We start from the raw sequence: 51,383 nt of genomic DNA, 5'->3' as shown, positions 1-51,383 counted from the left end.
GACGAGTACTCCGATGGTGGCAGCCAGCATGGCTTCATGATCTTTCGTTCGTTTGCTGAAGATGCCCAGTAAAAAGATTCCCAGCATACCCGCAGCAAATATTCCCGATAGTTCCCACCACATATCCAGGATACCCTTTGACCCCTTCATGGCCACGCCTGCCGCCATTCCCGCCAGGCCAAAACCCACGGTACCGATATAGAGTACCCGGAGTTTTTGTTTTTCGCTGGCGTTCTTATTAAAGTATCTCCGGTAGATATCTTCCGAAAAAACGGTGGCCGAAGCATTCATTCCGCTGCTGATCGTGCTCATGGCGGCAGAAAGAATGGCAGCGATGATGAGACCGGATAAACCCGCGGGGATATGCGTCACGATGAAATTCGGCATCACTTTATCCCCATAGTCCGAAGGGATGAAAGTGGTCATCATTTGTCTTATCTGTTCCTGGGTTGCACCCGATGGTAATCTTTCCCGCGCCAGCTGCTCTTTTACTACAGCCACCACTTCCGGATTTACGATACAATAGGAATACAGACAGGATCCGATGAAAAAGAATAACATGGAAGCAGGAACATACAACCACACGCAAAGCCATAAAGAACGGGATGCTTCTTTGGAAGACCTGGCAGCATGATACCGCTGCACATAGTTCTGATCCATCCCAAAATTATTAAGATTGATAAAGAAGCCATATAAGAGGATCACCCAAAAGGTCGAATTTTTTAAATCCGGGGCAAATCCGCCCAAACTGAATTTATGATCGCGGCCAGCAATCTCCACTATAGTGGAAAGACCGCCATGGGTTTCTTTGATGATGACATATATAATGAGCAGGGCGCCGAAGGTTTTAATGACCGCCTGCACTACCTCCGTCCAGATCACCGCTTCGATCCCTCCCAATACCGTATAGATGATGATACAAAGCCCAACAACCACCATGACAGTGCTCATGGAATAACCGGTAAGCGCCTGGATACTCAGGGCAATTCCAAAAAAGATGGAACCCATCCGCGCCAGCTGGGTCAATAAAAAACAAATGACCGCATAGGTCCGTGCCCAGGGTCCGAAACGATGCTCCAAATGGGTGTAGGCGGAAACTTCCCCAGTAGTCCGGTAAAAGGAAACAAAGTATTTCGAGGCGACCCAGGCGGCCAGGGGCATGGAAATACTAAATACGAATCCGTTCCAGTTACCGGCAAATGATTTACCCGGAACCCCTAAAAAGGTATTGCTGCTCAGAAAGGTAGCATAGATGGACATACCGATCGCCCAGCCGGGGATCATGCCTTTGGCACTGGTAAATTGATCCGCATCCTGGTTCTTCCGGGAAAACCAGGCCCCTACCCCGATCATCCCCAGCAGGTAAACGGCAATTATACTAAGATCTAAGATTGGCAAACTTTTCATGAAGTGGCAAGTTCTGGGTTCAATTATTCATTAGGGACGCAGTTTGAATTTGCAAACCAGGATTTGCTGGTTCTAAATTGCAGGTTCCAACGCATATTACAAAACAAATTTAGGCCCCTGTTCCCCAGCTTTATTTCAACTTCTTGGCTAATTATTGTACGATCTTATCGCATCTGGATTTTAGCGGTTTAGCTAAGGGCTGCTTTTCAATTTTATGTGTGTTTAGTTGTATTTTTACAAAAAACGATCCCTTCGGATGTCGGGTTTTGCATTTTTTTTCAATACTTTGTGGTAGATTCTTTTGATAAGATCGTTCAAAACTAAAAAACCCTAATTTAAACACCTTAATTAGTTTCTTATGCCCTCTGACAAAAAGTTCGTGCCGGTCATGCTTACGCCTTTTAATCTTAAGGCACAGGTCGATCTGGATGTGGTAAGCCAGCTTATCGATTTTTACCTGGCTGCCGGAGTGAAGGGGTTCTTCGCCAACTGTCTGAGCAGCGAGATGTACAGCATCAGCGAACCGGAAAGACTGGAACTTACCCGGCATATCGTCCGGTATGTGGACGGAAGGGTGCCGGTGGTAGCAACGGGTTCATTCGGTCTGACTATCGAGGATAAAGTAGATTTTACGAAACGTATCTATAATACAGGGGTCGATGCAGTGATTCTGATCACCGGTCACTATGCCAACGTGGAAGATTCGGACGAAGTTTTGTTACAGAATTTTAATAAGATGTTCCATTTGACGGATAATATTCCTCTGGGTCTTTATGAATGTCCGGCTCCCTATAAACGGATCCTGTCACCGGATGTATTTAAGACCGTGCTGGATACCAACCGTATCGTTTATTATAAAGACACCTCGATCCTTCCGGAAAAGGTTAAGGCCAAATTAGAAATTGCCAGGGCATCCAGGAGCAAACGTTTCGAATTTTTCGATGCCCATTCTCCGAATGCCCTGACCACACTTCAAGGCGGTGCAAAAGGAATGTCCTCCATTGCCGGCAATTTTTACCCGGAAATCCTGGTATGGATGTGTAACCATGCTACTGATCCGGCTAAAAAAGCAGAAGTGGAATGGCTTCAATCGGAAATTACCCGTGTCGATCCGATGATCCACGTAGCCTATCCGATGAGCGCCAAATATTTCCTGCGCAAACGCGGGCTGCCCGTCAGGACTATCAGCCGTACCCATCCTCTCGAACTGACGCCTGAGCAGAAACAGACCCTCGATCATGTATATGAAAGTTTTTTAACCTGGTGCGAAAGGCTTAAGATCACACCCGTGAATGTGACGAATGTGGCGGCTCTTTCAAATACCTATCCCGATCCGGCCATCTGATCCTGTGAAGTGATCAGGCATCTGATCCGGATGCAACAAATAAAGTAAAAAGAAGAAGCTCCGCATCTGATTGCGGAGCTTCTTCTTTTATTGCCCTTTCGAATCAGAACTTCGTATATACGGTCACGCCATATGTTTTCGGATCGCCCAGGTGAACGCCCCCGAAATCATAGGCATAGGAGATATATTTTTTATCACCCAGATTCCTTGCCCAGAAAAAGACCTCCAGGTTCTTCGCCGCTACTCCCAAACGCAGGTTATACAGGCTGTATGAAGACTGACCGATGCTGTTGTTCAGATCGAAATAGGTCTGACCGATATATTTCCATTCGCAGCGTACAATGGCCTGGTACTGACCTTGTCCGCCGAAAGGATAATTATATTGGGCAGCCAGCATGTAGGTGACATCCGGAGTAAAGATCTGGCGTTTGCCGGAAAGATCGACTGCCGAACCATTCTGCGAAAGATTCAGGCTTTCAAAGCGGCTATGCGTATATCCAAAATTGTAATCGACCGACAATCCTCTGAAGGGTGCGGCGGATATTTCCGCCTCCACACCCATATTATTCAGCCTTCCCGAATTTCTAGTAACGGTAATGGCATCCGGAAGGACAAGCGTAGGCACCTGCGCATCGTTGATATGGCTATAAAATGCTGCCAGGTTCACCCGCAATGCATTATGCCAAAGACTGTTCTTGATCCCCACTTCATAATTGCTGCTGTATTCCGGTTTGAAACCAACCAGGGGCGGCGAACCGGGCTGAAAAGAATATTGGCTCATCCCTCCCGTACGGAAACCTCTGCTGTATACCCCATATAATAAGGAATTTGCGGACAGATGGTAATCGATCGCCAGTTTGGGAGAGAAGGCGCCGAAGGAAGTATTGCCTGCCGTATCCGGTTGGATCTTCATAAAGGAAGGGTCCGGATCGTGCTGGTATTCAGCCAATATCTCCTGACGCTGGTGCTCATAATCATAACGCAGGCCGGCTGTAAGATTCACCTTTTTCGAAAGGGCATAAGTGGCTTGTCCATAATAGGCCATACCCCATTTATGACTTTTGGTCGTGCTAAGGGTGGTAAATAAAGAATCTCCCGCACCGATCAGGTTCGCATCGGTCCCGTAACGGGTTGCCTGTTTGTTTGGCGCATCCTGGAAAAACAGGTAGGCTCCGGCCGTCCATTTCCAGGGAGAGGAAGATGCGGCAGGTGAGGTAAATTTAAATTCATGGGTCACCGCCTTAACATTGTTCCAGGGCTTGCCATAATTATTAATGACAGATACCGCATCCAGGGGTGAAAAATCACCATCGATCGGCGTGGAATAATACCGGTAATTTTTTTGATAGGCCGTTTGGGAGGTAAAATTAAAGGAGGGTCCCGCATAGTTGGCCGCTAAAGAAACATTGAGGGTATTGTCCACCATCGTTGTCGTAGCATTCTGGTTCAATACAAAGGGATCCCTGACGGCATCTTCCGCACCGAATACCAGGGGAAAGGCACCATGGTTACGGTTATTCCGGTGTTTTACATTAAGATCGATGACCCAATGGGCATCAGGCAGATATTTTACATAATAATTCCCGGTAAAACTATGCTGTTTGTCATAGGATTGATTGGTGAATAGATTCGTGTAATATCCATTCCGTCCGTCATACAGGCCTGCCACACCCAGGAAAAGTTTGTCTTTGATGAGCGGGGTACGTAAACCGGCCGAATACCGCTGCTGATTATAATTGCCCAGGTTCAGTTCCGCGAAACCGCTTGTTTTGTTGGAAGGCTGACGGGTAATGATGTTGATCACCCCGCCCATCGCATTTCGTCCATATAAGGTTCCCTGCGGTCCCCGAAGAATCTCGATACGTTCCACATCCAATAATCCGGGGATATAGGTATCCGAGCCAAACTGGTTTACCCCGTCGATATAGGTAGCAACGGCCGGATCATAAGAAGTGGTGGTAATACCCCGGATGGAGATAACATCCCTTCCATCCCCGGGATCGGCCGCATATAAGTTGGGAACGATGGCGGTAATTTCCTTGTTGTTCCACAAACGGTAGTCGCGGACCTTTTTGGAAGGTATAGCAGAAATACTGATCGGCACCTGCTGCAGCAATTCTTCTTTCTTTTGGGCCGTTACGACTACTTCATCCAGTTTGGTGATTTCCTTTTCCAGTTGAAAATCCACCCTTTGGATTTTCCCTGCCTGCTCCTGTCCGGTAAGAATTATCTCCCTGTCAATTTTTGCATATCCGATCGCGGTGATCTCGATGGTGTAATTTCCCGCTTCTAATTTCTTAAAAAGGAACAAACCCTTATCATCGCTGATCACGGATCGGTTGGTATTTAACAGGTAAACCGTCGCTCCTGCAACCGGGCTACCCTGCCGATTGGTCAATACTCCCGAAAAGTCAGTATGCCGGTTTATTCCTCCAGCCTGCTGGCCGAAGGCTGCCATATCCAATACTAAAAAGACAAACGCCATTAATCCCATCCACTTTTTCATTTTCCTTTCTTTTTAAATTAAATAAACCCGGGCAATGTTTTTCATCGCCCGGGTTAAAGGTTTTTGTAAGCCTGTTTTTAATGACCGGCTCCCCTATTTTGGAATAAATTTATTATAAAAAAGAATAATGCCTTCATTCGAAGGAACGGCACTCTTCACGGTTCCTTTTATATATAATTTATGCTGCTGACCATCCCCGACCGGTGCAAGGGTTGTCCGGGCAATTTGTACAGGCCTGGGTGCATCGGGCTTGTCCCCGTTGGATTTGGCAGGTTTGGCCGGATTGGTGGCAACCTTTTTCTTCGCCGGGAAGTCGATTGCGCCCAGCTTTTTCCCGCCCGCTGAATCCAGGAACCATTCCACTACAAACGGCGAGGTTGGCTGATCTTCCCCATCGATCCCGATCTCGACCTGGCTGATGCCGGTCATGTCGATCGGTCCAAGCGTTATGCCGTCCTCGCTGTACTTGCCCTTTCCAAAACTGAAATGGCTGTTCCACAAAGAATAGGAACCGCTGCCGGTCAATGGCCGGGTATTGTTGATCCCTTTGTTGGTAAAAGAAGCAGAGATCGTAAGTACACCCTTATCCTTGATGGGCTGATGATTGGTCGGATCGACGGTCCCGCTCGCAGGAAGCGATTTGACTGTTTTGTTATCCGCCGATAAAGTTTGGATCCAGCCGACGATCTGCCGGATATCTTCTTCTTTTACGGCAGGATGCCCGGGCATAGCCACTTCTCCCCATTTGCCGCTACCACCCTTGGTTATTTTCTGGACCAGGTAAGAGACCATCTCCGGATCTTTCTGATAACGTTTGGCCACTTCCGTATACGCAGGTCCGATGGATTTTTCACTTACCTTATGACAGGTCTTGCAATCCAGGGAAAGCATAATATTCTTCCCCTCCGCAGCAGCACTTAATACCTGGTGCCCCTGTGAGGTGGCAGCCTTATCGAGTCCTTCGGTATAGTCGGCCGTTACGACCAGGTCGGCCGGGTCTTTTTGTTGTGCCGTATCCGTCTTATCCCGGATATTTACCGTGTAGTTCACCGGCCTGCCGGGAAAATAAAAGGTTTGATTGCCTTTGACGGAAACACTGACAGACGGTATTTCATTACCGGCATAGACATGGACCGTTTCGCTTTTGGAGACAGCGCCCTTGGCATCTTTAACCTCGACCGATATGGCAAACTCACCTGCCTTATTATAGGCATAGTTCAGGGCAGGAACGGTCGTTTCCTTTTTAGTACCGTCGCCCAGATCCCAGGTATAGGTCATAGCATCGTTCTCCACATCCTTTGCATCGACCTTGAGTTCAAGATCCAGGGGCAATAATCCGGATATTTTATTGACGGTGATCCCACTGATCTTCGGAGCAATATTTCCACTGTTATAATCAACACGGGAAAGACCTGCGTCCGCATTTTTGGTGAACCATCCATTTCCGTATTCCAATACATACATTCTTCCATCGGGTCCCATTTCTACATCGACCGGTGCATTGAAACGGGTATTCTCCAAAAAGGGCTCCATTTTATCGAAATCGCCGTTTGGCAACATCGTAACGGCCTTGAACCAACCACGGATCCACTCATACATAATGAACTTACCATTATAATAATCGGGGAACCTGGTTTCGGCGGGATAGAGATCCGAATAATACACCGGTCCGGCCATGGCACATCTTCCGCCGGCACCCACCTGGGGGAATTCCGGGGAATTACCATAAGGATACCAGACAAAGGCCGGTTGAGCCGGAGGCAATTCCCGCAGACCGGTATTGTTCCGTGAGTCATTGATAGGATGTGCGGCATCGAAGACCGGACCATTTTCGCCGGTTTCATAATTATGCAAATGGTAAGGATAGTTGTTCCCGACAAACAAGGGCCATCCGAAGAATCCCGCCTTCCGGGCCTGGTTCACTTCATCATATCCCTTCGGTCCTCTTGTATCCAGACTGTCGTTGTTGGCATCGGGACCGACTTCGCCCCAATAGAGATAACCATTCTTTTTATCGACCGCAATACGGTAAGGATTACGGTTGCCCATTACATAAATTTCAGGCCTTGTCTTGGGATTGGTTCCCGGGAACAGGTTCCCTTCCGGTATGCCGTAAGATCCATCAGGGTTTATTTTGATCCGTAATATTTTACCACGGAGATCGTTCGTATTGCCAGCTCCGCGGCGTGAATCATACTGGGTATGACCGGGCCGGTCATCCATCGGTCCATATCCATGGCTGGGATAAGGCGTATTGGGTTCATCGAAAGGGGTGGAATTATCTCCTGTTGAAACGAACAGGTTGTTATCCGGCCCAAAGGCAATGGAACCTCCCGTATGGCAGCATATTTCCCGCTGGGAATAAAGTTGCAGCACGATCTTTTCCGATTTATTATCGATGGTATCGCCAGTCAGGGTAAAACGCGACAACCGGTTGACGGAGGTATCCGCAGGGCTGTAATAGATATATACAAAATGGTTGGTCTTAAAATCAGGATCAGCCTGGATACCCAACACCCCTTCTTCCGCATTTACATTCGGCGTATGCAGGGTTTTAAAATATGCATGTAAGAAACCGGCCTGTTTGACTGTCTTTGTTTCGTTTTTGTAGAGCATGATCTCTCCCCGACGCTGGGTGATGAGTATATCCAGGTTCGGGAGGATGGTCATTTCCGTTGGCTCGAAAAATACGCCGGTTACCAGCTGAGTCCGGGTAAACCTGCCTTCTTCCGGCACCCGAAGGGTCTTAACCTTACTATAGTCTAATTTTTTATTTTCGGCTATCGCATATTCAATCCCGCCCAGCAGATGTTTCAGATAGTTGGGTTCGGTATAGGATTCTTCGGTATGGCCCAACTCCGTATACCAGGCCCTTCCGCCATCATATTCATGGAACCAGGCCATGGGATGGTTATCGCCGTTAGTTCCGCCTTCGTAGGATTTTTCATCGATAGCCAGCAGGACATGTACATCTTTGTTCAGGTTCTTAAAATTATACCATTCGTCTTTTCTTTTCCAGGTAGCCGGAAGATGTTTGGTGGCCGGGTTGCCGGCATCGATCACCTTTATGACGGCTTCCTGCTGGGCAGGATGGCCATTGAACCAGGCACCCGCCAGGCGGCCGTACCAGCCCCAGTCATATTCCGCATCCGTCGCGGCATGGACGCCAACCCAACCGCCTCCGGCCTGGATATACCGTTCGAAATCAGCCTCCTGGTAGTTATTCAATAAGTTGCCGGTGGTATTTAAAAAGACCACTGCCGCATATTTCTGCAGGGTATCTTCCTGGATCCAGCCCGCGTCGGAGGTGGTATCCACATCAAAATTATTTTCAACGCCTAATTTTTGAATGGCCGGCACGCCGGCAGCGATAGAAGAGTGATGATAACCGGCAGTTTTTGTAAATACCAAAATTTTTGGCTTTCCGGAACGGGTGTTACAATTAGAGAATAAAAGGGATAGACATCCAAAGAGTACGGCATGCAACCAGAATTTGACCTTCATTATTTTAAAGAATTGAAAACATTAAAAAGGAACCAAATCTATGAAAAGATAGCCGTCCTACATTTGGATATTTTCTATTTTTTTACCCGGTTTTATGGCGCTGCATCCTATAATCATGGATTCTGCCCTTTTTCCCCCTCAACTGTCCTGCTCTGTCCTGTCCGCGGATAGACCTCCCGGGATAAAACACATCAAAATAAATGATTATTCCGGCAGGCCGGTCTCCGTGCCGTGAGATTGGATACCGTGGCGGAAGATTGGCATATCAGATCGATAGGCTTGTGACTTTATTGGAAAAATTTGCGTAAATATTTATTTTCTGTTTCCAGTAGTCTGCGTTTTTGGAAAGATAGGGCAGGTTCTGCAAACTATCCGTCATTTCATCGTAGAAAGGCAGTTGAATAAGCGTTTCCTTCTTCCCTTTCATGGTACATTCGAGGAAGATCTTATTAATATGGCCCTTGTCGGGCCGCTCATTTTTGATCAGACGGCAAAGAACGACTTCCGGTAAATTTACCAGGAAGGAGCGTTCTTCTTCCCCGTTCAGGTCAATGAATAATAACTGCTCATTTACCCGGTCCACAGCGATGATCCTTTTGCGGAATTCCTCTTTACTATCGATGGTCAGGTTGTTCCGATCGATAAGATCCGTAAGAAGCCGATCCATTTTTTTACGCGTTTTGTTTTGTTCTCTACGGGAAATTACTATAAGGAGAACAATGAACAACAGCACCACCAATACAATAAACACGGCTATAGATAATGTAGAATTCATATCATTCGTTTTTAATTAGAAAATGGGATATATAGTCTTTATGATTTTTTACTTTACCGCGCCTTTCTATAGGTGATAAAAAGCAGCGGTAAAGTGACGAGTAACAGCAGATACCATTTATTACCTGACAGGTATGCAGATTTTATGGTGACAATATTGAGTAATACAACAATGCCTAAAATCAACCTGCCTGCCGGAATCTGCGCATGATTTCCAGACATAACAAATAGATTTGTTAATGAATAAGATGAATAAGACAGGAAGAAATCCCCGCAACCTGTAACCAATCAGGCCGGGGCAAGCGTATTAAAGTCTTTGAAGTTAGACATATAGTAGAGCTTTCTGCAGAAGCAGACGAAGGATATCTGGCTCGATATATGGGTGGTGAAGTTCATGATCATTTAAATCTATGATCAATAAAAATACAATTTTATTCCGAGGAAACCCGGCAAGACGGTTAGTAGAAATGTTAAAATTCTTTATCCTTTATGAAGCTGGGCAGGGAGAAGGTCATGGCGCAAACCGATCCACCGGGGATACTTTTCCGATAAAAAACAATCCATCGAAAACTGCCGGCCAGTTACCTTTTAACTCTCCATAGTCGGCAAATGCGCCCAGGATCTTTTTTGCTGCACTTGTCGTTCCAAACTTTGCCGATCCATCGTTTACCGGTCCATCATTTGACATTCCACCGGACAAAGAGCGATAATCAACAAAAGCATAGGGCAATCCCCGGGCTGCCAGTAATCCCTCAATACTTTCGGGTGTCCGGGGTGCGACGGATAGAATATTGCTATTCCCGTAATCCATATAGCTGCCTGCTGCCCCGGAAAATCCGATGCAATAGGCCTTCGTTCCGAAATAACGATGGATGGAGGAACCCATAGGGACAAAAAGATTTTCGTCAGCAGGAGATGAGCTATCCTTATCAGGCTGAAAACTTTCCAGGCCTTTGGAGATATGTGCATTATGTGCCCAGGCAATGATCTTTTTGCCGGGATAGGCTTTTTCCGCCAGCCATTCCAAATTCTTTGCCATTTGAAGGTCACGTACGCTCACCTCATTTCCCTTTACCATCTGCCAGTAGCGTGTGGATTGCGATTCAATACTGCAGACTACCTCGTACCAGAAACCGGGAAGGTCCGTCAGGGCAGGACTGGCGTCGCCCGGGCGCCCTGCTTTATTTTGCGGACTGACCTGTTGCGGATTGACCTGTTGCGGCTTGGCTCGTATCTGATCAGGTACCCGGGAGTCCGGCGAAAGCAGTTCTTTTAATTGTTTGATTTTTTGAAAAAAGATCTTTTTCTCCTCCTCTGATGGCCGGTAGGCATTGGAGGCAAAGACAGCCAGGCTCACCCGTTTGAATAGTTCCCAATCCTGGCCGTTGAAGCCTTCCTTTCCCGCCAGTTTTTTTTGTATGTCCGGATCTGTCTTTTTTAAGAATTTTTCGAAGTCTCCGAATAAATCCGTTTTTGCTTTAACACCGGAGTGCTGGCTTTCAAAACCAGCCATGATCAGGGGATGAAATGAGTTGGTACCGCCGCCGTTCACCCCTGACTGTATATATTCGAACAAGGGCAACATCTGTTTGCTGGTGGCATACATATAAAATAAGCTGCCGATCACCTCCTTCGATACCTGTCCTCCATTTTTTACATTCTCCCATATACGGGCAACATCATAAAAACCGCTTTCGAAGGCCAGCACCTCAAATCCCATTTTCTCATGCAAAAATTTTATGATCCTTGTTTTGGCCAGAAAGGTGGAACCTTCACCATGCGTCTGTTCTCCTAAAAGAACAAGACGGGTATCGCCTATGGCCGTCTGAAGACCTTTGAGGTCGGCGTAGTCCGTATCGGCCGGATCGATGGATCTTACGGAGGAAACCGTTCCCGGAACACCGCTCAGACCGGATAAAGCTTTATTTTGGGAAATATCCTTATCCTGCGCAAAGACCGGTCTCATGCCTGATGTCCATAACAGGATACCAAAAGCAAATAACAAACGAAAGCAGCGGTTTTTGAGCATGGTCATAACGAAGGCGGTTTCTCCTACCGTGTCAGGGATGGTTAATTTGTAATGTTGGTCTAGTTATTTTTTAGTTTCTTGTAGAACCATTGTTTGGCAAATTCAGCCGATAGGATATAAGCGCCTATGATAAGCAGCATCCAGCCATAAAATTGAAGCGGCAACCGTACGAATCCGAATATAGGAGCCAGTGGTGTGAAGGGAAGAACAAGAATAAAAAGGATGATACAACCGGTGGCCATGCCTAAGTATTTACCCGGCAGGCTTTTTAGAAAAGGAAGCCTGGTCCTAACGACCAGCACGATGAGGGTTGCCGAGATCACGGATTCTACAAACCATCCTGTTTGAAAGACTTTTTCATCCGCTTTCATGACCAGCAATAAGACGACAAAGGTCAGGTAATCGAATATCGAACTTAATAATCCGAATAATAACATAAAACGCTGGATGAAACGGATGTCCCAGCGACGGGGTTTCCGGATAGCCTCTTCGTCTACTCTATCGGTGGCAATCGTCATTTCAGGAAAGTCAGTCAGCAGGTTGGTAAGCAATATTTGTTTGGGCAAAAGAGGAAGGAAGGGCAGGAACAAAGAAGCGCCGGCCATACTGAACATATTACCAAAATTGGCGCTGGTGGCCATAAAGATATATTTCATGGTATTGGTGAAGGTCTTGCGTCCGATCAGGATACCTTCCCCTAAGACAGCCAGGTCCTGGTCCAGCAATACGATGTCGGCAGCTTCTTTGGCAACATCCACCGCAGAATCGACGGAGATACCTACATCGGCGGTATGAAGCGCAGGGGCATCGTTGATCCCGTCTCCCATGAATCCCACTACATTCCCTGCCTTTTTCAGCAAACGTATGATACGTTCTTTCTGATTCGGCTCCACTTCCGCGTAAATATTTGCCTTCACCGCCTGTTGCATCAGGGCGCCATCGCTCATGTCCCTCATCTGGCCGCCCGTGAGGATAACCGGTTCTTCGATCCCTATCTGCCGGGCAATGGCATCAGCCACCAACGCATTATCCCCGGTGATCAGTTTTAATTGCACCCCCAGGTTCTCCAGATTGGTTATGGTTTGTTTCACGTCTTTTTTGGGCGGATCGAACAAGGTGATAAATCCTAAAAAGATCATATTGGTCTCTTCTTCCCGGGTAATGTCATGGTCATTCTCCGTTGTTTTATAGGCCAGCCCCAGAACCCTGAAACCGGCAGCGCTTAATTGCCTGTATTGGTCCATGATCACGCCACGTTTGTCTTCGATGGAATGAAGTTCTCCGTTACCCGTTTCGACCCGGTCGCAGATCTCTACTATAGCGGTCAGGGCCCCTTTTGTAATGGCAAAGTTTTCCCCTGCGTTCTTTACCTGGACAGTAAGTCTTTTACGGATAAAATCATAGGGGATTTCACACTGGACCGTATAATCCGGGTTTTGTTCCGAGAGGGCGGCCGGAGTTGCAACCGGAGACGTAATATCCTTTTCCTTTGCCTTGTACACCGTACAAATGGCTTCATCTATGGGATTGTGGAAACCCTGTTGTAAAGAGGCATTCAGAAAGGCAAAATGCAGCGCTTTATCCGAATGATTCCCTTCAGCATCAAGGGCATCTTTGAGCGTTACCTTCCCCTCTGTGATCGTCCCGGTCTTATCGGAACAGAGAATGTTCATGCTGCCGAAATTCTCGATGGAAGAAAGTCGTTTGACGATCACCTTTTTTTTGGCCATAGCCCGGGCTCCGGCAGCAAGATTGACGGTAATGATCGCAGGTAGTAATTGCGGAGTCAACCCGACGGCGAGTGCCAGGGAAAAAAGAAAGGAATCCAGTGCAGGCTTATGCAGGAGTACATTGATGGCAAAGATGATGATAACCAGCAGTAAGGTAATCTCCATCAGCATGTAGCCAAATTTGCGTATTCCTTTTTCAAAATCCGTTTCGGGAGACTTTATACGCAGGCGATCCGATATTTTTCCGAATTCAGTAAGCTTACCTGTCCGTACCACCAGCGCCCTGGCCTTTCCGCTGATCACATGCGAACCCATGAAAAGGGTGTTCGTTCTTTTGGCAAGCGGTGTTTCTGCCGGAAGAACTCCGATATTTTTCTCCACCGGGTAGGTTTCACCGGTAAAGGCAGCCTCGTCGATAAAAAGTTCTTTTGATTCCAACAGCAGGCTATCACCGGGAATGACATCCCCTGCAGCGAGTAAGATAATATCTCCGGGCACGACCTGCTCGATGGGCAATTCTGCCGCGGTACCTCCTCTGAGTATCCGGCACCTGATCTGTACCATTTTTAAAAGCTCCTCTACCGCATGCGCCGCCCCTTTTTCCTGCCAGAAACCCAGGAAACTACTGATAAGGATGATAATGATGATAATAATTGCATCCGAAAAATCTCCCAACCCCATGGATAATAAAGCTGCGGCAATCAATAAAATGGTGATGGGACTTTTGAATTGCAGCAGAAAAAGAAGGACTGCCGAAGACCCGGATCCGCCTTTGAGGGTATTGGAGCCATATTCTTCCAGCCGTTCTTCGGCCGCTGCAACCGAAAGGCCATCCTGTGTGCAGGACATAAGTTTCAATGCATCTTCACCGGTGAAGCTCCAAAAATGATCAATGGGCAAGGAAGCTGATGCAGGCAAAGAAGGTAAAGGGGGTAATGAGGATAAAGGGGCCAAAGGGGTGGAAGGGGTGGAAGGCTGCTGAGGCATATGATAAAAGTTGAAATACTGTTTGTTCAATACGGAATTACCCTTTGGATCCTTCAGCATTACTTCAGAATCCTTCTCTATTTTACGGCCTGTGTAACAAGGACCATTTCAGTATCGTCGTTCCCTGAAAATACACAAAAAAACAGCATTCCTTAAAAGTATACGCCATCTAACATTATGAGCATAAAGTTTTGGCAGTCACTTTTTGTCTTGGCCCTTCCCTTTTTTTGCCTGGCGCAGGATAATTACGAGATACAGGTATACGCCTCTCCAACCGTAGCCAAAGGCAGCACGATGGTGGAACTGCACAGCAATTATACCTTCGATGGCCAGAAGGCAAGTAAGAACGGAGTATTGCCCACCAATCATGTTTTTCATGAAACCATTGAGATCACCCATGGCTGGACGCCCTGGTTTGAAACCGGCTTTTATTTTTTTAATACACTCGGCAGTGATCACCGCAGTAATTATGTAGGCAGCCATATCCGGCCCCGCGTAGCAGTCCCGGCATCGTGGCATTGGCCTTTGGGTGTGAGCCTGTCCCTGGAAGCGGGTTATCAGAAAACGCAGTACAGCGAAGATGACTGGTCTCTCGAAATAAGACCTATCGTAGATAAACAATTCGGGAATTTATATTTATCCTTTAACCCCACCTTTGATAAATCCTTTCATGGACTAAATAAAGATCTGGGCTATGTTTTTTCGCCGAACCTAAAGGCCTCTTATAATATTTCCAAAGTGGTGGCCACCGGGTTTGAATATTATGGCTCTTTGGGTCCGCTGAATAAATTTCAGCCCTATCAAAGCCAGGGCCATCAGTTATTCCTGGCCGCTGATCTGGATTGGTCGCCGGACTGGGAGTTGAATGTTGGATATGGATGGGGTTTTACCCAAAGCTCGGATAATGCCATCTTTAAAGTAATTCTGGGATACCGTTTCCATTAACCTGCTTTCGTCTGGAAAAAGCCGGGTCCAAAAAGGTATCCGTACCTTTATCCCCCCTTTTTCTTACCGGAAGGCATCTGGTTGATCCAATCGGTGATGAGTTTGACGGCCTCCTTGTGTATCACGGTACGCGCCAGTTCGGGCATGGCCGTTCCCGGCTCGATGCTGTTCATCCGGTAAGCCAGGATGGAATGCGCGGCATCCCCGGGTATAACATCAAAATTAAGGCCTCCGGCTCCGCCACCTGCGGACACGGGGGCTTTACGGATCCCTATCTGATCGGAATGGGTTTGCTGGTATTCCAGGAACAACCCGGTATTATACGCATCTCCGCCCTTGGTATGACAGTGTGCGCAATTCACGTCGAGATAAGCTCTTGCCCTTTGCGCTGTCGAATAATGTTTGGCATCTTTCCAATCCGGAAGTTGTTCAACATTCTTTATATCCGGCAAACCTTTCAGACTGCCCTCTGCGGCCCAGGCCATCAATTGATTCTCTTTTTCTCCGGCCCTCACAAAATTCAGATTACGCGCCTTTGGACCGATCGGCATCAATACATCGTTATTGATATGACATCGTTTGCAATCGTTGGTATTCGGCACCTGGTAGATGGTAGAGATCTTTGTCCCCTCCTCATCGAGTAAGGTGATCGGCACTCTCGCCCCGGCAATATGTCTGACCGCATCCGTCTGCCCCTCGTTCCAGAGATAGTCCATCACCTTCCAGCCCTTGTCCAGCGGGTCCTTTACCAACAGCCGCGTCTCGATCATCACCTTTTGATGAGCCGCATTCCGGTAGGCAAAATTTTTGATGATGATCGTAGAATCCGGAAAATCCATTATTCCCTGTGGTTTGAATTGGACGCTTTGCCCTTTCGGCAATACGATGAACCTGTCCTTAAGCGCATAATCCGTAAATAAAGGAGTAACCAGTTCATAGGGCAGGATACGAAGACCTTCGGCAGGTTTCAGATCGCTCAGCTTATCCCGGAAAAAACCAAACTCTGATAATTTTTCTTTAAAAACAAATGCGCTCACGCCTCTCTCTGTGGTTTTTTCTGCGGCCTTTCGGGCATCCTTTTCCGCCTCTTTTTCTGCATCTTTTTCTTTACAGCTTTGAATAAAGAGTACGGATAAACCAACAAGCAAGGTAATCCCCAAAATAAAAAATGTCGTCTTTTTCATGAATCCTGTTTCACTGATTTGGCAATAGGAATCTTATTTATTTTTTTCCAAGGATATAACTTCTTGCAAGGTACGCCTACGGACAGGTATATGCCGCCATTTCGGTCGTCGGATGCCATTTCTTTGGATTGGTCACATTCAGAAAATCCGCATTGACAAACATATTCTCTCCCGGCTGTTTGATGCAAATAGAATCAGGGTTGGCTTTGGTTCCTTTGTTCAGCAAATTGGATGATATACCATCATACATGATAAAGGGGATTCTTTTGCTTTTTCTTGTGGCATCCAGTGCATTTAATTGCTGCTCGATCCCCACCAGTATTTTGCCGATATGGTGTTCAAAGGCTGGAGCTGGAAATTCATTCCCCATTTCCAGGGTATTGTCGTGAATGCTTATGTTCTGCGGAATGGGAAAATAATTTTCGTTTATCTTTTCTGCCGCCTTATCGTCTACCGCAAATCCGGAGGCAATAGTAATGGAACAGGAGTTGTTATTAAGAATTCGGTTGTTGTAGATCTCCAGGTTGGATGCCGCCAGAACGATCACCCCGCTGCCTGGAGAGGCATTCCCTACTCCCCAGGTAGTTCCAAAACTTCCCGCCTTGGCAAAATTCCGGGTATTGTTGTCATGAAAGTAGTTGTCATGAGCCTTTACAAAACCGCCCTTTTTAGAAAGGCCCGGCAGATCGAAAATTAAGAACCCGGCCGTATTGTTATAAAATTCATTGTTGTAAACCTGTGCATGGGAGGTGTTTTCGATCTCGCAGCCGGCTACGTTTTTTGTCGCCTTACAATTACGGACGATGGCGCTATCCGACTGCCCCACATAGATGCCCGCATCCGAAGAGCCTTCCGCATAACAACTATCGATCAATACATTTTTACACATGACCGGATAGATAGCGTATCCGCCGCTGGTGGAATCGGCCGTTTTCCAAACCGCGTGCAGGTTGGTAATGGTTACATCCCGGCTCTTATTGATCTTTAAGAGGTCACCCTTCGAATCCCGGATGGTCATCCCCTGAATGGCAAAACCAATAACATTGGTCACGCGGATACCTTCACCGCCCTGGGTCTGTCCGGAAAAATCAAGGATCGTCTTATCGAAGCCTTCCCCTTTTATGAGAATATGCTTTACCTGTGCCAGGCTCAGGTTGTCGAATTTGTACAAACCTTGTTTGAATTCGATACTGGTACTGTCCTTCACCGACAAAAAAGCTTCGATGATCTTTGTTTCTTCTCCAGGGCTAAAAGACAGAATCGTTTTATATTCATCGGCTTTTTTTGCGGTATCATTGGCTCCGCAGCCGGACAACATAAAAAATACGCCAAGGGCAAATCCCAGGATCAGGGTATAGGACAAAGCAGGAACCCGGAACCGGAGGCCGGCTAAAACCAGGAACTGTTTAGTGATTGATCGTAGTTGATTCATATAGATTTATTTGTGGTTGATTTATTTATTGTTGATTTAATTAAAACACATTATACGCATAAGTTACATAATACACACCACCGATCATCGGGTTAGCCGTTCCGGTAGAATAATATTTATTCGTCAGATTGGTCGCGCCCAATTTGATCGTCGAATGCGCCTTCATCAATTTATAACTGACCTGTCCGTCCAATACCACCGAGGCAGGGACAGTACCATTTGCCAGACCACCCGATACCACATAATAATAACCCGGTTTGTAACGTAAGGCCGTATTAAAACCCCACAGTTGCTTTCTCCCGATACCGCTGTTACCAAATTCCATATTGATATGGTAATGCGGGGTATTGAAGTTATTGATCTGGCTGTTGTTCCTGTTCTGCAGGTAATCGGAGAAATAATTCACCTTGGCCAGGTAATTGTGCGAAAGATCAAAACTTACACTGGCTGCCCATCCGTAGGTATAGACCATCTCTCCACCGTTGAAGGCGATATTATATTGGGTATAGGTACTATGATCCTTGAATGCGGTCAGATCATTCGTTCCGGGTGTATTGGCCACATTGGCATAGCCGATGAAATTTTTCCAGGCGGAGAAGTAACCCAGTACATCGATAAGAACCGTTTTGGCAATCAGGGAAGAATAACCCAGTTCAAAGGCATTGACCGATTGAGGTTTGATATCGCTGTAATAAAACCGTTTCAAGGTGTTTGGGTCCTGCGTTTGCTGATAGGAATTCACACTGTCCAGGATATAGGGAGGATACTGATCGAAATGGTAGCTGCCGTTCAACAGCAGCTTGGATCCGCCGCTGGAATAGCTGTTGTATCCATTCTGCGTGTTTTGCAGGGATTGAATATTCGATGGAAAACTATAAGCGTTCTGGTAGGACATACGGAGATAGTTCTCTTTTGCCACTTCCAATACCGCAGATGCCCGCGAGGTGATCTTCGGATCGGAGAACAGGGAGTTCTTATCATAACGGAAAGAAGCGCTCAGGGTCAGCTTATTGTTCAGGAGTCTTTTGGTCAGTTGCACATAAGCGCTATATTCATTAACATTTATGGGTTTCGTATAATCCGGAAACAGGGTACCCTTGGAGTTTAATTCATATAAACGCCAGTTTATTCCCGCGATGATCTCAGCAAAGGAGATAAGGTGTGAGAAGTTGTATTGCGCCTCGGCATTATACAGTTTGCTGCGGTCCAGGAACAAGGTTCCGCCCTGGGTTATGGGTGTAGAACTGATACTGTCCTTCAAATGGTTGAACCTTGCGCTTCCCACAGTCGGTATTCCCTGATCGGCCGCTGTCCTGCCTGCCAGGTTTGCATCGTTAAGATTCGCTCCACCCGCCAGTGCGCCGATAAAAGCGCCCGTATATTGCGGATACCAGCCATCACCTGTGTTCGGGTCATAGCTGGGTTTCCAGGCTTCATTGATATATTGGGCCGTTGGACCGGCAATGAGCGTATTGCCTGAATTCTCCTGGGTGGTATAGGCACGGACAAACCAATTCTCCGCCTTTAACTCCATCCGGTATTGGCCCACCTTGAAGTTCTTGATCTGGTAGCGGGTATCGTTGGTGTACACTACATTACCCGTACCGAATGCTCCGGAGAAAATCGCTTCCAGATGTGGTTTTATTTTATACCGCAATTCCGCGCTTGCTTTAAATAAATGGGCGTTGTTATCCAGGAATCCGTATTCCGGGAATCCCGTTCTGGCGACATAATAACTTTTATGAGCAGCCAGGAAAGGATCGATGATAGGTGACAAACTGGGATCTCCCTGCTCGGCGCCTGCCAGGAATTGATTGAGATCAGCATTGGTCGCTCCGCCATAATAATTCACGCCATTGTAATTGGGGTCCGTCAATTTCGTGCCCGGTCCGCTCTTATTGGTAGTATCGTTAGCTACCCAATCCTTTGCCTGGGTGTATTGCGCATTTATCTTAAAAGCCAGCTTTTCACTGATCTTTTTGCCCCAGCGGATCGTCCAGTCATAGTAGGGAGAAGCACCAACGGGATCATTGCTTTTACTATTTTTTACATGATTCACCCCCTGGGTCACCTGGACACTCAGACCCTGGTATTTGAAGGGGTCTTTTCCCGTCATGACCAGGGTACCGTTTAATCCCCTCGATCCGTATAAGGCAGATGATGCCCCGGAAAGAACTTCGACATTGTCTACGTCCAATTGTGTCAGACCGATCGCCGAACCCAGCGGAAAATTAAGACCAGGGGCCATATTATCCATCCCGTCCACGATCTGGGTGAAATTGGTGTTCCCGCTGGTATTGAATCCCCTGGTAGTTATCGAGGTAAATCCAATACTGGAAACGGTCACATCCACTCCTTTTAATCCCTGCAACATGTCGATATAATTTAACTGCGCCGAATGAATAATGTCCTTATTACTGATCTGCTCGATGGTTACCGGTGATGATAGTTTTTTCTGCACGGTACGACTGGCAGATACGACCACTTCATCCCCCAGGGCCGAGGTGGGTTTCAGTTCGATATCCAGCGCTTTTTGAACGACTCCCATGGAAGTCGTTTCCACCAGGATCTCCCTTGCTTCAAAACCGATCGAAGAGATGACCAGGGTTATGGGCGGCGCCTTGCGAACGGTTATCTGAAATCTTCCTTTATCATCGGTATACACGCCTTCGGAAGAATTCCGGATGGCTACCGATACCGCCGGGATCCCTTCTTTGGTCAGGCTGTTACGGACAATTCCTCTGAGGGTATTCTGTGCCTGTATAAGGGCCGGGGTCAGGACATAGAGGGTCAGTAAGAAAAATACGATTTTTCTCATATGCAATTAATTTTGTATGGTTACATTAAAGGGGGTATACTATCAGGAGCAGGTGTTTACTTATTTTATCCAAAAACATTTTACTTTATCAACATCTTGAACCATTTAAGCTTGCCTTTGAACGGAGGATATTTCAGATCCGGGTCAAACCAGGTCGGTGTCCTGAGAATCGGTTTGGCATGCGTGAAAGTCTCGAAACTATGACGCCCGTGATAAGCCCCCATTCCGCTATTCCCGATTCCGCCGAAGGGAAAATAGTGATTCGCAAATTGCCAGACCGTATTGTTGACGCAGCCGCCACCGAAGGCAACTCCTTCTATCCATTCTTTTTCCGTTTGGCTGTTGGACGTAAATACATAAAAGGCAAGCGGGTTAGGATTCATTTTTATTAAGTCCATGGCTTCTTTCCTGGTAGTAAAGGGGTATACTGGCAAGATGGGACCGAATATTTCTTCTTTCATCAGGGCCGCACCCGTGATAATCTCTTCCATTACCGTTGGTGCTATAAAAAGACCTTCACGACTGGTCTGACCGCCGATGACAATTTTTCCTTCCTGTAAATATCCGGACAGTTTGTCGAAGCGGTTCGCATTGACGATCCTTCCATAACTTTCGCTTTGCGCGGTATCGGACCCGAAGAATTTGATCAGCGTCGATCGCATTTCCTCTATAAAGCGTTGATGAATATCTGTATGGACCAGCACATAATCAGGTGCTACACAGGTTTGCCCGGCATTGGCAAATTTTCCGATTGCGATCCGCCGGACGGTACTGGCCAGATCCGCGTCGTTTTCCACTACAGCAGGGCTTTTCCCTCCCAATTCCAGGGTTACCGGGATCAGGTCTTTGGCAGCCATCTGATAGATCGCTTTTCCGACGGTTAAACTACCGGTATAAAAAATATGATCAAACCGGAATTTATTCATAAGAGGAGGAATAACGGCAGCTCCGTCTCCCTGTATTACCCTGATATATTGTTCGGGATAGATCTCCCTGATAAGTCGTTCAATGATCACAGCCGTTGCCGGTGCAAATTCCGAAGGTTTTATAACCGCACAGTTCCCTCCTGCAATGGCACCGGCCAGTGGAATCAATAATAATTGCAAAGGATAGTTCCAGGGAGAAATGATCAACACGACACCAAGCGGATCCCGGTAGATTTTACCGGAGGAAGGCAAATTCACCAGGTTTACACCTGGCCGTTGCGGCTTCATCCACTTGTGTAATTTTTTGATGGTCACATTGATCTCGGAAAGAACGATGCCGGTTTCCGTGGCATAGGCCTCTTCCGGGCTTTTGTGCAGATCTGCATAGAGCGCCGCAGCGATCTCCTTTTCATATTTTAATACCGCCTGCTTCAGCAACTGCAATTGTTGTTTCCGAAATGAATAGGGCCTGGTCTGACCGCTTTCATAATAGTCACGCATCTTTAGCAGCTCATTTTCAGGCATGGTTGGCTATTAAATTAAAACAATCGTTATTTTTTTCAGGCAGGCATCAAACCTTTTTGAGACCGGCAAAGATCAGTGACACCAGGAATTTCATTTCCTTAAGACTATCCGTATAATCAATCTCGCGGTCCATTTTCAGGATGGCCTTTTGCTCTACGCTATGTTTCAGGGCATCGATCATATGCATCAGCGAGGAAGCCAGCTTTTCGGCATTGATCTTGACCAGTTCGCCGCTGTCCACCCCTTCTTTGATGACCTGGGCCAGGAATTTCATTTCCTGTTTCATCATGGCCTCGTACAATTCAAAGAAACCGGGCAACAGTTTGTTCAGTGTTTCCGTAGATACCCGGTTCAGGCTCAATACGTTTTTATAATAATTGACCCGCTCCTGCATATAAAACGACACTCTTTCTTCGGTTCCCTTTTTCTGCAGAATCTTTGCCTGCAACGAGTTCAGAAATTCCTGCCCCTGTTTCATGGATACTTCCAGAAAGATATCTTCCTTATTCTTATAGTAATAATACAGTGACGCTTTGTTCAGTCCGACTGCCTTCGCAATATCCTCCAGGGTCGTTTTATCCAATCCGAATTTTAAAAAACACTGCATGGCCGCTCTGCCAATCTTCTCCTTCGCTAATTCCTTTTTACTCATCCTTCAAGATTGTTAACTGAATTAAAGATAAATGAATAATTGAATTTTTCAAACAATTTAGTAAAAAAGTTGAAAAATAGAAAATTGATCATCCGGGGGATTTGCCGTTCTGAAGGGCCAACTGAACTTCCGGATAGAGAAATTCTGCTTTTTCGCGCGCTTGAATATTTTAAACATGCGGGAATCGAATCGCGCCCGTGCCCGCTCCAAGGGTTTTTAGAATCCCTGCTATCCTATTTGTATCACCCACTTGATTTATCTAAAACCCTTTCTTCCAACATTTCAATATAGTTCTTCGCTTCTCTGTTATATTTTATCAATATTGAACCATAAATAATACTTAAAAAGAGACAACAAAAAAATATAGTTCCCCGGTCCCCTGTTTGCACGCCTTTCACCAAGGCCCAAATGGCTATGCCATAGAAGGGGGCTACGATCAACAACCCCATTGTAAAAGGTCGAATGACTATCTTGACGATCGTTTTCAACCTTTTCTTATCATATTCAATTTCCCCTTTCATCACCGGGAGCAAACTGGTCCTGCCATACGTCAATGCATATTTACCGGTGACTACAATAAAATGATTACCCGTTATCCTTCCTTCAAGCATTCGGGTTTTTAGCGCTTTTGCCACCGTAAAATTCCAGTCAGGGTCGGAAGAAATATTCCTTATTCTTTCCAACACCTTTTCCTTACTAAGGTCCGTCTCGTACCGCCTTCTTAAATAGGGTATTATTCTCATGACAAGTTATTGCTGTTATGGCGTTAAAATAATTAAAAATGGACAGCGGAACGTATTTGACCGGAACGGAAAAATTTGCCTTTCCGGACGGGCAAGGATGTTTTTGGATGCTCGCGATCCGACCGTTGTTAAGACATTTGATCCTGACCAGCCTTTGTTGTCATTGTCCTGGTAAACAAAGTTTGCCTACCTGCCATAATTCCATTTTGCAATCATGCAAAATCATACTAGCCCCCAATGGCCCGGTCACCGCAAAATCTTGCTCTTTCCATGCATCCACCGTCGGTTGGTTTACAACAGAACGGTATGCACTGTCAACTTGCCTTTCTTTGCCAGTAACCACAGCTATCATCTTCGGCTTTTTTCTCTCCTTTCCTTATTTCTTCCTGGGCCTCATTGACCTCTTGGTCCATCGTCTTTGTTACCGTGTCAATAAAGCTATGGCAACTAAATAAAAACATCAACAGGGGGGCAAATTTGTACGTCATGGAACTAACAAGATACGATACAGCATATAAAAAAGCAATTTCCGGTTAAAGGCATGAATAGCTCTTTTGCCTCATTCTTCATTTTTGCGGTTCTTTCGATCTATCCCTATCAACCATACCCATATTCCGCCAAAGATCGCCGCAAAAAAATACAAGGCCCTATCAGACAATACCGAATTCTGCCACTGTCCATACTTGGTGAGATATTTGCCACTGACCTGCGAATCTGTGAGCTGTAAATAGACCCCGATCAAGACAAAGCACACCGCGCCTAACGCAAATACCCACTTTGTTTGATTCATGTCTTTGTTTTAGCCATTATCGGTCATTGAATTATCCTTCATCTGTATCAGCCAGTCTTTTGTGCCCGCATGCCCTTAGTTAAGTTCTTTAACCAGATAAACGAATTGGTTCTGATTGGATGTCTCTACGATCCCGTTATGAGTGGAATTTTCAATAATCACCGTTATCCTGCGGTAATCCCTGCTATTTTTAATGGCCTGTTTTAGTATTAGCGCATTTACTTTCGCCAGGGAATCCAAGCCTTCCTGGGTAGCAGGCAAGTCCTTCCCATTGATCAACAATAGTGTCAATACATTCATAGCCTCCTTCTCCAGGAGCTGACTGCGAGAAACGGTAACCCCCACCTTGGCAAAATGCCCGGTTATGCCTATTTCTTGCTGGATGGCCGTAAATTCTTTAGTAAAAACGGGCGTTATGGGTAACTCAAAGTGACAGGAAAATAGGGCAAAAACGGCGAAAAAAAGCAGGATAGTAAGTCGATTGGGTCGGTAAAGGGGCATGGTTGAACGTACTATTGGTTAAGTGTATCGAGATTCTTCTTTTACAAGATAGTATCATCCTGTAAATAATACAACTACTGATTACCGGGTATTACACTCTTTTTTATGGAATGTTGGTAAATGCAGCTCTCCTTATAAAGAAAACATGAAATGGATATCCATCGTTTTTCCGTTAGTGTTGGTAAGTGGAGCTTGTAAAGACAAACCCACCATACCCACCGCTTTGCTTTACGCGACCTTAAACGCTATTATCCAGCAAGACAGTGTCTTTGCCGATATGGTTTGCCATTCCTTTGCTGCCCCCAATCTACCGGCCGACATTCAATCGGCTTATTTTAAAACGGATTCTCTCTTTATACAAAAACAGCTTGTCCTTGCACGAACCGCTCAAATAGTCCCCGGACAACTACAGTTTTATTATCCGAGAAAGCAGCGCCTGGAAAAAACCCGTCTTGATACGACATGCTCCGCCGGTATACTATATCATTTGTCCTACCCCCTATTCTCCAGCGATTTACATACGGTGCTCATCGGTATTACCGAAGATTGTAATTGCCTGTCATCAGATGTCTCTAAATAATTGATGCCCCCGAGATTAATAATAGATAAAGAATCATTATATCGCGCTTCGGTCAGCAGTAGCAACCGGCGTTTTATAGGCCGATTTTGCCATCTAGCGGTGCCCAGTTCTTAAGGCCTTGATTGTAATAAAGGAACAATTACCCTAATTTTGGGTGTGAATTAGCCAAAAATTACCCTAATTTTGGGCGTATTTTTAAAAAAAATTACCCTAATTTTGTGCAATGTTTCATAGAAATATCCTTTCTGAGCTTGAAAAATGGTCTGAAAAAACGACCAGGAAGCCCTTGGTTCTCAGGGGCGCAAGACAGGTAGGCAAGACTACAGTGGTGCATGAATTTGCAAAGCGTTTCGACAAATATATTTATCTGAACCTGGAGGTGGAGGCTGACCGAAAGCCTTTTGAAACGCTTCGAGAGATCCATTCTCTGATTCAGGCTATATTTCTTTCACGGAATATGAGAGTCGCCGAAGGAGGGAATACCCTCCTTTTTATTGATGAGATCCAGGAAGTTCCCGAGGCTTTTAATATGCTTCGGTATTTCTATGAGGAATACCCCGCAATCAGAGTGATCGCCGCGGGCTCCTTGCTGGAGACGATTTTTAACCGCGGACTTAGCTTTCCCGTCGGCCGCGTTGAGTTCATGGTGATCAGGCCGGTTTCTTTTCCCGAATTTCTAGGAGCCCTCGGCGAATCGGCGGCGCTGGAGCAATTGTCCCAAATCCCCGTTAATGATTTTGCGCATGAGAAGCTGTTGGGGTTATTTCATACCTATGCAATCATCGGCGGCATGCCCGAAATAGTCAGGGTGTATGCTGAGACCAGGGATCTGACATCGCTTGGATCCTTGTATGAACAATTGATTGCAGCGTATATAGATGATGTGGAGAAGTACGCCAGGAATAACAGCCTGTTACAAGTGATTAGGCATTGCATCCGGGTAAGTTTCACGGAAGCGGGTAAAAGAATAAAATTCCAGCATTTCGGACGATCCAATTATAATTCGAAAGAGGTGGGTGAAGCGCTGCGGACATTGGAAAAAACGTTTCTGTTGTCTTTATTGTATCCTACGGTAAGCGCCATGCTTCCCTTATTGCCTGATCTGAAGAAATCGCCAAGGCTACAGGTCCTCGATACAGGAATGATGAATTATTTTTTAGGAGTGCAGGCAGAACTGCTTGGCACAGATGATCTTAATAAGATGCACCAGGGAACTATTGTAGAACATCTGGTGGGACAGGAATTGTTGGCAGGGAAGTTCAATATTCTCAGTCATCTGAATTTTTGGGTAAGAGAAAAGAACACTTCCACCGCTGAGCTGGATTATGTTTATCCTTTCGAGTCACTCCTGATCCCAATAGAAGTCAAATCGGGAAAAGAAGGTGCATTAAAGTCTCTGCACTCATTTATGGACCAGGCATCGCACCGGATGGCGATTCGCTTTTATGCAGGAAATTTGCATATTACCCAACCTGAATCCCAGGAAGGAAAATCCTATCATTTATTGAGTCTTCCTTACTACCTGGCTTCCCAAACGGAAAAATATATTTTCTGGCTGAAGGGGAAAGTTGAATAGAAGTAATGGCAAAATCTATTGAAGAATATGAAGACAAAGTTTTAAAAAACGTTGCATTGGATTATTGAGCCGCCTATCGGGCTTCGGTCAGCAGTTGCAACCAGCGTTTTATAGGTCGATTTAGCCACCTAGCGGTGCCAGGTCATTTCCCTACGCAAAAAGATCCTTTTCCGTCCATCTGTGAAATATTGGATAATATATTGACCTGTCATTTCTTTTATTAAATATTCCGGTAAATAAGAAGGACGGATATCTTTTTGAAAATCCAGGTATATGCTGTCGCCAACGATTCGAAAATGACCATCATAAAACTCAGGGCTGAGCTTCTTTTTTATGCCTTTATGGACAATAGCATATTCAAAAACATTGTGCCGAAAAGTAGTATACTGAATGCTTATTACTGAATCCTCGTAAAAGGCAATACGAGTGCGCCCGTCAAAAGATTTTTTGATAATCCGCTTGTTGGCAGCTCTTGCTTCCTTTTGGGAAGGGCTACAGGAAATAACAAAACTAAAATGTAAACCAATGGACAGCAGGATCAGAAATCGCATAAAATGGAAGGTTTAAGTTCTTGTTTGCTAAGGCCTTAAATCTATCAGGATTTGGCAAACTCAATGGTTGGAAATGTTTCAATTAACACAGTTTTAACCCCGATCGGGTATTGCAGGTCCTTCTTATCAATACCTATATAGAAATATATGGAGATCCTGGATAGAGATGGAAAGCTTATAGTGCCCAAAGCTTAGAACCTTTAGTTCACAAAAGTGCATATTTTTTGTAATTTGCAATATCATGAAAAAGACAGAGAAAAAGACAAGTTTTTGGGATAGTGAATTTGACATGATCGTTGATGAAAAACTGAACAAGTTAAAAGGGGAAATTTTGGCTCCAAAGAAATTGGAAGAAGCTAATAAGCATCTTAGTAAAATGAAATCTTTACCGAAATAAATTAAACTCCTGGGGTAGAATTCAGAAGTAAAGCAAGTGTTCTTACATACCTCGAAAATGATATACGCATAGACATCGATACGCTAAAAGAATTTGATATATCCACTATGGAAAGTTGGATCCCGACATCGCATAAAAAGGAGACCCTATCCATGTTAATCAAAACAATCCGCCTACAATGATCAAAGAATGGGTTGAATCGTAATTGAAAATCGATGATGGCAAAAATATTTCTTAATTAACACCTTATCAATGCGCTCTTTTATATTCGGTCTCCTTTTTTTAGGATTCTGGTCCACCGCAACCGCCCAAAACCCCAAACGGGCCAGGGATTGGGGCATCCATATCGGGGTTATGGCCCCCGGCAGATGGAATGCCATTACAGATGTTCCCGGAGTAAAGGCTGGTCACACTACCCTGATCGGGGGAGATTCCGTTCGAACGGGTGTCACGGCCATTCTGCCTCATGGCGGTAATATTTTTCAGCAGAAAGTACCGGCGGCCGTTTTTGTTGGTAATGGTTTTGGCAAACTGGCCGGCACTACCCAGGTGCAGGAACTGGGCACCCTGGAAACACCGGTCATTCTTACCAATACCTTAAATGTCGCCACCGCAATAGATGCCGTTGTTGAATACACATTGCAGCAAAAAGGAAATGAAAAGGTCTATTCCGTCAATGCCGTAGTGGGAGAGACGAATGACGGCTGGCTGAATGATATCCGGGGCAGGCATGTAAAAAAAGAAGATGTTATCCGGGCCATCCAAACCGCGAAGGAAGGGCCATTGGAGGAAGGATGTGTAGGAGCCGGTACCGGCACGACCTGTTTTGATTTTAAAGGGGGGATCGGAACAGCCTCCCGGAAATTACCGAAATCGCTGGGAGGTTATACAGTTGGGGTACTGGTCCAAACGAATTTCGGCGGTGTATTGACCATCGATGGCGTACCTGTCGGCAAAGAGCTGGGTAATTTTTCGTTTAGCGATGAGCTGAAAAATCATGTGGATGGCTCCTGCATGATGGTCGTGGCGACCGATGCACCCCTGGATAGCCGGAACCTGGGACGGTTGGCCAAGAGAGCCTTTATGGGGCTCGCCAGAACGGGAGGCATTGCCTCAAACGGAAGCGGGGATTATGTGATCGCCTTTTCTACCAACGATTCCCTGCGCATTCCCCATGACCCCGGTAAAGATACGGTGCAAACGGCCGGTTATCTGCATAATGATTTTGTTTCTCCGATCTTTATGGCGGCCATCGAGGCCACGGAAGAAGCCATTGTCAATTCGTTGCTGACGGCTGTAACCACGACGGGGAAGGATGGGCATACCGCCCAGGCCATTCCTATGGACAAACTGGTCCCAATATTAAAAAAATACAACCGGCTAAAAAATTAACCAGCAAAAAAACTGTACAAACTAAAAAAATGTACAAACTAAAAAATAATACAAACAAATCACAGAAATCAACAAACAATTTAAGCATATAACTAAATAGTTAATTAAGTGAATGAACTCTTTACGCTGATCAACGACGATCTTCTTTCCGAAACAAAGGCTGCTCTACTGGTCAGCGATCTGGCCATACAAAGAGGTTATGGCATCTTCGATTTTTTTAAGACGATCGGCAATAAGCCTATATTCCTGGATGATCATCTCAACCGTTTCTACCATTCGGCCGGTCAGCTTCGTCTGGCAGTCGGAAAAAACAGGAATGAACTAAAAGCCATGCTTCAGCTTTTGATGGATAAGAACCAAATCCCTGATTCGGGGATTCGAATGACCCTGACGGGAGGCTATTCCCCCGATGGTTATGCGCTGACCCAACCCAATCTTATCATTACCCAACGCCCCCAATCCATAACCTCCCCGGAAGCTTTCCGGAAAGGCACCCGCCTGATCACTTATGCCCATCAGCGCCAGATGCCGGAAACCAAGACGATCGATTACCTGATGGCGATCTGGCTACAGCCGCTGATCCGAGAACAAAAAGCCGATGATGTTCTTTACCACCAGGCAGGAATAGTTACCGAATGTCCCCGATCTAATTTTTTTATGGTGACGGCGGAAGATGAATTGATCACCCCATCCCGTAATATTCTGAAAGGAATTATTCGCAGTAAACTGTTCGAACTACCTGGCAAACCATTCCAAATAACCGAACGCGATATCAGCCCGGAGGAAATCAGGACCGCCAAAGAGGCCTTTATTACCAGCACCACCAAACATATCCTTCCCGTTGTCTCCATCGATGGGCAGCTAATCGGCGGAGGAGAACCCGGGCCTGTTGCGCAATGGCTTACCAAGGCACTCGGCAAGCTGGTAAAAAAGATTTAAAAGGTGAGCAGGCCAATTTACCCTGGTCGCCTAAACTTCGCCGTTTCAACCTGGCCGTCTTTTTACCGGTGATATCGATTTGATAATGGTCAGTCCTTTTACGATAGGGTCTTTTTTGGGCCTGACCTTTACTTTCGCCACCGAGTAGACATAGGCTTCTTTTAGTAATTTCTTTATATAGGCCTGCGGAAAATCTTCTTTTGTCCGGACGATGATATACCGGTATTGATTACCCTTACCCAATAAGATCTTTTCGGGATCCGAAATCTTTGACCCCCAGTAGAACCCAAAGTGGACATATTTTGCCATTACGGCAACCGAACAAAACGTATCTCCCAGCTTATCCGTTGGGGACCAGCCCCATGCGAGCGCGTTATAATTGTCATAGATCAGTTCGTTTGCCTGCGGATAAAGGTCCCAGACAAATTCGCGCAGCCATAAAGACATTTCCTTCACGGGATCCGGAAAGGGTTTCAGAAACCGGAGCAGATCCTTTACCGCTTCTTTGGGCATAAATGTTTTATTTAGGTGTTTCTTTTCCGTGTTTGCCCTTATTAATTTAGCCATTTTCCGGGATACTTATGGGAAAAAAACTATATTTAAGTACAAACTATGGCAGCCACTACTATTGACGATTTACTACTTCAACTGGAGAAGATCATTTCCGATAGTCAGCAAAAAAATGACCGGGCCGGTTATTTTGCGGCACTGTATTATAAAGTCACTTCCCGGGTAAAAGAAGGAATTACCAAAAACGAATTCGGGAACGGTGCGCAGATGGAACGACTGGACGTATTGTTTGCCAACCGTTACCTGGATGCGCTGGAAAAATGGAGATCGGGCGGTGAACTGACCGATTCGTGGAAGCTGGCTTTTAATGCCACCAAAAAGTCCTCGGCGCTTATCCTGCAACAACTGCTGCTGGGCATCAATGCACATATCAACCTGGATCTGGGTATTGCCGCGGTAGAAACGATGGGCGATCTTCCCATAGGGGATATTGAAAAGGATTTCGATAGCATTAATATTATTCTTGGGTCCCTGACCTATGAAGTGATCAATGACATCAACCGGATGTCTCCCCTGATTTCTTTACTTGGTTTGCATTCCGGCAATACCGAATCCATCCTGATCCAATTCAGTATTTCCAACGCCCGCGATGGCGCCTGGTGTTTTGCCGAAGACCTAAGCAAAAAAACCGGCGCGGATAAAACAGCCTTTATCAGGGAGAGAGATAAAAGTATCGCCAAGCTGGCTTCCACACTGATAAACTTTAAGGGATTCATCCGGCTTACCATTGGCCTCATTCATCTTTTCGAATGGAAAAACGCCGGAAAGATCATCCGTCAATTGCATGAGTATAAAAAAACCTATATAAAAGTTTCGCCCTGATTTTGCGCCATCGCAGTAAACCAGATTGTTCACATAAAGTTTCCATCCAAGATGTCAACCGGATCCAGATTCCTGAATCGATTGCGGGTGATCCTAGACGGAACCGTCACTGCCGCCAATATTATCGATAAAGCCGCCGCGGCTCATCCGGACAGAAAATTATTGTTTTCCGACCTTCCTTTGCCTGCTCCTCTGAACGAATCCCCTCCCACCCTGCTGGTCATCCGTGATTTTATCATCCATGCCGGTAAATGCCTGGATCTGGCCGGTATGAAACGTTATGACCGGGTAGCTATTTACAAAAGCAATTCTCCGGATTATTGTCTTTATACCCTGGCCATCATTCGGAGCGGCGGCATCGCCGTTCCTATCAATGCCGGCATGCCGGAAGAAAAACTCAAACAATATCTGGCATATACCGGTGCCAGTTTCGTAATTACCGACAAAGAACATTTCGGCCGGCAGATAACCAATCCTGCTTCTTTTCCGGCCGCGGTTCGCTGGGTCTTTACAGAGGATATGGAGAAACCTGCCATCGCTCACCAAGACAAAGATCCGGTTCAACTCGGCAAAGACGATATCGTTCTTCTCGTGCATACATCCGGCACTACCGGTTTCCCAAAAGCGGTTATCTGCCATTCAGGGAGTATTATACAGGGGATCAAAATGCATTATATCGGAGAACCGATCTCGGCTGACAATAAGATTGCCATAGCCGGACATTTTAATCACCTGGTCTGTCTGTTGGGGATGTTCACCGCTTTGCTGGGAAATATGCGCGTATATGGATACAGCCGTCATGAACCTTCCTTTTTATTGGAACAGATCGGCAAACAAAAGATCAGCATCTTTTTTGCTTTCCCCGATATCTATCTGAACATGTACCTGTTTGGGCTCGCTCCATATGATCTTTCCTCCGTAAAGGTCTGGATCGGAACGGCCGACGCTTCGCATGAGATCCATAAAGAAGCCTTCTGCCGAAAAGGCACGGCGTTAAAATTTTTGAGCAGACGATTGTTGCCGGCCATCTTTATAGAGCCGCTCGGAGCCTCCGAGGTTGGTTTTGCCGCTCTCCAGCATTATTACGGAGCGAAAAGTAAAAGGTCCCTCGACCGTTGCATTGGCAGGCCCCTACCCCACGGCCCAAAAGTAAAGGTCGCCGACGAGGAGGGAAAAAGGGTAAAGGCAGGGATCCCCGGACGTCTTATGGTCAAAGGACGGACCGTATTCGGAGGGTACTGGAATGCACATGATCTGTTGGCCGGAGTAATGAAAGACGGATGGTGGTTCACCGGAGACATCGTATACCGGGATCATTGGGGGCGTTATTATCACCTGGACCGTCTCACGGATGTGATCACTACCGGCAATGGGGATGTCTTTTCCTTATTGGCAGAAGAAATCCTGCTGACTCATTCCCGGGTCGGTGAAGTAGTGGTGATCGGGTTGACGCATCCTATAAAAGGAATGGTCCCGGTAGCTATCATACAGGAAAAAAACGGGTTGGCTGAAAGCCAGCATCCGCTTAACCCCGGAGATATACTGGATTGGGCCGGACGGAATTTACGTCTCGTCACTCCCATTGAAACGATTATTCTGGTAACTAAAGAGGACATTCCACGCGGTCTCACGGGTAAAGTCCTGAAACGGGAGATGCGGGAATCTTATGCGGCCTTGTTCCCGGGCTCAGATCCAGTTTAAATAAGGAACATCCCACCCGCATAAATTTTCCCGGTATATAATGATGAAAGGCAAACGCCTTATTGGCCATTCCCAATATCAAACCCGGCCAACGATTCAATGAATAAAAGGAAGCTTCTAACGCTTCCAGCCCTTCGTCCATTTCCCCGTAGGAAATGGTCAGCGGAGGAAAAACCCGCAGGACAGGGGTGCGGGTAACCGAATTGGTGGATAAACCGCCAATGGTATTCCGGCTGAGTAATTGCAGCCAGATCGCATGTTCGATAAGTACGCTCCGTAACCGGATCCCCAGCATCAGCCCCTTGCCCGGCACATCGATGGCCAGTTTCGGATAACGTCTCACGATATGCATTAGTCGTTCTTTCAGATAATTCCCTTTCTCGGCCACCTGCGCCGGAATCTGCTCCCTGGTAATAAAGTCAATGCTTGCCGATGCCGCTGCACAGGCCAGCAGGGAACCCTGCCAGGACGGGGATCCATGAAAGCTGTCTTTTTCCAGGAAGGGAAGACGGATGGAGAGGTTGTCTTTTACCACAATCGCGGCGATCGGGATCAGTCCACCGGATATGGCCTTGGAGGTGATCAATATATCCGGCACGATCTGCTCCTGCTCAAAGGCGAACATGGACCCCGTCCGTCCAAATCCGGTCTGCACTTCATCCAATACCAGCAAAGCGCCGTGACGGACACAGCACTCGGAGACTTCCTGTAAATAACCAGGGGGCGGTGTTTGCAGGTATCCGCCGCCTAACACCGGCTCCAGGAACACGGCCATGGTGTCCGCATCTATTTTTTCTTTTAAATGACCGATATCGCCATACCGGATAAATTCGACTTCGATATGAAAAGGGCCGAAGGGGTCACGCAGATAAGATTGCCCCATCACGCATAAGGCTCCCAGGGTTTTGCCATGATAACTATTTCTAGCTGCCAGGATCTTCTTTTTTCCACGGCTGTTCAACAATACCGTTCGCAAGGCATATTCACAGGCCTCCGAACCGCTGCCTGCAATCAGGATCTGGTTGAGACCGGAAGGCAACAGGCCGGCAAATAACTCAAAGAAACGTTGCTGTAAAGGATGACTGCATCCAGGCGGCAACAGGGTAAGTTTGTCAACCTGATCCATGATCTGTTTGCGTATCTCTCCATTGCCATGCCCCAGGCTGAATACTCCGAAACCTGCACACCAATCCAGAAAGGGGTTCCCTTTTTCGTCATAGATATAACTCCCTTTTCCATAGGCCTCTAAAGGGCAGCCGGCGACATCGAAGAGTTTGCCCATGGCATAATTATAATGCTCGCGGTAGGATCTTATTATTTCAGGTTTGCTGATCACAGGACAAAGTTGAGGTGAGTTGTCTCCGGTCTGAATGATCACCGGTCTCCATAATTTCCAGACAGCTGGTCAGTATAAGCAATCCTGCCGCTAATTCTTCTTCCGTAACCAGCAACGGAGGAAGGATCACCAACCATGCTGAACCATTCTGCCCCGTTGCGCAATTATGTAATAAAAGTGATTGTTCGCAGGCCAGGTTAAAAAAGGCGCCCGCTGTCCCGGCATCCCGAAAACGAATGCCTGCCAACAAACCCCTGATCTGAATTTCCCTGATCAGATCAGGATGAACGGTTTGTATTTTTTCCAGTTCGATGGTCAACAGGCGTTCCCCTAACCGGAGAGCGCCGGACTTCCAGGCTTTTTCCAGAAGGTCAAGTACCCGGCAGGCTACTGCGCAACCCATTGGGAAACCTGCCGTGGTTGCCCCATGCAAGGCAGGGTCTTCTCTTTTATATACGGCATTATTAATCTCACTTTTTGCAATATAGGCACCATAAGGAATCATATTTCCACCTAACATATTACCGGTAACCAGGATATCCGGGACGCTGTTTGCCGCTTGCCAGGCAAACCAGGGTCCCAGTCTGCCGAAACCGGACAGGCTTTCATTGATGATCAGAATGGTTCCGTGGCGGTCACAGGCTTTACGGACGGCACTGATATAACCGCCCGGTAATAATTGGAATCTGTCGGATAACAGGACAGGTTCGATAATGACGGCAGCCACCGAATCATCGATTGCCTCCAGCATCGATGCAGGTTCGCCGAAGGCTACGAAAGATGCCTGTAAGGGCAATTGTTCAAAATGGTCCCGTATCCCGGCTATCCCCGAGATACTAAGGGCGCCAAGCGTGTTTCCCTGGCAGACTCCTTCCACACCGATTATTTTGAAACGACGTCCTTTATGAAACCCCATGGCCAGTTTTAAGGCCCCTTCCATCGCTTCTGTCGCTGAATTACAGGGATAAGCGACAGCCTTCCCTTCGGGGAAAAAAGCCGACAAGCGGGCCGCCAAAGTAGCCAGCGGAGCGCTAAAGAACATTCTGCCCGACAAGGACATACCCAGCAGGTTCTTTTTGACCTCTTCCACCAGCAACGGATGCTGATAAGTAAGAACGCCCGATGAAAAATCAAGTAATTGCCGGCCTGAAGAAGTATGGAGATAGGCACCGCTTGCTCCTTCTATATGAAGATCGCCTGGATGGTCATATTCCGGTAAGGGATACGCGCCTTTTCCCTTATTCATATTTAGCTGCTCAACCCACATACTGAATTAAGATAAGGTTGGTGAAAGCGATAAAAAGACAGGATGTATTTAGACGACCTTTCGTTTTTTAAGTTCGTCCGCTACCAATTTGGCAAGACGCTCATAATCGATTTCGGTAACGATGGTGGTTTCAGCGCTTGCGGAGGATGTTTGTAGAGTCTCGCTGAATTTTCGGGAAGAGTTGGATAACTGTTGAAAAAAAGCCGTATTACTTTCGGCAATTCCGCTAACTAATTTACCGGGAAATTGCTCCAGGGTCACTTTTTCACAATCCATAACATTTTTGAAGGTTCGGGCGGAAGATGCGCCAGCTTCCAGGAGGCTTACGAAAAATTCCGCCGAGGCATTAACCCAGGTGCCGGTCAGCGTACTGAATTGCTGCATGCTTTCCCGGTAGGAATCTGCTGCGTTCTTTTTCACAGAGAGGTTTTCGGTTTGTTCCATATTAGTAAGGTTATATTGTTCTAATCAAGATTACATTACAAATAAAGATAATTTATTGCCCCCGGAATTCAAAATAAAGTTTCGCCATGTACCAGCTCGCGCAAAGTGTCGGGTAATTGCCGGATTATTTGAAAGACCGCGCCAGGCTGTTCCAGAAAATAAAAAGGAATAATGACCCTATTCCCAGGGCAAGGGCATGATCCGTCAGCCATATCCCCGTATTTTCCCAGGTACCCTTGTACCAGCCTGATAAGCCAAATACCCGGTGGATAAACAGGTACAGGGTAAAAAAACCGAACCCGTTCCTGGCCATACGGAAAAAGGAGAGCCATGTTCGATCCATACGGGTGAGCTGTGCCGTTATATCCCTCCGCAACAAAGGAAGGCCTTCCCGCAGCCATTCAGCCAAATTGTATACCGCGTCCGGTATGATAGCGGTCGCCTCCAGGATCCGGCTGTAGAAACCCGGATCCGCAAAAACCGCGGTAAGGCCGATTATCCGTCGCTGCTCCTTCTCGACCAAAAATTCTTTCATGATCTCCACCCAATCGATTTCCGGATACAAACGCAGCATGACCATATCCAGGATCAGAATAGCCCTGTACAAACGGACCATATTCATCGGCATGGCTATCCCTTCTTTCCTTACCGTAGCAAAGATCTTCATGAAAAAAAACCCGCTGCTTTTTTCGACAAGGGTTGCACCCGGCATGCTGGCACTCCATACCCAATCCTGCAAATGACCCTTTATCTCCGTTTCGAAAACGGACAGGTCTTTGTCGGGAAGCGTTCCTAAGGTCTGCACAAAATAACTATAGGCTCTTTGGATATTTTTTTGCGCCAGGGCCAGACGCATATGATACTGGGCGGTCCAGAGTTTCTCATCCAGCCATCCCAGCATACCAAAATCGATCCAGGCCAACTCCCCTCCCTTCATAACGATCAGGTTGGCCGCATGTGGATCGGCCTGGAAAAACCGAAAATTCATACTCTGTTCCAAAAAGGACCGTAAAAGAATGCAAGCAGTTCGCCGTGGCGTTATACCCTCTTCTTTCCAGGCTGCCAGTTTCTCTTCCTCTCCTTTGTCCATGGCATTCAGCAAGGCATTTACCGATACCCCTTCTATTTTTTCCATGGTGATCACTTCCCTGCCGCATAAATCCGGATAAAGTTTGGGAGCATAATGCGCAATATCGTCCGCCAGCATTTTATCATGCATTTCCCGGATATTCCTGGCTTCCTTGCGAAAGTCCATTTCCTCCCGGGTGAGCTGGGTAATATCCGTTACCATTTGTTGCCAGGCAATATTTCCCCAGAAACCAAACGTATTCAACAGATGGCAACCAACTTTTAATAACCTAAGGTCAATCTCGAAATCCTGCCGCGCATGCGGTAACAAAACCTTTATCACGACCTGCTCCCCGGTTATCAAACGGGCGCTATGTACCTGGGCAATGGAAGCCGTCGCCAACGCCACCGGGTTTATACTTTCGTATAGCTCCTCGGGTGGCCTTCCAAATTCTTTGCCGAGTGTATTTTTTATCTGATCAAAAGGAATGGAGGGTAATTTATCCAGCAAGGATGATAATTCGAGACAATAATATTCCGGTAGCAGATCGTAACGCATGGCCAATATCTGGCCCAGCTTAATAAAGCCTCCGCCACAGGCCTGAAAATATTTCCGGATCACTACAGGCCGGGATAATCCGGGTCGCAATTTTCTACGGGAATGCGGCAGGGAAGGGTCAGCTGCTAATGCGTTTTCGGCTAAAGTATTGCTGGGTGAAGCATGGAGGTATGAAGGATCGTCCGATTCCGGGTCTGTGAATAAAGCTGCTGTCAGATCATCCGGAATACCTGCGGGTCTTTTTCTGCTGAATAGAAAAAGAAAACCGTAATAAAAAGTATATAAAGAGACTTGCCCCCCTCTTCGCAGCAACTTGAGAAGCATAGATTACATTTAATTTTTCTTAAATATAACTATTTCTCTTCAATGTTACTATTCCATCCCCGTTCACTTCCCTGATCCAGGCATTACGCTTATTTTTTCCAGAGAAAGGCAGCTCCCATAACGGCGGCATTTTCCCCGAGGACAGCCTGGCGAAGATTCAATGGCACACCAAGCTTTCCGGCATGTTCAAGCGTAGATGGGACAAACAGTTCCCAGGCTTTGGAAATATTGCCGCCAATGATAATCACCTCCTGCACAGATGGAGGGTATTTCATAATGATCGCCTCCGCCAGGTGCCGGCCGAAGGTGGCAAAAAGCGAACGTACTCCGGCATCCGATTCAAAAAGAGGAATCAGATCCTTCACACCATGGATTTCCTTTTTCTGCAGCTCCGCATATTCCTGTATAAACCATCTCGTACACAAATAGTCCTCCGCTCTTGATTCCTTAAAGGGTGTAGACCAGAGATCCCCGTCATGAAGGACACTGTCCACATAACCGGCCGACCCCAGACCGGTTCCAAGGGTTACTCCTGCAGCACGGGTATACCCTTTTCCTGCTCCTCCTCCTATCTCCCCTAACAGGAATGCAGAAGCGTCATTCAGAAATTTGATATGCTCAACAGGGATCTTTAACCGGGTCGCTAATAATTCCTTTATATTCAAACCATATAAGGATTCGAATTTGTGCAAACCCGTGATATAACTAATGCCTTTATCGTAATCAAAAGGACCTGGCATGGCGATCCCAATACGGAGCGGGGATTTGGTTTTCGGATAACCCGATCCCGTAGCGTTCTGTTCCTTCGTATCCATCCAGGCAAAACAATTTTCGATAGCCACAGCCCAGGCGTTGATGATCTCTTCCGCAGAACCATGCGGATTGGTCTTCGCCCGGGTGAAGGAATGATCCAGCAAGGTTGCCGAATCAAGATCCACCAAACAGGCGCTGATATGTGATCCGCCGATATCGATACCCACAATTTTGTTTTCGCCGCTGGCCTTGATCACGTTATCCATTTTCTTTTCTGCTTTTCTTTCAGTCATAACATCCCGTTATTTTGTAGAGGGAAGTTCTCCTACTCCCCATTCCTTATTTGGTTGATCCCCCATCCAGAGTTCGAGGATTCCTCCATTGGCATAGGCTTCATGGGTGAACCAGAAGTTGTTGAGGGGTTGCCCGTTCAGTTTTGCCTGTTGAATATAACAGTTCGAAGCCGAATTATTATATGTCCGGATGACGAATTTTTTCCCCTTATAATAGCGGTTATCGAGCTGTATATTGATCTCATCGAACACCGGAGATGTGACCTCATACACCGGTGTGGCCGATTCATTGCCCGTTATATTGAACAGGCCAATAGCCATCAGTACGCTGACGCCGCCCATCTGGCCCTGGTCCTCATCATGACCTCCATATCCCAGGTCGGGTGTAATTCCTCCATAAGCCTGCTCCTTTACTCTACGGACCCAGTATTGGGTAAGCCAGGGTTTCCCTGCATAGCTGAATACATGCGCATTGGAACAACCAGGCTGATTGGCATAACTTACGTAACCATCGGTATAGGCAAATACAAAATCACTGGAAGCGGCTTTCCGGAAGGCAAAATCCAGCTTCTCACACAACGAGTCGTTGCCACCCATTTTTTTAGCCAATTCCGGAATAGCATGCGAAACGCCCCAGGTAGCCTGCCAGGCATTCGCCTCCACCCATCCTTCTCCGCTCAGCGGATTATGGTGCAGGAATTGCCCGTTCCTGTCTTTGGGAAACAAGAGTTTCTGCGTGGTATCAAAACAATATTTCCAGCCATCTGCCCTTTTTGAAAAGAAGGCATACTCTTTTTGTTTGCCCAGGCGTTTGGCCATCTGAGCGATGCCCCAGTCCTGAAAACCCGCTTCGATGGTGATCCCTGCATTTCCAGGCCACCATCCTTTTTCGGTGTAGAATTTTATATCTTCCGCACTGCCCAGCATGCCGCCCGGCAAATGATTACGTTTTATCACTTCAAAGGCATGCCGCTGATCAGTCCTGGTCAGCAGACCTTTCATATAGGTGCTGACGATCAGGTTCGTAGCCGGGCAACTGGTCATGATATAGGATTCTCCTCCTCCGGAAGGCCCGCGCGGCAATACATAGCCGTTGTCCGCATATTGGATAAGAGAGGCGGAGAGGTCATCCTGTACCTCCGGCCAGGCAAGCCCCCAAAGAATGTTCAGGTTCCATTGCGATAACCAGAAGGCATCGGAGTTGTACATGGAGAACCGCAGACTGCCGTTGGCGTTCTTAGGGATCGTTTTTATCTTAAAGATGGCATCGGTGAAATTACCATCCCGTTTGCCGGTCATACGGTCGGGATAATCTCCGGAAACATCATTGATCCTGTGGCGACCCAGCAGCACGTGCCATAGATCGGTATAAAATTTTGTTTTCTGCGCAGCGGTCCCTCCCTTTACGTCCATTTTCCCCAGCCATTGATTCCAGATTTCACCGGATTGCCGTTTGACGGCATCGAAATCCCAGGTAGTACATTCCGCCTCGAGGTTCTTACGGGCATTATCCACGCTGGTATAGGAAATCGCTATTTTCATTTTTACCTGGTCTCCGCCTTTTACCTGGTACTGGGCTGCCGCACCCACACTGTCGCCCTGTAGGGAGGATATATCCTTCAGTTGTTGTTTGCCCTTCCAGCCGTTCAGGGCATCGAAGGATCTATCGAATTTTATCACGAAATAAATCTTCACATCCTTTGGTCCGCCCCAATAACGTTTCCGGGAACTGAAGGAACCCTCCAGGCTATTATTATCTGTCTTCTTCAGATCTGCATCCTCCATGGTCGCATTCCCCATATATCCCCCCAGGTTGGTAAGGATCCGGGCCTGCATGTCCCTGGTCCAGGTAAAACGGTAAAAACTTACTCTGTCCGTTGACGTTAGTTCAACCCAGGTATGGGGATCCTGCAGGTACACCCGCTGGTATCCCGGCTGCACGATCTCATCGTCATGATGGAAGGCCGATTTCCAGCCCTGCTCTCCCAGCGTGGGATCCACCTTTTCCCCGACCGGCATGATCTCGATCCCCGATAACATCCAGCAATGGATCTGGCCGAAACCCAGGATCTCTTTTTCGTTATAGTTATAGCCTCCGCCATTCTGATTCTTGTTCCGGGTGTGCGGAGCAGCACCGATCATTCCAAATGGACGGTTACCCGTTACAAAAAAGAAATACCGGCCCCGGTTAGTTTCGATATAGGGGTCTACCCAGGAAACATAATCCGTACACCCGGCAGGGGAAGGAAAAACTTCGATCTCTGAAAAACCAAGATCACTCCCCGTACCATCGGTGGTGACAAACCGCACCCAGGTTATTTGTTTATCGGGGAATTGAATTGCCTTGCCAGTTCCATTCGTTGGCAGTTCATTGACCCATACCCTACTGCCGTCACTGAATTCCAAACGACCGCCGGCAATATTTTCCTTCAGGGATGCCCGGTCGTAAAGGACGATCTTATTGACTACCTGCGGTTGTTTCCAGTCCAGTTGTATCCAGGGGAAACGGATGTACCCCCAGTCTGTAGTAATTCCTTCACAGGCCCATTCTCCCTTTCCTTCCACACCGATGATCCCATCCGTTACGTTGGCGGGGGCATAATTTCCGTTCAGGGATGAAGAAGCAGTGACCGTTGCCTGCGGTGCAATATTTCCCGGGCCTGCATATACGCCTGCGAAGAACAAAAGAAAAAACAGGGTAACGATTCCTTGTTTTCCGGATTGCCAATTTCTTCTGCCGGTTTGCTTATTTGTTTTGCCGGTTTGCCGATCTGTTTTATTTTTCATCTGTATGTCTTTTCTGCTTTTTTTGTTGTTGGTAGCTTGCAGCTCTCTCAGGCTTGCAGCTTATTCATGGCAGGCCAGCTTTAATCCTTCCTGCCCGATCCTTATTTTTCCGATATGCCATCTGCCCAGATTGGCTATGAACAGATCCGTAAATTTTCCTCCCCCGAAGGCTAAATTGGTCGGGTTGGTAAGGGTATGGGATTCCCAGTCATCTAAAAAAACCGACAGGATCCGATCAGGGCTCACTTTATAGATACGGTTCGGTGCATAACAACCGATGTAAAGGTTACCTGCTGCATCAAAGGCGATCCCATCCGGGCAGGTGCGGGGAAGGGTGACGTAGATCTCCCGTTCGCCAGCCGATCCGTCCGGGTTTATTTTTATCCGCTCTACACCAGGCAGCCAGGTGCATACAACGTATAAAAAAGTTTTTTTCACACTCAGGGCCATCCCATTGGCAAAACTAAAAGGTCCGGCATGCCAGATCATTCCCTTCCCTTCGGCATCAAAACGATATACGCGCCCGGTAACTGTACGAAAAGCTCCACTGTCCGACACATATAAATTTCCCTGACCGTCGAATACAGGGAAGTTGGGAATACTAACCGGTAACTGTTCTACCGTCGAAGCCAGCAGCTCCAATCGTTTTTCTGCGATATTGAATTTCCAGATGCAATGCAGCTTCAGATCGCAGACCGCCAGCCAGGAACCATCCGGGGAAAAGGCGAGGCCCAAAATAAAGCCGCCCGTGTTCCCGACCTCTTCCATGCCGCTCCCATCGGGGAGAATCCGGTAAATCTGTCCGCCTTCCCCTCCTGCCCATACTGAGCCATCCGGATGAACGGCCACGCATTCCGGATGGTCCAGCCCATCGGCAAACATAAGGACGTCCTCGATGCTGCGCTCGGGTTTCAGACCGGAGTTCAGTTCCTGTTGCGAATCCTGCCCCAAATTTCCCGCTGGCTCCAAATGATTTTCCATACGTCTCCTGTTTTACTGTTGCCCCATTATAGTAGCCCAATTATGATTGCCCAAAACCTTTTACCCAATTACTTTTGCCCATTCTCTTCCCGGCGATATACTGTACCAATCCGGCCGTTCCGGATCTCTGTCATAGGCATATCCACCCACTTCTTTATAATATTCATGGTATTGTTGCAGTTTATCCCGGTCCAGGCTTACCCCGAGACCCGGCCCTGAAGGCAGCCTAATGCAGCCATTCCTGTACTCCATCTTTCCTCCCACGATAATGTCATCGGTCAGGTGATGATAATGGGCATCAGCGGCAAAACTGAGGTTAGGGATCGCAGCACCCAGGTGCAGCATGGTAGCCAGTTGAATACCCAATTCACCGGAGCTATGAACGGCCACGCCCAATTGCATTTTTTCACAGACAACCGATGCCTTCCAGGCCTGGCGAAGACCGCCCCAAAAAGTCGTGTCCAGAAGGATCACGTCTATGGCTTCCGTCCTGATACAGGCCGCCAGCTGTTCAAAATTGACGACGACCGTATTGGTAGCCGTTGGGATGGAGATTCTGCTCTTTACTCTCCGCATTCCTTCCATGCCCCAGGTTGGATCTTCGAAATAATCATTGGGCAGGTCTTTGATCGCCTGTCCGATCCGAATAGAATCTTCTACGCTCCAAACGGCATTGGGATCGATTCGTACCCGGTGTCCGGGCAGTGCGTTGGAAATAGCCCTGAAGACTTCAATTTCATGATCGGGATGGAAAACACCCGCCTTTAATTTGTGCGAAGTGAATCCGTATTTTGTTTGTAAGTCTCTCGCATGTGTCACCATAGCTTCCACCGTTTCTTCCCCGCCTTTACCTGTCTTTTTATCCGGATACCGGAAGAACAGGTATGATGCAAAGGGGATTTCCTCCCGTAAAGCACCACCCAGCAGATCACAGGCACGGGTATTTGTTTTTTTGCCGATGATATCGATACAGGCAAATTCGATGGCCGCATGTAACTGGTTTCGGTTATTATACAGGGATGCCGTGGGGTTGCATATCTTCCAGTATAAGGCTTCCAATTGAAAAGGGTCATGCCCGACCAGATAACTGTTGAGCCCCTTGAAAGCAGCTTCTGCAGATTCACCACCGCCGCCCATTTCTCCCAGACCCGTTATCCCCTCATCCGTCTCCACCTCCACGATCGTACGGACAAAACGCCCCCAATGGCAACCATTGGCATGACGGATCGGGGCTTCCAGCGGCATGGCCACGGTAGTGGCTTTTATATTCGTTATTTTCATTCGTTTGTTTTTATATCCTTATATACACGACTATCATCAAAACTATCAAAAGAACAAAATTCATTTTTTCAGGAATCATTTTTTACTGCCAGGAATGGTAATCCCCAATCCCCCGTCGATCCGGATGGATTGCCCGGTCATAAAGGCCGCCTCCCCGGAGCAAAGGAAAAGAACCAGACCCGCTACTTCCTCCGCAGTACCAATCCGTTTGGAAAGATGCATATCCACGCATTCCTGCATTACCTCCACCGGATCCGGCGACAGGGCGATCGCATCGCGCAACATGGGCGTATCGATCGTTCCCGGGCAAACGGCCAGGCATCGTATGGCCGGAGCATAATCGACGGCTATGCTCCGGGTCAGGCCAAGAATGGCTGTCTTAGCCGTTGTATACGCAGCCACAGTTTGCTGACTGACAAAGGCCTGTACGCTGGATACATTGATCACCACGCCGCTCTCCTGTTGCTGCATGTGGGGTATCGCATATTTGGAACATAGAAACATACTCTTCAGGTTGACATTCATTACAAGGTCCCAATCTTCCAAGGAGGATTCCGTCACCGAACCATACCGCTGAATACCGGCATTGTTGATTAATATATCGATCCTTCCCCAACGACCGATGATATTTGCCATCGCCTCCCGGACCTGCGTTTCATCGGAGACATCGCAAGTCTGATAAAACCAATTCGTTTGATCTTCTGGTTCAGGGCCGGAATGAGCAGGTATAATATCCAATAAGGCCACCCTTGCACCGGCTCCCCTGAACCGGAGGGCGCACGCCGCGCCAATCCCCTTGGCTGCTCCCGTAATGATCACGGTCTTATTTTGGTATTCCTCTTTTTTAACAGGTTCCATCTGGTCCCTCCTTTTTTTATCCTGTTTTAATGATCATGATTTGTATATCCTATTTCAAAGGTCGTATTTCAGATATCTTGTTTCAGATATCCTGTTTCACATATCCAATTTCATGGAAAACCCCTTTCCGGTTTCAATTTCCTGAACACTCAACATTCCTTTGCTGCAAAGAATATTGTCAACACCTTTATAATCCGGTCCAACGTTTTGCAAAAAACATCCATATCCTTTCGTTACCTGACCGCCTGCGTCCAGATAACCATAGGTACGCTGACCCAACAAATGGGTAAGCTGTTTGTCCAGGATCTCCTGGTACGGTTTGTGGATCCCCGTCGTTCCAAATTCCAGACCCCGGTAGATCAACCGGCCATCCGACCAATGATTCCAAAGATTTATCCAGGGATAGTCCTCTCTTGGCCAGACATAACCCAATAACAATCCCCGGTCCGGCGAGTAGGCGGTGAGCCAGCCCCATTCCTCAACGGGTTGTATGATAAAGGAGAATACGGAATCATAAGGTTTGGCCGGGTATCGCAGATCGATTGTTTCTCCTTGTACATTTGCGACATAAGGCCAATGGGAAAAAATGTTCCCCTCATATCGTTCATGGGCATAATCAAATCCTTCTGCAGCATTACAATCGATCCGGGTGTTCGCACCAAGAAAGGGTTCGCCGATGGTGGGATGCTGCACCATATTAAACATACGTCCCAGAGACCCTATATTATGGACCGTCTCTTCCACTTTAAAACAAGACTGTTCCTGCGCAAGAGTCAGCGTCCTTTTAATACGCAGCCCCTCTTTTACACTTTCGGCTTCCATGCAAATGGAGTCCGCCTTTTCCTCCGGGTTGTATTGCCCTTCCAATTTACCTTGTTCTTCCTGGTTATCATGCCCTTCCTGGTTGCCTCGGCCTTCGTAGTTATTTTCCAGACCACATTCCCAGCGTAACCTGGTAAAATCCCCATGTTTGGGAATTCCTGCTTTATATTCCCCTTCGGATGGATCGCCCCATCTGCCCAGGCATAAAAAATGTCCCTGATAAAAAGAGGGCTCCCCTGTTTCCGCTGGTTGTTCAAACTTGAAATTAAGCGGATTGACATCGTCAGGTTGATCAACCGTTCCCTTTTTCAAACAAAAATAGGTAATAGCCCCGCCCCACAAATCCAGTGTAAGCTGGCTGCTTTTGTTATGAGTTGTTATGATGGAACCATTTACCTGCATCTGTGTTTGAGTTCAGATTATTTAATTTGAATGGTGATTAGCGTGAATGGTGGTTATCGTAATGATGGTTATCGTGAATGGAGGTTATCATAAATTATGATTAGCGGTATTTAATCGTTACAAAACGTGGTCTTAAATGATGGGGGTGGGTTTTGATATCCTCCTCAAAATCGAAGGAATTCACATTGTAACTGATCAGCAATTCCCCGGGCTTGGAAAGATGCGGATGCGCTTTTGCGTTATAGGTGTAAAAGTCGATATCCTCATAGATTTCGGGGGTAGCACCAATCTTCTTGGGCAGCGCAAAAGGGCCTTCCGGTGTTTTACCAACCTGCACCATAAGGTCCGGTGAGTTGGTATCCAGTTGATAAACTGCTATTACCCGTCCGTCTTCCATAAAGCTGACGCTCATTTCATTGGAAACCCGGTTAGTCAGAGCTGCACATTTGTCGATATCGGGCTGCCAATTTTTGCCGTCCCAAAAACGCCAGGCGGAAAAATCCTCGAATTTTGCATCGGGCACCCTGGCAACCAGTAATTCTTTTAATTTACCCCTAACCCCGTAAACATAGATATACCCATCGGGTTTAGGAGCTCTTGCGCCGGTGGTATTGGTCAGTACATTCGATCCAAATACTACCTTTCCCCTACCCTTGCTATCTGCCACGAATAAGGGCGCATCCATCTGGCGTTGATCTGTAAACGGAGGTTTGCTTCCTTTCGGGATCGCGATGAGCGATACCCCGACATCTTCGAAAGGATATATCCCACCATCCGGGACATTTTTTATGCGGTAACCGAAAATATAGATCGTACTGTCCAGCGCATGATTAAAGAACCCATCACCCAACCAATAATAGTCTCCCGGTTTTGCATTTTTGGTATGCGGTTCAAATGCAGACAATACATGACCGTCCTTATCCACGTTCTTGTAAAAATGCATTTTCCCTTTTCCCGGCGTATCTCCTTTCATAAAGGCCACACCGTTATGCGCCAATTCCCAATCTCCCTTCAGCGTATCTCCGCTCACTCTGCCCCATATATCGTCACTAAACCAGAAAAGAGTTTCTTTATCTTTTGCCTGACCCTGAGCTTCTACCCCATCCATGGGCACACAATAGATCCCATCGGCACCGATCCAGCCGGAATCCTGTTTTAGCATTTCCGCCCATTCAGGAGCTGGTTCCGCTCTGAGCACATCATGGGTCTTACTGCGGCCTTCCCGGGAATTGACAGTATCTTTCCCATTACCAGGTTCGGTTCCGGGAGTCTGATTTGCCGGACCGCTGCAACCAATGAGGGCCAGTATTACCCCGGCAAGAGAGAAGAGTAGTGAGTTCGATCTTTTCGCGGCGAAGGTTGATCTTTTCATGGCAAACGATATTTAGTCTTTTTATTCGCAATTATTTGCCTATTCCCAGTTATCTGACCGGAAGGGTTCGGCAGGCAATCCCTCTTTGTTCCCAAAATTGGTAACGGGGTAATTCGTGAATGCATAACGAACCGCAACCGGCTCTTTTACTTTATCCGACCGTAGCCAGACCTGATTATTCACTATCCACGCTTCAGCATAATAAAAAATATGATCGGGGCCGGAGATATAAAAATTTTTGGGAGCCGCTCCGTCAGAGGTGGTCAGACCCGATCCCGTGGTAACGCCGAAGAAAAAGATTTTCACCAGCTCTCCATCGATCTGCATTTTTGCAAACCGGGGGCCAAGGTAGGGTGTATTTTTTTGCCCATAAGTCCGGGCCAATGCATTTTTTGCCAATCTTAATCCAACACCCTGTTTGTTTCTGGGGTGGATATCGTCAGGTTCGCTGATATCGGTGATCACGACCATACCCGTATTTTTTACGGAATCCCGTATGGCCCCCTGGGCCTCCCGCAGTGTGGCATAGTTCCAGGCCGTGGAATCATTTTTTTCCCAGGTATATGGCGCGACCTGGACATAATAAAAAGGCAGGTCAGGCACAGCCTTTCCGAACCCAACCCCCGCCCTTCCGAATAATGTTCTCCAATTCCGGATCATCGCTCCGCACAGACGGGTATACATTGCCTTATCGTCCTTGTTGGATTCCCCCTGATACCATATGAATCCACAGACAGAAAGATTCCGTAACGGATAGATCATCGCATTGTAAAAAAGGGTGGGCCGTACTACTTTTTCAAAAGTGACGACAGAATCCAGTTTTTCCCTTGAGCGGAGGCTTGTATCATATGGATATAGATATTTTTGGTTTAGCGCCGGATCGGCTGCCAAGGTTTCGCGGCTGGCCCATGCCTGGCAGGATGATCCACCGACACTGCTAACGACCAGCCCAATAGGTACATGCAGTTTGTTATACAATTCGCGGGCAAAGAAATAGGCTGCCGCACTGAAATCTCCCGCGGTTGCCGGCGAACATATCTTCCAGAAGCCCTGGCAATCGTCCTGCGGTGTTGCGGTAAAATCTGTTCGTACATCGAATAACCGGATAGCCGGGTAATCCGCTGCCTCAATTTCTTTTTCAAAATCCAGGGCTCCCTTCAGCCAGGGCAGAAAAGGTTTGATCGTCATGTCCATATTGGACTGACCGCCGCAAATCCAAACTTCTCCGATCAATATATCCGAAAGGGCCAAGGTGTCCCTGGAAGAGATCAGCGTTATCGTATGCGGTACGTATTTACCTTTTTCTGCTTTAGGTACATTGATCGCTGTCTTCCATTCGTTCCCTTCACCGCAGATCACCTGCTGAGGAGTACGCATCCAGTCGGCCCGGATCTTTATTTCCGTTCCCGCGCTACCCTTCCCCCATAGTATAAATGGCCGGTCCTGCTGGATGACCATTTTTGACTGAATAGTCGCTGCCACGGAAAAGCCAGGGCTCAGGCCCTTGTTAAAGATAGAACCGTATAAAGGTCTGGCCTGAACATTCAGACAGACCAGGATTACCAGTAAACCCGCGGCAGTATATTTTTTAATTTGAGCCACCTGCATCATAAATCGTTAAGGCAATATTTTTACCCGCACAAAACGTGGCCGGTAAAGGTTGGGATAGCGTTTAATATCCTTAAAAAAATCGAAGGAATTCACATTATAACTGATAAGCAATTCATCGGGTGAAGAAAGCACCGGATGTACCTTCGCGTTATAGGGAAACAGGTTTTTGCTTTCAGCTACGTCCTTGCTGCAATCATACAGATTGATCAGGTTGCCAAACGGTCCAAAGGGGGTATGTGAAAGACGTAAGGACACATATTTGCCCAATCCGTCTCCCTGGAAGACCAGGGCATACCGTCCATCTTTTAATTGCATAACCCCCAATTCATTGGAAAGACGGTCGGTAATCGTGACGATCTTCGTGGGATCGTCGTTCCAACCCTGCCCATCCCAGAAGGTCCATTTGGTAAAGTCCTCTATTTCCGCAGGCTCTACCCTGGCTACCATCAGGCTTTTTTTCTTGCCTCTTACTCCGTAAACATATACATACCCATCCGGGTTGGCCGCTCCCGCCTCTTTGGTATTGACAAAAATGCCTGCACCAAAAGACCCTGTACTGTCTGTGTCCTTGCCGGCAAAAAATGGAATATCGATCTGCCGGTAATCGGGATAGGGGGCCTGACCACCGGCAGGTACGATAACCAGGGTGTTACCCACCTCTTTAAAACCAAAAGCTACTGTATCAGAAATGTTTTTTATACGGTACCCGAAAATATACAGATCCTTATTCTTCTGTTGATTCACAAATCCATCTCCCATCCAATAATAATCGCCTTTCTGCGTGGCCGGGGTTGCCGGTGTAAAGACAGAAGCGTTTTTATTGGCCTCGTTCTTCCAATAAAAATGAATATGTGCGCTATCGGGAATTCCGTCTATTAGAACGGATACGGAATTATGGATCATCTCATAGCCCGGCTTCAGGGAATCTACCACGATCTCTCCCAGCATGGTATCGCTGAACCAGATCACCGTCTCGCTGTTTTTTGCGGCGCCGGGGGATTCATTGCCATCTTTGGTGACTGCAAATATGCCATCTCCGCCAAACCATCCTGATTTCCGTTGGAAGAGACCGGACCATTCCGGGGCTTCCTCTACAGTAAAATGAAGGGAATCCAGGTTAGCCGTTCCGGGTGTCCCATTTCCCGTTCCACCGGATTTAGAGCTACAGGAAGATCCCATAAGGGTCAGGACGAGCGCAGGTATTGCCAATAAGGAAAAGGAAGAGGGGCGTATTTTAGCAGGTTCCATTTGTTACTGAATTAAGATTAAAAAAAGGGTAGGTATTCTTTATTTTACCGGTTTACCTGTTTTCATCAGTTCACCGGTAAAAATTTTATTAAGGGATCGCGTCAAAAGTGTATACGAATACTTCATGATCCGTATAAGGAGGACCGAAGACGGAAAGATCCACCAGGATACTCATGACGATCCGGTCTTTGGTTATGCTCTGAACCGTATATTTTTCCGTGGTTATGTTAGTGGGGTCGAAGATAGAATGATAGATCTGGGTAAATGTTTTTTCATCATCGCTCAGTGTCCATTTATCGTAAACATTGAACCCGTCGAATGTGCAGGCAGAAGTGCCATAGGTAATGGTGATGGTACTATCGCGATGCCATTGGTACCTGTCATCTTTTTCGCAATCCGTAATAGTTTCCATGGCAGGGGAAACGCTGGTCCATAATTTGGATTTCAGCGCCCAGTTATGCTGGAAGATATTCTGTGCGGCAGAGGCAACCGTATTTACCGTGAGATCCTTTTCTACGGAATGTCCCTTGTTATCGATCAATTTATAATTGAAGCCAACCAGTTTGTCCACTTCATCCGGGCTCAGGACATAAGAAAAAGAATACTGATAGGCATTGGTCCCGGTGGATTGCGGATTGACAGATAAAACCC

General features: G+C 47.0%; 40 protein-coding genes. 9 read left to right on the top strand and 31 right to left on the bottom strand.

Going from position 1 to position 51,383, the window contains the following annotated elements; translation table 11 throughout:
• Window positions 1–1,407 (bottom strand): sodium:solute symporter family protein (locus tag ACX0G9_RS26580; RefSeq protein ID WP_459068008.1); only part of this gene is annotated, 1,407 nt, incomplete at its 3' end.
• 358 nt (window positions 1,408–1,765) lie between these two features.
• Here ACX0G9_RS26580 and ACX0G9_RS26575 point away from each other — a divergent pair.
• Window positions 1,766–2,752: a dihydrodipicolinate synthase family protein gene (locus ACX0G9_RS26575; RefSeq protein WP_459068007.1), complete on the top strand. Its 987-nt coding sequence runs from the start codon at window positions 1,766–1,768 to the stop codon at window positions 2,750–2,752.
• Between the two features lie 103 nt (window positions 2,753–2,855).
• On the opposite strand, the gene ACX0G9_RS26570 is transcribed toward ACX0G9_RS26575, so the two are convergent.
• The 6 genes from ACX0G9_RS26570 to mgtA all read right to left on the bottom strand — a co-directional run bounded on the left by ACX0G9_RS26570 (window position 2,856) and on the right by mgtA (window position 14,195).
• The gene (locus tag ACX0G9_RS26570; RefSeq protein ID WP_459068006.1) at window positions 2,856–5,258 is read right to left on the bottom strand and encodes a TonB-dependent receptor; all 2,403 of its coding nucleotides are present in this window, start codon (window positions 5,256–5,258) and stop codon (window positions 2,856–2,858) included.
• Between the two features lie 93 nt (window positions 5,259–5,351).
• The gene (locus tag ACX0G9_RS26565; RefSeq protein WP_459068005.1) at window positions 5,352–8,669 is read right to left on the bottom strand and encodes a ThuA domain-containing protein; all 3,318 of its coding nucleotides are present in this window, start codon (window positions 8,667–8,669) and stop codon (window positions 5,352–5,354) included.
• Between the two features lie 358 nt (window positions 8,670–9,027).
• Window positions 9,028–9,537, bottom strand: coding sequence for a hypothetical protein (locus ACX0G9_RS26560; protein ID WP_459068004.1), 510 nt, complete (start codon window positions 9,535–9,537; stop codon window positions 9,028–9,030).
• A gap of 53 nt (window positions 9,538–9,590) precedes the next feature.
• On the bottom strand, window positions 9,591–9,758 hold the full coding sequence (locus ACX0G9_RS26555; RefSeq protein ID WP_459068003.1) for a hypothetical protein: 168 nt from the start codon (window positions 9,756–9,758) through the stop codon (window positions 9,591–9,593).
• 289 nt (window positions 9,759–10,047) lie between these two features.
• The gene (locus tag ACX0G9_RS26550) at window positions 10,048–11,571 is read right to left on the bottom strand and encodes an erythromycin esterase family protein (protein ID WP_459068002.1); all 1,524 of its coding nucleotides are present in this window, start codon (window positions 11,569–11,571) and stop codon (window positions 10,048–10,050) included.
• A 53-nt stretch (window positions 11,572–11,624) separates the two neighbouring features.
• Window positions 11,625–14,195, bottom strand: a complete 2,571-nt coding sequence (gene mgtA / locus ACX0G9_RS26545) for a magnesium-translocating P-type ATPase (RefSeq protein ID WP_459068009.1) — start codon at window positions 14,193–14,195, stop codon at window positions 11,625–11,627.
• A 264-nt stretch (window positions 14,196–14,459) separates the two neighbouring features.
• Between mgtA and ACX0G9_RS26540 the strand changes: the two genes are divergently transcribed.
• Window positions 14,460–15,227 (top strand): hypothetical protein, encoded by a 768-nt coding sequence (locus ACX0G9_RS26540; protein WP_459068001.1) that lies wholly within the window; start codon window positions 14,460–14,462, stop codon window positions 15,225–15,227.
• 47 nt (window positions 15,228–15,274) lie between these two features.
• Here the strand turns inward: ACX0G9_RS26540 and ACX0G9_RS26535 are convergent, their stop codons facing one another.
• The 8 genes from ACX0G9_RS26535 to ACX0G9_RS26500 all read right to left on the bottom strand — a co-directional run bounded on the left by ACX0G9_RS26535 (window position 15,275) and on the right by ACX0G9_RS26500 (window position 24,798).
• The gene (locus tag ACX0G9_RS26535; protein ID WP_459068000.1) at window positions 15,275–16,411 is read right to left on the bottom strand and encodes an SO2930 family diheme c-type cytochrome; all 1,137 of its coding nucleotides are present in this window, start codon (window positions 16,409–16,411) and stop codon (window positions 15,275–15,277) included.
• Between the two features lie 76 nt (window positions 16,412–16,487).
• Window positions 16,488–17,843 (bottom strand): parallel beta-helix domain-containing protein, encoded by a 1,356-nt coding sequence (locus ACX0G9_RS26530; protein ID WP_459067999.1) that lies wholly within the window; start codon window positions 17,841–17,843, stop codon window positions 16,488–16,490.
• 40 nt (window positions 17,844–17,883) lie between these two features.
• Window positions 17,884–20,661 (bottom strand): TonB-dependent receptor, encoded by a 2,778-nt coding sequence (locus tag ACX0G9_RS26525; RefSeq protein WP_459067998.1) that lies wholly within the window; start codon window positions 20,659–20,661, stop codon window positions 17,884–17,886.
• Window positions 20,662–20,741: 80 nt separating this feature from the next.
• On the bottom strand, window positions 20,742–22,112 hold the full coding sequence (locus ACX0G9_RS26520) for an aldehyde dehydrogenase (protein ID WP_459067997.1): 1,371 nt from the start codon (window positions 22,110–22,112) through the stop codon (window positions 20,742–20,744).
• A 46-nt stretch (window positions 22,113–22,158) separates the two neighbouring features.
• Window positions 22,159–22,764, bottom strand: coding sequence for a TetR/AcrR family transcriptional regulator (locus ACX0G9_RS26515; RefSeq protein ID WP_459067996.1), 606 nt, complete (start codon window positions 22,762–22,764; stop codon window positions 22,159–22,161).
• 242 nt (window positions 22,765–23,006) lie between these two features.
• Window positions 23,007–23,507, bottom strand: coding sequence for a hypothetical protein (locus ACX0G9_RS26510; RefSeq protein ID WP_459067995.1), 501 nt, complete (start codon window positions 23,505–23,507; stop codon window positions 23,007–23,009).
• 559 nt (window positions 23,508–24,066) lie between these two features.
• Window positions 24,067–24,297 (bottom strand): hypothetical protein, encoded by a 231-nt coding sequence (locus tag ACX0G9_RS26505; protein WP_459067994.1) that lies wholly within the window; start codon window positions 24,295–24,297, stop codon window positions 24,067–24,069.
• Between the two features lie 75 nt (window positions 24,298–24,372).
• Window positions 24,373–24,798 carry a hypothetical protein gene (locus ACX0G9_RS26500; protein WP_459067993.1) on the bottom strand — a complete coding sequence of 142 codons (426 nt, stop codon included), beginning with the start codon at window positions 24,796–24,798 and terminating at the stop codon, window positions 24,373–24,375.
• A gap of 145 nt (window positions 24,799–24,943) precedes the next feature.
• Here ACX0G9_RS26500 and ACX0G9_RS26495 point away from each other — a divergent pair, with 145 nt between their 5' ends.
• Window positions 24,944–25,378 (top strand): hypothetical protein, encoded by a 435-nt coding sequence (locus ACX0G9_RS26495; RefSeq protein WP_459067992.1) that lies wholly within the window; start codon window positions 24,944–24,946, stop codon window positions 25,376–25,378.
• A 223-nt stretch (window positions 25,379–25,601) separates the two neighbouring features.
• Window positions 25,602–26,954, top strand: coding sequence for an ATP-binding protein (locus ACX0G9_RS26490; protein WP_459067991.1), 1,353 nt, complete (start codon window positions 25,602–25,604; stop codon window positions 26,952–26,954).
• Window positions 26,955–27,082: 128 nt separating this feature from the next.
• Here the strand turns inward: ACX0G9_RS26490 and ACX0G9_RS26485 are convergent, their stop codons facing one another.
• The gene (locus ACX0G9_RS26485) at window positions 27,083–27,505 is read right to left on the bottom strand and encodes a hypothetical protein (RefSeq protein WP_459067990.1); all 423 of its coding nucleotides are present in this window, start codon (window positions 27,503–27,505) and stop codon (window positions 27,083–27,085) included.
• Window positions 27,506–27,746: 241 nt separating this feature from the next.
• Here ACX0G9_RS26485 and ACX0G9_RS26480 point away from each other — a divergent pair, with 241 nt between their 5' ends.
• From ACX0G9_RS26480 to ACX0G9_RS26470, 3 genes are all read left to right on the top strand, one after another.
• Window positions 27,747–27,902, top strand: a complete 156-nt coding sequence (locus tag ACX0G9_RS26480; RefSeq protein WP_459067989.1) for a hypothetical protein — start codon at window positions 27,747–27,749, stop codon at window positions 27,900–27,902.
• Between the two features lie 252 nt (window positions 27,903–28,154).
• A complete protein-coding gene (locus ACX0G9_RS26475) occupies window positions 28,155–29,294 on the top strand; it encodes a DmpA family aminopeptidase (protein WP_459067988.1) in 1,140 nt (379 codons plus the stop codon).
• Between the two features lie 108 nt (window positions 29,295–29,402).
• Entirely contained in the window at window positions 29,403–30,233 is an 831-nt protein-coding gene (locus tag ACX0G9_RS26470; RefSeq protein WP_459067987.1) for an aminotransferase class IV, read from the top strand.
• A gap of 45 nt (window positions 30,234–30,278) precedes the next feature.
• Here ACX0G9_RS26470 and ACX0G9_RS26465 read toward each other — a convergent pair whose 3' ends face one another.
• Entirely contained in the window at window positions 30,279–30,746 is a 468-nt protein-coding gene (locus ACX0G9_RS26465) for a hypothetical protein (protein ID WP_459067986.1), read from the bottom strand.
• 99 nt (window positions 30,747–30,845) lie between these two features.
• On the opposite strand from ACX0G9_RS26465, the gene ACX0G9_RS26460 reads away from it, so the two are divergent.
• Together ACX0G9_RS26460 and ACX0G9_RS26455 are read left to right on the top strand one after the other, a co-directional pair.
• Window positions 30,846–31,625 (top strand): DUF5995 family protein, encoded by a 780-nt coding sequence (locus tag ACX0G9_RS26460; RefSeq protein ID WP_459067985.1) that lies wholly within the window; start codon window positions 30,846–30,848, stop codon window positions 31,623–31,625.
• 51 nt (window positions 31,626–31,676) lie between these two features.
• Window positions 31,677–33,326, top strand: a complete 1,650-nt coding sequence (locus ACX0G9_RS26455; protein ID WP_459067984.1) for a class I adenylate-forming enzyme family protein — start codon at window positions 31,677–31,679, stop codon at window positions 33,324–33,326.
• Here the strand turns inward: ACX0G9_RS26455 and ACX0G9_RS26450 are convergent.
• The 14 genes from ACX0G9_RS26450 to ACX0G9_RS26385 all read right to left on the bottom strand — a co-directional run.
• Complete coding sequence (locus tag ACX0G9_RS26450) at window positions 33,253–34,704, bottom strand: aspartate aminotransferase family protein (RefSeq protein ID WP_459067983.1); 1,452 nt, start codon at window positions 34,702–34,704, stop codon at window positions 33,253–33,255. The genes ACX0G9_RS26455 and ACX0G9_RS26450 overlap by 74 nt on opposite strands.
• Complete coding sequence (locus tag ACX0G9_RS26445; protein WP_459067982.1) at window positions 34,646–35,908, bottom strand: aminotransferase class III-fold pyridoxal phosphate-dependent enzyme; 1,263 nt, start codon at window positions 35,906–35,908, stop codon at window positions 34,646–34,648. The genes ACX0G9_RS26450 and ACX0G9_RS26445 overlap by 59 nt, the downstream gene beginning before the upstream one ends.
• A 69-nt stretch (window positions 35,909–35,977) precedes the next feature.
• Complete coding sequence (locus ACX0G9_RS26440) at window positions 35,978–36,373, bottom strand: hypothetical protein (protein WP_459067981.1); 396 nt, start codon at window positions 36,371–36,373, stop codon at window positions 35,978–35,980.
• A 124-nt stretch (window positions 36,374–36,497) separates the two neighbouring features.
• Window positions 36,498–38,324, bottom strand: coding sequence for an ABC1 kinase family protein (locus ACX0G9_RS26435; RefSeq protein WP_459067980.1), 1,827 nt, complete (start codon window positions 38,322–38,324; stop codon window positions 36,498–36,500).
• Between the two features lie 89 nt (window positions 38,325–38,413).
• Window positions 38,414–39,370: an ROK family protein gene (locus tag ACX0G9_RS26430; RefSeq protein ID WP_459067979.1), complete on the bottom strand. Its 957-nt coding sequence runs from the start codon at window positions 39,368–39,370 to the stop codon at window positions 38,414–38,416.
• 9 nt (window positions 39,371–39,379) lie between these two features.
• Entirely contained in the window at window positions 39,380–42,157 is a 2,778-nt protein-coding gene (locus tag ACX0G9_RS26425) for a GH92 family glycosyl hydrolase (protein ID WP_459067978.1), read from the bottom strand.
• Between the two features lie 60 nt (window positions 42,158–42,217).
• Window positions 42,218–43,138 (bottom strand): SMP-30/gluconolactonase/LRE family protein, encoded by a 921-nt coding sequence (locus ACX0G9_RS26420; RefSeq protein ID WP_459067977.1) that lies wholly within the window; start codon window positions 43,136–43,138, stop codon window positions 42,218–42,220.
• Window positions 43,139–43,198: 60 nt separating this feature from the next.
• Window positions 43,199–44,419 (bottom strand): enolase C-terminal domain-like protein, encoded by a 1,221-nt coding sequence (locus ACX0G9_RS26415; protein WP_459067976.1) that lies wholly within the window; start codon window positions 44,417–44,419, stop codon window positions 43,199–43,201.
• 75 nt (window positions 44,420–44,494) lie between these two features.
• Window positions 44,495–45,277, bottom strand: coding sequence for an SDR family NAD(P)-dependent oxidoreductase (locus tag ACX0G9_RS26410; protein WP_459067975.1), 783 nt, complete (start codon window positions 45,275–45,277; stop codon window positions 44,495–44,497).
• A 96-nt stretch (window positions 45,278–45,373) separates the two neighbouring features.
• Window positions 45,374–46,501: an aldose epimerase family protein gene (locus ACX0G9_RS26405; RefSeq protein WP_459067974.1), complete on the bottom strand. Its 1,128-nt coding sequence runs from the start codon at window positions 46,499–46,501 to the stop codon at window positions 45,374–45,376.
• A 100-nt stretch (window positions 46,502–46,601) separates the two neighbouring features.
• On the bottom strand, window positions 46,602–47,873 hold the full coding sequence (locus ACX0G9_RS26400) for a DUF4185 domain-containing protein (protein WP_459067973.1): 1,272 nt from the start codon (window positions 47,871–47,873) through the stop codon (window positions 46,602–46,604).
• Between the two features lie 39 nt (window positions 47,874–47,912).
• Window positions 47,913–49,484, bottom strand: coding sequence for a sialate O-acetylesterase (locus tag ACX0G9_RS26395; protein ID WP_459067972.1), 1,572 nt, complete (start codon window positions 49,482–49,484; stop codon window positions 47,913–47,915).
• A 6-nt stretch (window positions 49,485–49,490) separates the two neighbouring features.
• Window positions 49,491–50,732 carry a DUF4185 domain-containing protein gene (locus tag ACX0G9_RS26390; RefSeq protein WP_459067971.1) on the bottom strand — a complete coding sequence of 414 codons (1,242 nt, stop codon included), beginning with the start codon at window positions 50,730–50,732 and terminating at the stop codon, window positions 49,491–49,493.
• 88 nt (window positions 50,733–50,820) lie between these two features.
• The coding region (locus ACX0G9_RS26385; RefSeq protein ID WP_459067970.1) for a hypothetical protein at window positions 50,821–51,383 on the bottom strand (563 nt) is incomplete at its 5' end.

The organism is Flavitalea flava, from assembly GCF_054461575.1.
Note: the sequence above shows the minus strand (reverse complement) of the source record. Positions and strands in the feature narration are given on the sequence as shown.

Bases quoted from the DNA above. Each gene is read 5' to 3' on its own strand.
- ACX0G9_RS26575 (WP_459068007.1), top strand. From the start codon at position 1,766: ATGCCCTCTGACAAAAAGTTCGTGCCGGTCATGCTTACGCCTTTTAAT.
- ACX0G9_RS26570 (WP_459068006.1), bottom strand. From the start codon at position 5,258: ATGAAAAAGTGGATGGGATTAATGGCGTTTGTCTTTTTAGTATTGGAT.
- ACX0G9_RS26560 (WP_459068004.1), bottom strand. From the start codon at position 9,537: ATGAATTCTACATTATCTATAGCCGTGTTTATTGTATTGGTGGTGCTG.
- ACX0G9_RS26555 (WP_459068003.1), bottom strand. From the start codon at position 9,758: ATGTCTGGAAATCATGCGCAGATTCCGGCAGGCAGGTTGATTTTAGGC.
- ACX0G9_RS26550 (WP_459068002.1), bottom strand. From the start codon at position 11,571: ATGACCATGCTCAAAAACCGCTGCTTTCGTTTGTTATTTGCTTTTGGT.
- ACX0G9_RS26540 (WP_459068001.1), top strand. From the start codon at position 14,460: ATGAGCATAAAGTTTTGGCAGTCACTTTTTGTCTTGGCCCTTCCCTTT.
- ACX0G9_RS26535 (WP_459068000.1), bottom strand. From the start codon at position 16,411: ATGAAAAAGACGACATTTTTTATTTTGGGGATTACCTTGCTTGTTGGT.
- ACX0G9_RS26530 (WP_459067999.1), bottom strand. From the start codon at position 17,843: ATGAATCAACTACGATCAATCACTAAACAGTTCCTGGTTTTAGCCGGC.
- ACX0G9_RS26525 (WP_459067998.1), bottom strand. From the start codon at position 20,661: ATGAGAAAAATCGTATTTTTCTTACTGACCCTCTATGTCCTGACCCCG.
- ACX0G9_RS26520 (WP_459067997.1), bottom strand. From the start codon at position 22,112: ATGCCTGAAAATGAGCTGCTAAAGATGCGTGACTATTATGAAAGCGGT.
- ACX0G9_RS26515 (WP_459067996.1), bottom strand. From the start codon at position 22,764: ATGAGTAAAAAGGAATTAGCGAAGGAGAAGATTGGCAGAGCGGCCATG.
- ACX0G9_RS26510 (WP_459067995.1), bottom strand. From the start codon at position 23,507: ATGAGAATAATACCCTATTTAAGAAGGCGGTACGAGACGGACCTTAGT.
- ACX0G9_RS26505 (WP_459067994.1), bottom strand. From the start codon at position 24,297: ATGAATCAAACAAAGTGGGTATTTGCGTTAGGCGCGGTGTGCTTTGTC.
- ACX0G9_RS26500 (WP_459067993.1), bottom strand. From the start codon at position 24,798: ATGCCCCTTTACCGACCCAATCGACTTACTATCCTGCTTTTTTTCGCC.
- ACX0G9_RS26495 (WP_459067992.1), top strand. From the start codon at position 24,944: ATGAAATGGATATCCATCGTTTTTCCGTTAGTGTTGGTAAGTGGAGCT.
- ACX0G9_RS26490 (WP_459067991.1), top strand. From the start codon at position 25,602: ATGTTTCATAGAAATATCCTTTCTGAGCTTGAAAAATGGTCTGAAAAA.
- ACX0G9_RS26485 (WP_459067990.1), bottom strand. From the start codon at position 27,505: ATGCGATTTCTGATCCTGCTGTCCATTGGTTTACATTTTAGTTTTGTT.
- ACX0G9_RS26480 (WP_459067989.1), top strand. From the start codon at position 27,747: ATGAAAAAGACAGAGAAAAAGACAAGTTTTTGGGATAGTGAATTTGAC.
- ACX0G9_RS26475 (WP_459067988.1), top strand. From the start codon at position 28,155: ATGCGCTCTTTTATATTCGGTCTCCTTTTTTTAGGATTCTGGTCCACC.
- ACX0G9_RS26465 (WP_459067986.1), bottom strand. From the start codon at position 30,746: ATGCCCAAAGAAGCGGTAAAGGATCTGCTCCGGTTTCTGAAACCCTTT.
- ACX0G9_RS26460 (WP_459067985.1), top strand. From the start codon at position 30,846: ATGGCAGCCACTACTATTGACGATTTACTACTTCAACTGGAGAAGATC.
- ACX0G9_RS26455 (WP_459067984.1), top strand. From the start codon at position 31,677: ATGTCAACCGGATCCAGATTCCTGAATCGATTGCGGGTGATCCTAGAC.
- ACX0G9_RS26445 (WP_459067982.1), bottom strand. From the start codon at position 35,908: ATGAATAAGGGAAAAGGCGCGTATCCCTTACCGGAATATGACCATCCA.
- ACX0G9_RS26440 (WP_459067981.1), bottom strand. From the start codon at position 36,373: ATGGAACAAACCGAAAACCTCTCTGTGAAAAAGAACGCAGCAGATTCC.
- ACX0G9_RS26435 (WP_459067980.1), bottom strand. From the start codon at position 38,324: ATGCTTCTCAAGTTGCTGCGAAGAGGGGGGCAAGTCTCTTTATATACT.
- ACX0G9_RS26430 (WP_459067979.1), bottom strand. From the start codon at position 39,370: ATGACTGAAAGAAAAGCAGAAAAGAAAATGGATAACGTGATCAAGGCC.
- ACX0G9_RS26425 (WP_459067978.1), bottom strand. From the start codon at position 42,157: ATGAAAAATAAAACAGATCGGCAAACCGGCAAAACAAATAAGCAAACC.
- ACX0G9_RS26420 (WP_459067977.1), bottom strand. From the start codon at position 43,138: ATGGAAAATCATTTGGAGCCAGCGGGAAATTTGGGGCAGGATTCGCAA.
- ACX0G9_RS26415 (WP_459067976.1), bottom strand. From the start codon at position 44,419: ATGAAAATAACGAATATAAAAGCCACTACCGTGGCCATGCCGCTGGAA.
- ACX0G9_RS26410 (WP_459067975.1), bottom strand. From the start codon at position 45,277: ATGGAACCTGTTAAAAAAGAGGAATACCAAAATAAGACCGTGATCATT.
- ACX0G9_RS26405 (WP_459067974.1), bottom strand. From the start codon at position 46,501: ATGCAGGTAAATGGTTCCATCATAACAACTCATAACAAAAGCAGCCAG.
- ACX0G9_RS26400 (WP_459067973.1), bottom strand. From the start codon at position 47,873: ATGAAAAGATCAACCTTCGCCGCGAAAAGATCGAACTCACTACTCTTC.
- ACX0G9_RS26395 (WP_459067972.1), bottom strand. From the start codon at position 49,484: ATGATGCAGGTGGCTCAAATTAAAAAATATACTGCCGCGGGTTTACTG.
- ACX0G9_RS26390 (WP_459067971.1), bottom strand. From the start codon at position 50,732: ATGGAACCTGCTAAAATACGCCCCTCTTCCTTTTCCTTATTGGCAATA.